The sequence below is a fragment of the Roseburia sp. 831b genome, from assembly GCF_001940165.2.
Taxonomy (GTDB): domain Bacteria; phylum Bacillota; class Clostridia; order Lachnospirales; family Lachnospiraceae; genus Roseburia.
On sequence record NZ_CP135162.1, the window covers coordinates 2,290,001 to 2,347,671 of the forward strand.

Consider the following 57,671-nt stretch of genomic DNA (forward strand, 5'->3'; position numbering starts at 1 on the left):
GTCCTGCAATAAAATCGTAATATGCCGCCACGCCAATCATCGCTGCATTATCAGTACAAAAGATCGGCGATGGATGATAGAATTTCACACCTTTCTTTTCACAGGCCTTTCGCATCTCTTCCCGCAAAGTTCCGTTCGATGCCACTCCACCTGCAATTGCGAACTTGTCCATTCCGAATTCATCGATTGCCTTCATTGCATTTCCTACCAGAACATCCGTTACCGCTTTCTGGAAGGATGCTGCTACATCTGCCTGCACAATCTCAATGCCTTTCATCTGGCAACCGTTGAGATAATTTAGTACAGAAGACTTAAGTCCACTGAAACTAAAATCATAAGGACCGTCTACAATTTTGGCTCTTGGGAATTCCATCGCGTGCGGATTGCCTTCCTGTGCCACTTTCTCAATCTTCGGTCCACCCGGATATCCCAGACCAATCGCTCTTGCCACTTTATCAAACGCCTCGCCTGCTGCATCATCTCTGGTTCTGCCTAGTATCTCATATTTTCCATAATCCAATACTTTCACCAGATGTGTATGTCCGCCAGAAACCACAAGGCATAAAAATGGTGGCTCTAGCTCCAGGTTTTCAATATAATTGGCGCTAATATGTCCTTCGATATGATGTACTCCTACTAATGGGATATTTTTTGCATAACTGATTGCCTTTGCTTCTGCAACACCAACCAACAGGGCACCCACAAGCCCCGGACCATATGTGACACCGATCGCGTCAATCTCATCTAACGTCGTGTCGGCGTCTTTTAATGCCTGCTCAATCACCTGGTTTATTTTTTCGATATGTTTTCTAGAAGCAATTTCAGGCACTACTCCACCGTATAAGGTATGTAATGCAATCTGTGATGAGATTACATTGGATCTGACATCTCGCCCATTCACAACTACGGCTGCTGCCGTTTCATCACAAGAACTCTCTATTGCCAAAATTTTTACTTCATTGTTGCCCTTCATTTTGAAGAATCTCCTTCTATCTGATAGAATACCAGAATCTTCCAGTTTCCATCGTCATCTTTTCTTAATACATATTGTTGATTCGTGCGCGTAAACTCATTCTTTTGTTTTACAAAATAGGAAGCTGTCACATAGGCACACTCATCCCCATCTATCGTCTTATACTCTACATCATTACTGCCACACACGGAAGTCTGCGAAATCGTCTTGGAATTTTCCGCATAAGACGCAATATCCGCTTTTAGCGACTGCAAAAACTGATCTCTTGGATTGTTTTCCAGTAACTCATTGTCCATAAGCATTCTTGCCTGGTCTGCTAATTCTTCTAACTGCTCGTCTGTGTAATCACCATCATAGTAGCATTTCAAAATACGGTTGTAAAATTTGATAACTTCACGCGGCGTTGACGGATAGTCATTTTTCAAATCTTTGGTAATAAGCTTATCCGTCTCTGTTAATGTCACTTTTTCCTCTGTACTTGCTGTGTTTTTTGCAGACAGATAATAATAGTAACCTACAATCAGACTAATACAAATAATAGAAACCACCAAAACACGAACTTTTTTCATAGGACACCTCATTTCTCCGGTTGACTGTTGCAACCAGCTTCATCATCGAACATCAGTTCCACACTCTTTCCGTCTTTTCCAAGATAAGATGATTCAAATATCTTGCGTACCTGTGGCATATATTCTTCTGCCCTCACAAGGGAAGGTGAAAAATGCGTCAGCCACATTTCTTTTACGTTCGCCTTCGCTGCGACATCCGCTGCCTCGTAGAACGTCATGTGTTTGTATTGTTTTGCTTTTGCTATCTTTTCTTTTTCTGCATACATACCTTCACAGATAAGCAAATCAGACTGGCCCGCCGAACGAACCAGCGACTCTGTCGGTCTTGTGTCGGTACAGTAAGTCACTTTGATTCCCTTTCGCTGTGGTCCTAACACCATATCCGGGGTATAAGTCTTGCCATCTTCTGTCACACTTTCCCCACGCTGAAGAACGCTCCAGTATTTCTTTGGAATCTGGTGCTCATTCGCACGCTCTACCTCAAATCTTCCTGCCCGCTTAATTTCCACAGAGTAGCCATAACAGGTAATGTTATGATTGACACGGAATGCATGAATCTGATATCCATTCAATTCCAAGTCCACTTCCGGCTCTGTAAGCTCAATATATTTTATTTCAAAAGGGAGTTCCGGTGCAATCATGCGAAGTGCACCGACTACCCTTTCCAATCCTTTTGGTCCCACCATCGTAAGCGGTTCGGTTCGGTCTGCATTTCCCATGGTAAGAAGCAGTCCCGGCAACCCACTGATATGATCCGCATGATAATGTGTAAAACAAATGACGTCAATCGGTTTAAACGAAAGACCTTTTTCCTTGATTGCAATCTGCGTTCCCTCACCACAGTCAATCAACAGACTGCTGCCGTTATAACGCATCATCGCCGCTGTTAACCAACGATTTGGAAGCGGCATCATTCCCGCCGTTCCTAAAAGACAAACGTCTAACATGGATTCTCCTTTACAAGTACTCTGTTATTTCACTTTTGTCGGGAGGCAATAAAAATCCTTTCGTCCATTTATCGTAACAGGCTTCACACAAATCGATTGTGTGGATTTCTCCATCCTTCTGGCCGGAAAAATATCCCCATGTCTTTTCTATGGAAAGAAACTCTTTTTTGTTCTGCTCCTCCTGACAGCAGATGACTCTGCCACACTGGTTACAAATAATCTGATTTCCTTTTCGACTCATAGGCTCCTCCTGCCATACATGGCACATCTTTTCACTGGTATGTCAAATTGTTTCCATCCTTATTATATCGGACAGTTCCTGTGCCTGAATAGAGGAAATTACTGGCCATATATCATAATATAGGCATCTTCTTTCGGTTTTTCATAGAAGTTCGGGCGGACACCACAATTGCGGAATCCGTTTCTCTCATAGAGACGAATCGCGCTCTCGTTCGATACTCTTACTTCTAACACCAGCCTGCCAATGGAACGCTTCTCTGCCTCGGCCAAAACCGCCTTAATCAGCTGTGCACCCACTCCACGGCAGCGCTCTGTCTGTGCCACTGCTACATTTGTGATTTCCCCTTCATCAATTGAGACAATCATCCCGCAGTAACCTATGATTTTATTCTGCTCCTCTGCCACGAAAAAAACGGCATGGCCGGAATTTAAGGATTCTTCAAATCCTTTTTTGCTCCATGGCATGGAAAAAATCTCTCGTTCTAATGCACTGACCGCCTCTGTATCTTTCAATTGCATCGTTCTTACGGTAATCATTGCTGTTGATCCTTTTCTAATCTCTCCCGCTCTGCCTGGGAAAGTCTTAAATATTCTGGTTTATGTTCCTCTGCGGTCTCAATACGGCCTTCCTTAAAATACTGCATTCCAAGGACTGCCACTGCGCCTGCCCTTTGCTTATTCATATGTGCCGGTGCAAACAGGTACGGTACTTTGCAGTTTTCTTTCAGATAATCCCGAAAGACCGGTACTCCATCTCCCAAAAAGACAACCGATTGTCCTATTGTATTAATTTTTCCTACAATTTCATCAATTCCAACTGCACACTGCTCTAGCACAACCTCCATCTTATCTCCATCAAATCGGTAAAGACCCGTGTAAGTCTGATTTCTTCTCGCATCCATCAACGGACATACCATATCCCGGTATCCGACAAGGTTATAGGCAATACCATCCACGGTTGGCACATTTACAATTGGCTTTTTTAACGCCAATCCTAATCCCTTCGCTGTTGCAGAACCAATTCGAAGTCCGGTAAAAGACCCTGGTCCCCCTGCAATCGCAATGGCATCGATGCTATTAAGGTCCAATTCAATCATTTTGGCAATCTCATCTAACATAGGCAGCAAAGTCTGAGAATGTGTTTTCTTATAATTGACGGTATATTCTCCTAACAGATTATCATCCTCTACGATTGCCACACTTGCAACCAGCCCAGAGCTGTCTAATCCTAATATTTTCATTTCACTTCATACCCTTCTATTTTTCTTTGTCAACAATCGTAATCTTACGATAATCAAATCCTTTTTCCAAATCCTTTTCAATCGTAATCTCACGGCGCTTTTCGGGCAGGATTTCCTCGATAAGGTTCGCCCACTCAATCATGGTTAATCCCTGGCCATAAAAATAGTCTTCGTAACCAATCTCATCCATCTCTTCAATATCGCTAATCCGGTACACATCAAAATGGTAAAACGGCATACGCCCTTCTTCATAAACCTGCACGATTGTAAAAGTCGGGCTGCAGATTGGTTCCTGAATTCCAAGTCCATCCGCTATTCCCTGTGTCAGCACCGTTTTTCCAACGCCCAAATCACCGACTAACGTATATACCTCCCCTGGCAAAGCTTTTTCGCCAAGCTCTTTTCCAAGCGCATGTGTCTCTTCCCAGGAGTTTGTCTCATAGATTTTTACTTTTTCCATCTTCTCTACCTTTATTTCATATTGACACGATACTTTTCTAATTTCTGTTTTGCAAGCTCTGCCACCTTATCGTACTGTGCCCCTAACTGTTCCCTTGGAATCACATACGCATTCAGCCTTGTACTGTAAATCAGTACATTGCTCTTTGTGGAAACCATCTTATAAACCTGCTCCCATGGCAAAACTGCGCTTTCCCCGCCCTGTGAGACATGCACACCATCCTCCTCTAAGGAATAATGTAACACACCTTTTAGAACCTCCGATGTTGCAATGGCATGTTTCGAGCGCATCCATAACGTAACTGGCATATAAACAAGAAAAAGAATTCCAAAACATACATATAATATGGTGTATGTCATCTCAACCTTTCCACGTGTAAGAACTGCTGCGATAAAAACAAAAATTGCAATCACAATCGACATAATTCCATGAAAGCCGGAATAGGTCTGGTACATATTAAAACGATACATATCCTTTGGCTGTAATTTGATATCAAATTCTATTGGCATATCGTAACCTCCTGTATACATCTATCGAAAGTATAGCATTTTTTACGCAAAAAGAAAAGACGCTAATCTCTTAGCGCCCTTTCTTTGGTCTTTTAAGCATTTCTTCCTTTTAAAATCGGAGAAATGTGTTTGTAAATCAAAAATGTAATCACAACAGATAACAATCCTTTTACCATGGTAAATGGAAGGTTAAAGCAGATTAAACACTGTAAAATAGATTTCATCTGTGGCAAAATCGCCTGATAAGCATTTAAAATGGTTTCTTTAGGCATGAAGTTGTAGTAAAACGGATAAACCAATAAGTAATTCGACACGATACTGAACACGCCCATGAACAAATCGCCAAGTAAAGAACCGATAAGAGCGCTTTTTCTTGACTTCTTGTGCTTATAAATCAAACCTGCCGGCACGACAAAGGCTGCTCCTAAAAGGAAATTGGAAAGTTCCCCCACACCGCCTGTTGTGGTAATTGCAAGATGAAGTACATTTTTAAGTAAACAGATGAGTACACCACAAAGAGGTCCCATCGCAAAAGATCCAATCAATGCCGGGAGTTCGGATAAATCCATCTTGATGAATTCCGGCATAATAAACGGAACGCTAAAATCAAAAAACATTAAAATGTATGCGATTGCTGTCAGCATCGCTGTTACGGTCAGGTAACGCACGTTTACCCTTTTGTGTGTGTTGGTGTTTGTTGTTGTCTGCATATCCATGATATTCACTCCTTTTTTGAAAATAGAATTCCATCTGCCAGTATTTCTAAGGAGTTGCGAAGTGATTTCCTAACAGAAACAAAAAGCCCCAAATCCTTGTGGATCCGGGGCATCTCTTTTCACTTCAACAAGCCTTTGTAACTCTCACTCTGTTACATTCAGCTCTTAGCTACTTCTTCTCTCATCCAGACTATACTGTCGGTTCCGGATTCTCACCGGATCAATCGTTTGCACGACTCACGGACTTGCTAAGGAACACCGGAAAGCCACCTTGTGCCTTCCTGTCTTCTAGCTATCACCGTCGGTCGGGAATCTGTCGGATTGCAATTCAACTACAATTGTTATTGCATCTTCCATCACCCTGCCCCGAAGAAACTCTATATTCATTTTCTATTTTTACATAATATTTTATGCACTTACATTGTATGCGCACACGGATGTGATGTCAATAGGAATCTCTTCCTTTTTTAAGAATCTAATTTAATGCCGTCAAAGAAACTGTTTCCCTTGTGTCCTCTGTCATTTTTTCTGCGGTCGTTCTGATTCTTTCCATTCTGCGAACGGTTCTTGTTGGTATTGCGATTTGAATTCTTTTCTTTTTCCTTTTCTTTTCGCTCTTCCTTCTTCTGTGCTTCCGGCTTTCCACCACCAATTTTCATGGTAAGCTGGATACGCTGCTTTTTCAAATCAACGGAAAGCACCTGGACGTCCACAACATCCCCTACACTGACTGTTTCTAATGGGTGTGAAATATAGCGGTCACAAATTTCTGAAATGTGCACAAGACCATCCTGGTGAACACCGATATCGACAAATGCACCGAAATCGATTACGTTACGGACAGTTCCCTTTAATACCATTCCCGGTGTTAAATCTTTCATTTCTAAGACATCGCTTCGCAAAATTGGCTTTGGCATGTCCTCACGTGGGTCACGCGCTGGTTTTTCCAACTCTTTTACAATATCCTGTAACGTAATTTCGCCAATGCCAAGTTCTTCGGCAAGCTGTTTGTAATCTGCGATTTTCTTTGAAATGCCATCTAACTTACGCTTTTTGACATCTTCCATCGTATAGCCAAGCTTGTCTAATAATTTCTTGGTTGCATCGTAGCTCTCCGGGTGGACACCTGTTGCATCCAGCGGATTTTTACCTTCTAAGATTCGCATGAAACCGGCACACTGTTCATAAGCTTTTGGTCCAAGTTTTGCAACTTTTAAAAGCTGGGAACGGGACTCAAATTTTCCATTTTCTTCCCGGTAAGTCACGATATTTTTGGCGATCGCTTTGCTGATACCGGAAATATATTCGAGTAAGGATGCGGACGCTGTATTTAAGTCGACCCCTACTTTATTCACACAGTCCTCCACAACTCCGCTTAACGCTTCGCTGAGTTTCTTCTGGTTCATATCATGCTGATACTGACCGACACCGATGGATTTTGGATCTATTTTTACAAGTTCTGCCAGTGGGTCCTGTAAACGTCTTGCCATAGAAGTCGCACTTCTTTGTCCTACGTCAAAGTTCGGGAACTCCTCGGTTGCAAGTTTGCTCGCGGAATAAACGGATGCTCCTGCCTCATTTACAATGATGTACTGTACTTTTACCGGAATCTCTTTTAACAAATCCACAATAATCTGTTCGGATTCACGGGAGGCGGTTCCATTTCCAAGGGAAATTAAGGTAATGTGATATTTGGAAATCAGTTTCTTTAGAACAACTTTTGCCTCTTCTACCTTATTCTGTGGTGCGGTCGGGTAAATGACTGCCGTATCTAATACTTTTCCGGTCGGATCTACCACTGCAAGCTTACATCCGGTACGGAATGCCGGGTCCCATCCTAACACAACCTGGTTTGCAATTGGCGGCTGCATCAAAAGCTGCTCTAAGTTCTTGCCAAACACCTTGATTGCACCATCCTCTGCGCGCTCGGTAAGGTCACTTCGAATTTCACGCTCGATTGCAGGTCCGATTAATCTGGAATATGCATCTGCAACCACTTCTTTTAAGACAGGGGTCGTCTCTTTATTGTCATTTGTTATAACTTTTTTCTCTAAATACTGTAAAATATCTTCTTCCGGAGCCTCGATTTTTACCGTTAAAATCTTCTCTGCTTCTCCACGGTTTAACGCAAGGATTCGATGACCTGCCAGTTTTGCAACCGGCTCATCAAATTCGTAATACATCTCATAAACAGATTCTGCTTCCGGATCTTTTGCTGTGGAGGTAATCCGTCCCTTTTTAACCGTTAAATCACGGATATGAATACGGTAATCTGCCTCGTCGGAAATGGACTCTGCGATGATATCCTTCGCTCCGGCGATTGCGTCCTCTTGGGATGCAACCTCTTTTTCCGGATTTACGAATTTGGCTGCCTCTTCTAACAGGGATGTTGTAAGATTCTGTGCCAAAATCAGCTCTGCAAGTGGCTCTAAGCCTTTTTCTTTTGCAATCGTCGCACGTGTTCTACGTTTCGGACGATATGGACGATACAAATCCTCTACAACCACAAGCGTTTCGGCTGCTAAAATCTGACTTTTTAATTCTTCTGTCAGTTTTCCCTGCTCTTCGATGGTCTTTAAAACGGTCTCTTTCTTCTCCTCTAAATTGCGCAGATAATTCAGTCTGTCGTATAAATTACGGAGCACCTCATCATTTAATGCTCCGGTTACTTCTTTTCGATAACGGGCAATAAACGGGATGGTGTTCCCTTCATCAATCAATTTTACTGCGGCATCTGCCTGACTTTTCTTAATTCCGAGTTCCTCGGCAATTTTTGCTATGATATCCATTCTAATCCTCACTTCTGTATCATTCTAATCTCGTTTTCTATTATAGTAAAAAAGGACACGTTCTTCAAGAATAGGTTTCCTTATCCAATCTTCGCCAAAACATCCACGCCAAGTCCAAGCAGCAGGGCATCTTTTACGATGACATTGATTCCAATAATCACAAGCGAAATCCATAGATAGCAGTCGCGGTAACGCATCCCGATTCTCACTTTTCCTCTGGAGAGACGCTCGATCGTCTGGCTAAGCAAAAACCATCCTCCAACTACAAATGTATATGGAACAAAGGGGTGATAGAGAAAAGATTTTATAAAATGTCCTTGCAACAGGGCAATGGACGCCCTTGTTCCACCGCACCCCGGACAGTATATCCCTGTCAACTGATGAAACACGCACGGGAGTAAAAATTTCCCAAGGTGAAATCCTAGTTTTTCTGCGAAAAGCCAATATAAAAATCCAACTCCAATAACGCACCAGCCTGCCACAAACAGCCCGTTCTCTATTTTTTTCTCTTGTACCATACATTTTTTTGCTCTCTTTCCTACCTGTTTTATCCAAAATCAAGTATCTTTCTAACCTATCATACTTGGAAGTATTTGCTTTGTCAAAATTTGTTGGCATTTTCTTTTTTTTCATATATAATAGCAAAAGAATGTAAAATAAGGAGTCGAATCCAATCATGAAAAAATCAAAAGAACTAAAACGCATAGCACGTGAAATATTAAACAACCGCTATGGCGTACCAATGGGGGCTTTCTTCGTAACCAGTGTTATTACCCTTGCGATAGAAATCCCTTTTTCTCTGTCTATGGGAGACCATCCCGGAATTCAGCAATACATCATCTCTTATCTTGCTGACTTTCTTATCTCCCTGTTAGCAGCAATCTTAGCTGCAGGTCAGCTGCGAATCCATCTGGATATGGCACGTGGAAAAGAAGTCAAGGTATCCCAGGTTTTTTCCTATTTTAAAAACCGCCCGGAACGCTACATAGGTTCCGCTTTTCTTCTTTCCATCCTTTCGCTGTTATGCCTGCTGCCGCTTTTCGCCGGTTTCCTGTTTTTCTACGTTACGGGCTTAAGTGATGCAGGTGCTGTCGCAGTTGTTGTAACGGCGCTTGTTAGTATCGTCCTGATGCTCTATGTCTCTATCTGCTACGCACTTGTCACTTACCTTTTAGTGGATAACCAGAACATGAAAGTACTGGATGCCTTACGGGAGTCCAGACGGCTTTTAAAAGGGAATATATGGCGTTATCTTTGCCTTAGCTTAAGTTTTCTTGGCTGGAGCATTCTCATTCTCCTGACCCTTGGAATTGCTTCCCTTTGGATTCAGCCTTATATAACACAGACGTTTACCCAGTTTTATTTAACACTTTCTACACAACAAGGAGGAAATTCTTATGAATGAAAAAAATGAACCAATCCGTGACGCCAGTATTCTTGGTGTCCCTAAAATGCTGATTCTCGGATTGCAGCATATGTTCGCGATGTTTGGTGCAACCATTCTTGTTCCAATCTTAGTCAACAGTTACTTTGGCGAAGATGTACTTCACGTTCAGGTTACTTTAATCTGTGCCGGCATCGGAACTTTGTTTTTCCACATCTGTTCGAAATTTAAGGTACCGGCATTCCTTGGTTCCTCTTTTGCCTTTTTGGGCGGATTTGCGACGATTGCAAACATGGATACCGGTATTTTTGCTGATATGTCCAATGCAGACAAGCTCTCTTATGCCTGCGGTGGTATCGTTGTCGCTGGTCTTTTGTATCTGATTCTTGCTTTGATTATCAAACTGGTTGGCGTGAAAAAGGTTATGCGCTTTTTGCCACCTGTTGTAACCGGTCCTATCATCATTTGTATCGGACTTAGCCTAGCAGGTTCTGCAATCAACAACGCCTCTACCAACTGGCTTCTTGCTTTGATTGCACTTGCAACGATTATTATCTTTAATATCTGGGGCAAAGGAATGTTCAAAATTATCCCAATTTTAATGGGTGTTATCATTTCCTATTGCGCAGCCCTTATTTTCAACGCACTTGGCATGACAAATGCGGACGGTTCTGCCATCCTTGATTTTACAAACATTGCATCCGCTGCCTGGGTGGGACTTCCTAAATTCTCACTTTGCAAGTTCAACGTCTCTGCGATTCTTGTGATGGCTCCGATTGCACTTGCCACGATGATGGAGCATATCGGTGATATGTCCGCTATCTCTGCAACCGTCGGAGAAAACTTCATTGAAGATCCAGGCTTACACCGCACCTTAATCGGTGACGGACTGGCAACTGCTTTTTCTGCCTGCGTCGGCGGACCTGCCAACACAACTTATGGGGAAAACACCGGCGTTCTGGAATTAAGCCGTGTATATGATCCAAAGGTTATCCGTATTGCTGCCTGCTACGCCATTTTGCTTAGCTTTATTCCTAAGATGGCTGAGGTTATCGGCTCTATGCCTTCCGCTATCATCGGTGGTGTCAGCTTTATGCTTTACGGTATGATTTCTGCCATTGGTGTCCGTAACGTAGTCGAAAACCATGTTGATTTTACAAAATCACGTAACCTGATTATTGCGGGTGATATCTTTGTATGTGGTCTTGGTTTCTCCGATGGATTAACTTTCACTGTTGCAGGAACTTCCATCACGCTTACTTCCCTTGCCATCGCTGCCATTGCCGGTATCGTTTTAAATGCGATATTACCTGGAAATGACTACCACTTTGGCAAGGATGCACATGTGGATGCAAACCGTGGTCTTGACATGATTCCAAACCTTCATGAAGACACCAGCTACAAGGATGACGAAGAAGAATAGGAAAACAAAGAGGTTCCTCCCCACGGTACATCTTACCGGATAAGAAAGTAGACTTCCTTATAAAAGAAAAGAACTCTTGGTCGTTTGTGAAATTTTAAACAACCAAGAGTTTTTGTTTTTCTTATCTTTCTTTCTGTCTGATTTTCTCTTTTACTTCTGGTCAATTGCCAGTCCCAATGTGTTGACTGCAATCTTTCCAAGTCCGCAATTTAATGTGACGGTTCCAACAGAATCTGCATGTCTGACACTCTTGTTGGAAATGCCTCTTCCAATGCTGGAATGATTCAGTTCTACTTTTCCTAAAGCACAGGAAACTTCATAGTTATAATCCTGTTCTTTTGCATCTAAGTCCACTTCCACGGTTCCAACGCCACAGTCCACGTTTAAATTCGAATGAACGTTTCCACGCATATAGAGTTTTCCAACTCCACACTGGATATTGGCAGCACCGGCTTCCACGTTCTCTAATTTTACTTTTCCAGCGCCGACTTCAACTTCCATTGTGTTATGCACGCAGATTGCACCGGAATCCAGCTTTGCTGCGCCAACCTCAAGACTTAATTTTTCACAGGACAATACGCTCTCCTCAATCACAGTCTCACCGGCACCAAGTCTTACTTTTACTTTCTGAAAACTTTTTTGTTTTGGAATCAAAACGGTAATGTTGTTCTTGGTCTTTCTTTCTATATGATTTACCTTATGTACCTCATAAGCAACATGTAATTTATGATTTTCTTTCAAACTACATTCGTAGTTACTATCGTTGTCTTCGGCATCGAGGCGGACAATGATTTCTTCCCCATCCGCTGCGCCTATCGTAAGATTCGCATAACCAATTTCTAATTTCAGACGTTCTACACAATTTCCTTCAAATCTGTCTTCCTGCTGCATAACTTTCTCCTTTTCTGTTCACTTTCCGTGACTCTTGTTTCTTTATGAATTCTTTTCCCGTTACATTTTTAGATGTAGATGATTTTAATGGAACCGAAATTTGTTTCTCCTTGAATATATAACATATTGCTGCTGGTTCCTTCCCATCTTCCCTCTTCCGTAACACCGCCAAAAGAACGGTCTATGTTATTATTAATCTTCCATTCCTTTGGAATATAAAGGTTGGTTTCGCCAAAATTGTTTTCAATTCTTACATAAGCTGTTCCACTCTGAATGACTGCGTTGTCAAAATAAACGGTAAGGCTGCCAAAGTTATTTTCTAATTCTGCGTTACAAAAATTATCGGAGTTGATGTATTTGATGGAGGAACCAAAATTGTTCTCACAGCGGACATGTTCTCCGTTGCACTGATCCTTTGAGGTAGCGTTGAGAATCTTTGCATCACCACTGTTCCAGCTCCAGGTGTTTTTTTTTCGAAAAATCATGGATAATCCGATACTGCCGAGCAATGCCGCACCAAGTACCGGCCATGGTGTCAGATTTTCAATTCCTAACGGCTTTGCGTAAATACAACATACAAATGCCACACTGAACAAAATCTCATAAAAATTTAATTTACGGATGCCATTGATAAACATCCAGATAAAAAATACCGTTAACACGATGCCAAATATGCTGACCTCCGGCAGTGCGTAAATTCTGCTGACTACTAAATAAACTGCTGCAAGGATAAAAAATAATCCCCAAAAGATTTTTCCATTTCTTCTCATTGATGTAACCTCTTTTCTTCTAATTTACTGACTAATGGTTTGTAATAATACCTTGATACAAAAACTTGCTTGTGACATCCACCAAACGCTACAACGCTTGCTGCAGTCAGATTCCGGTGGATGGAATAAATGTGGTTGGTATTCAAAATGGTCGATTTTGACACCCTCATGAAACAACCCGGAAGAATTTCTTCTAACTCATACAATTTGTACTTTGTCCGGTAAATGTCATCCTTCGTGTGTGCGTGGATTTCGCCTCCCTCTGTCTCAAAAAAGAGAATCGAATCCAACGGTAAATAATACTCCGTCGTGTCCTTGTAAAAACAAAACCGCTCCTTGGTACTGATGATGTCGCTAATCGCTCTTTGAATGGAACCAATCTGCTCTGTCAGGCTCTGACATCGGATGACTACTTCATCTTCGGTCAATGCCTCGTCAATTTCAATTTTGATTTTCATGCTTTCACTCCTCTGTCGCATTGGGTTCCTTCCTCATTGCTTGATTTTAGTATAGAGAATGTGCTTTTAAATGTAAATAGATTTCCGGTAAGTGGTAAGTTTGAGCGGGTAAGTGGTAAAAAAACTCCCTTCCAGGGAACCAGGGCTTTACCTGATCTCCTGAAAGGGAGTCTGTACTTCTATCTTTGTCTGCTCAAATATCTCTATTTATTTAAGTTTTTTAATACTTCCACCGCTTTTTCTAAATATGGATTCTCCATCTCGAAGAATTTACCTGCATCCGCACTTTCTGCGTATTTAGGGTCTAATGGCATTTTGCCTAATACCGGAAGTCCTAATTCATCCGCGACATCATCTACATGACTTTCTCCAAAGAGTTTAATCTCTTTTCCACAGTCTGGACATTTTAAATAGCTGAAGTTCTCCACAACGCCAAGTACCGGAACATGCATCATCTCAGCCATGTTGTAAGCCTTCTTGACAATCATCTGAACCAGTTCCTGTGGGGATGTTACAATCACAATTCCATCCACTGGGAGTGACTGGAATACGGTAAGCGGAACATCACCGGTTCCTGGTGGCATATCAACGAAAAGATAATCGACATCGCCCCATACGGTCTCATTCCAGAACTGTTTTACCACACCTGCAATTACCGGGCCTCTCCAGATAACCGGTGCTTCTTCATCCTCTAACAAAAGGTTGATGGACATTACCTTGGTTCCATCCTCTGCAACCATCGGAATCATGCCTTCCTCGGTTCCATAGACCTGTCCGTGTACGCCGAACATCTTTGGAATGGATGGTCCTGTGATATCGGCATCCATAATTCCTACTTTATAACCTGCTTTATTCATGGCGCTTGCAAGGGAAGATGTCACAAATGATTTTCCGACACCACCTTTTCCACTGACAACACCGATTACTTTTTTGACATTTGAAGACGCATTCATTGGCTCTCTGAAATCTGCAGAACCCTGATTTGCTTTATTGTGTGAACAACCTTCACAACTTTCTTTTGAACAGCTTGATGCACCACTACATGTACTATTTTCTGGCATATCAAATCCTCCTGAATTTTCTTTTTTCAAACAAAACAAACACACTATGCTGCCATGCAACAACCATGTTGCTATGCAACCATGCTCTAATGCAACTATGTTGCTATGCACCCTATTTAGGATGTTACAGCACTTTTGTCATTATACTATCTTTCTACCTTTTTTCCAAGGCTTTGACAGTACTTTTGCAAGTACAATCTCTTTGAGATTCTCCTATGCTTCCTCGTGTACGCGCTGTTTTGCCGCCGCAATAATACTCTTTGGGAATGAGACAAACTCTAATAGTTTTATTGCATTTCTTGAGGTTGCCGGCTCTTCTTTTAATAAGTAATCAAAAACAATATCCTCTTCTCCGATGTCCTCGGAAAAATGGTAGTTTACATAACTATCATTCCAGCCATCGGTCAGTTCTTTATCGTGCGATGCCACAAAGGAAATACAGTTCTTTGTGGAAAGATAATCTAAAATCGCCTTCGATGCCGCAATTCGCTCCTCCGTATTGGTTCCGCGCAAAATTTCATCAATGGCACAAAATGTGATTTTATCTTCCTCTAGGCTATCAATAATACGCTTTAAATATTTTATCTCTTTGATGAAGTAACTTTCCCCTGCAAGAATGTCATCTGCAACTGCCATTGATGTAATCACATGCATTCTTGGAAGACACATACTTTTCGCCGTCACCGTGTGAATGGATTGCGCCAGAATCAGGTTCACTGCCACCGCTTTGATAAACGTGGATTTCCCAGATGCATTTGAACCGGTAATGATACAGCTTTTCTCTAATTCCATCGAATTGCTGACCGGATGCTCTAGCAAGGGATGATACAACTCCGTAAATTTCAACCGGCGGTCTTTTTCAAACTCCGGCAGCGCCACATAGGGAACGCTCTCCCGGAAAGATGCAATTGAAATTGAGGCATCTAACTCCCCTACTATTTTGTAAATGTCCAGATATTCCGGCACATACTGTTCTAACTTTTTCATGATTTTGTCATAGGAAATCAGATGCCACATCGTCGCGCCTATCAGATAATCCTGAAATATTGCAAATGGGTCTCCTGAGTACTGAAGCGTTTTCTGCCTCTGCAATGCCACAACTCCACGGCTTATTTTGCCAAACAGGTTTGCCTTTTCCCCTAATCCGTCACAAATACCGTCCTGTTCATAATCTCTTGCAATATGGGAGGCCGCCTGAATCAGGAATGCAACCGTACCAAGCATTTCAAGTTCAACCTCGTACTTTGACTTTGCAATTACATAAGTCATGATATTAAAAAGAAAGAGAACTGCAAATACCGTGACTGCCCGGATATCTCTGGTAAGCGGAATCGCAAGCAGCGAGAATAACAGCAATATTTGCTGCAAACGATAACGCTTTATCTCCGGCATTTTAAACTCTGACACACAATCCAGATAGGATGGAATATAATACGCAGACTCATTTTTTCCAAGGTCGGATAACAAATACTCCATATCCATTCGTTTCTTTGGATTCTCTTTCCAATATGAAATCCGCTTTTCCAAAAGTTCGTCTTCCTCTTTTGCAGTGTCACATTTGCGTAATTTGTGATACAAAAGCTCCTCCCCAATGGAACTGTCACAATTGTTTATCCGTGCAAAAACTTTGTCCATCGACAAATCATTCCAGGTAACAGCATCAATTCCTTCTGTTTCGCCAAATGTGTTATGGTAATTATCCACATTTTCTGAAATTTCCACTCTCTTTTTCAACGGATTTGTCCCAAATTTCCCCTCAATGTGTTCTTTTCTTTTATCTTTTGCCACCTTTTTTCCACTGAGCGACATCAGAAGAAACATCCCAAACATAATTGCAAAAAAAGCCAGGAAACCCATTTTTTCTCCTTTTGACATCAAAGTCTTTAAAGTAAGAAAAAGGCAGGAAATCTATGTAGTTCCTGCCTTTTCCTATTTTCTTCTATTAACGCAATGCTTTTCTTAATGCTGCCGAAATTGCTGTTCCGACCACAAAGCATACAATCGCTTCTACCAATCCATTCACGCCGACAAACGCGAGAATGAAAAGGAATGCATTCTTTGCACCAAGTGCTGTTACCATCGACTGTATGTAATCTGTATGGTAAAAACAAATTACTAATACAGACATGAAAAATGTCGTATTTAACAATGGGCAGCAAAGATTGGAAATGGTGAGAGATGCACTTGCCGGCATCTTTGTTTTGCGTAATCCTTTGAAAATTACACCGGTGAGCCATCCCATCAAGATTCTAGTTGGAACGCACACAAAAAATGTTGCAACCGGGTTAATGCTAAGAAGCATTGCTCCAAACGCACTCATTCCAAAGCACTGAATGAAACTTGTGATACCAAATACACCACCTAAAATTGCTCCAGCTGCTGGTCCTAATGTTACTGCTCCTACCGCTACTGGCACTACAATTAAGGTAATCTCTAATCCTGCTGTTTTGATGTAACCAATTGGGGTAAAAGCCATGATTAAAATAATGGCAACTAACAATGCCATTTCCACGAAATATTTTGTGGAAAACGTCTTTTTACTCATAGTCTCTTCCTTCTTTCTATATGCTATGTATTTCCTATCCGTAGCCGTTCTTTTGAATCGACTCGGACAAGCAAGTTCTAGTATAGCACTTTGTGAAAATATTATCAATAAGGTTATAAAAAAAGACATTGCAGCGTTTTCTTTCGAATTCACTGCAATGTCTTGCATCTATTGATAGCAAATCTTATTTGTTACCCATTTCAGCTTTTAATGCTGCTGTTAATGCTGGAACAATCTTATTTAAGTCTCCTACCATACCGTAATCAGCTACATCGAAGATTGGAGCATCTTCATCTTTGTTGATTGCGATGATAAGATCAGAATCTTCCATACCTGCAACGTGCTGGATTGCTCCAGAAATACCGATTGCGAAGTAAATCTGTGGACGAACTGTTTTACCTGTCTGTCCAACCTGAAGATCTACTGGTAACCAGCCATTTTCAACAACGGCACGGGAACAGCTTACGGTACCACCAAGTACTTCTGCTAAATCCTCTAATAATTTGAAGTTCTCTTTAGAACCAACACCACGTCCACCAGAAACTAAGATCTTAGCGTCCATGATATTTGCTGTTGTCTTAACAGCTTTTACGATATTTAAGATTTCAACATATCTGTTGTCTGGTGTGAATCCAGGATTGAACTCTTCTACGTTTGCTTTTGCACCTTTGATTGGAGCAATTTTCTGCATAACACCAGGACGAACGGTTGCCATCTGTGGACGGTTGTCCGGGCAAGCGATTGTAGCGATTGTGTTACCACCGAATGCAGGACGAGTCATTAATAACTGGTTATGTTTCTGTTCCTGTCCAGCAACTGCTTTGAGTGGGAAATCACCAATCTCAAGAACAGTACAGTCTGCTGTAAGACCTGTTTTTACTCTTGCTGATACAGTAGGACCAAGATCACGTCCGATTGCTGTAGCACCTACTAACATAATTTCAGGTTTGTATTTGTTGATTACAGATGCAAGTGCATGTGCATATGGCTCTGTTCTGTAATCTTTTAATTCTGGATCATCAACAAGGATGACTCTGTCAGCGCCGTATTCAGCTAACTGATCTGCAAGTCCTTTTACACCGGAACCAAGAAGTACTGCTGTAACTTCTGTGTTTAAATCTTTTGCTAAGTCTTTACCTTTGCCGAGCAATTCGAATGCTACGCCATCTAATACGTTATCTACCTGCTGTGCAAAGACAAATACTCCTTTATATTCTTCTAAACCCATTTTATTCACCACTTTTCCTTATTTTTATTAGATAATATGTTTCTCTTTGAATTTACCGATTAATGCGCTTACTAATTCATCTGCAGAATCGCCAGGTAACATTTCGCCTGCTCCCTTTGGTACCTTATCAGATGCTTTTGCAATCTTAGTAGGTGAACCTTTTAAACCAAGGTCAGAATCATCTACATCTTTTAAGTCTGCTCTGCCCCATACGGTTACTTCTTTGTCAAATGCATCGAAGATTCCGCCTGGAGTCATGTAACGTGGCTCGTTTAATTCGGAAAGAGCTGTTACTAAGCAAGGCATTTTTGCTTTTAATTCATGATATCTGTCTTCGAACTGACGCTGTACAATAACAGAATCACCTTCTACTTTGATACCCTGTGCATAAGAAATTACTGGAAGTCCAAGATGTTCTGCAATCTGTGGTCCAACCTGAGCGGTATCACCATCGATAGCCTGACGTCCTGTGATAATCAAATCATAATCTAAGTTACGAAGAGCTCCAGCGATTGTAGTAGATGTTGCCCATGTATCAGCTCCACCTAATACTCTGTCTGTTACAAGGATTGCTTCATCAGCACCCATTGCTAATGCTTCACGTAATACAGCATCAGCTTTTGGAAGTCCCATTGTAAGAACTGTAACTTTTGCTCCTGTTTCGTCTTTAATTTTAAGTGCTGCCTCAAGACCAGCTTTATCATCTGGGTTCATGATAGCAAGCATTGCTGCTCTATCAAGAGTTCCATCTGGGTTAAATTTAACTCCACCCTTTGTATCAGGAACCTGTTTAATACATACTACGATATTCATGTATTTTCCACTCCTTATGTTATTATATTTGATATGCGGATTGAATCGCGACTATTTCAGTAAAGAACCTGAGATTACCATTCTCTGAACTTCGCTTGTTCCTTCATAAATCTCTGTGATCTTAGCATCACGCATCATACGTTCTACATCGTATTCTCTGATGTATCCGTATCCACCGAATAACTGAACACATTCTGTTGTTACAGCCATTGCTGTTTCAGCAGCAAATAATTTTGCTTTTGCAGCTTCTACAGAGTAAACTTTCTGAGTAGCTTTTGCCATTGCAGCTTTGTAAACTAACATCTGAGCAGCCTCTACTCTTGTAGCCATATCAGCTAATTTGAACTGTGTATTCTGCTGCTGAGCGATAGAACGTCCGAACTGTTTTCTTTCTTTGGTGTAAGCAATTGTTCTCTCTAATGCACCTTCTGCAATACCAAGTGCCTGAGCAGCAATACCGATACGTCCACCATCAAGTGTATGCATAGCGATTGGGAAACCTTTTCCTTCTGGTCCAAGTAATGCATCCTTTGGAATTCTGCAGTCTTCGAAGATTAATTCGTATGTAGAAGAACCACGGATACCCATCTTCTTCTCTTTTGTTCCGAAGGAGAATCCTGGAGCACCTTTTTCTACGATAAATGCGGAGAAGTTCTTTTTCTTTCTTCCTCTCTTATCTTCTGTGATGCTTGTGATTGCGATTACGATATAAACATCTGCAACTTTACCGTTTGTGATAAAGCATTTAGATCCGTTTAATACCCATTCATCACCATCTAATACAGCCTTTGTCTGAGCTCCCTGAGCATCAGTACCAGCACCTGGCTCTGTTAATGCGAAAGCACCTAACTTCTCACCTGTTGCTAAAGGTCTTACATATTTCTGTTTCTGTTCTTCTGTACCGTATGTCATGATAGGATCGATACAAAGAGAAGTATGTGCAGATACAATTACACCTGTAGTTCCGCAAACTTTTGATAATTCTTCTACACACATAACATATGTTAATGGATCACATCCCTGTCCGCCATATTCCTTTGGCACTGGAATTCCCATGAATCCATATTTTCCCATTTTGTCTACTGTTCCCTGTGGGAATACTTCTGTCTCATCCACTTCCTGAGCCAGAGGTTTTACTTCATTCTCAGCAAAGTCTCTGAAAAGAGATCTCGCCATTTCATGTTTCTTGTCTAAAGTGAAATCCATGATTTCAAATCCTCCTTGTTTTTGTGGAGAAAAATCCAATTTCACATTGTGAAATTTGTCCCCTCTGAACGAGGAGAGGATTTTCCTCCTTCATTTTTCTAATTACTGAGCGTCTACTGGTGTCTTTGTACGATCTGCATTGTATACATAGAAACCTTTTCCGCTCTTAGCACCGAGGTTACCACCACGTACCATTTTACGGATTAATGGGCAAGCACGATATTTGCTGTCGCCTGTCTCTTTGTAAAGAACGTCCATAATTGCAAGGCAGATATCAAGACCGATGAAATCACCTAACTCTAATGGTCCCATTGGATGGTTTGCACCAAGTTTCATAGCTGCATCGATACCAGCGATATCAGATACACCTTCCATCTTGATGAAAGCTGCTTCGTTGATCATTGGGATTAAGATACGGTTTACAACGAATCCTGCTGCTTCATTTACCTGTACAGGTGTTTTGCCGATTTCTACAGAAATCTTCTTGATAGCTTCTACAGTTTCAACAGGAGTATTTACACCTGCGATAACTTCGATTAATTTCATACGATCTGCTGGGTTGAAGAAATGCATACCAACCATTGGACGGTTTAATCCGTTTCCGATTTCTGTGATAGAAAGGCTGGATGTGTTAGATGCAAAAATACAATCTGGTTTTGCAATCTCATCTAATTCTTTGAATGTTGTTTTCTTAACCTGCATATCTTCAAATGCAGCTTCAACGATTAAATCACAGTCTTTGCAAAGGTTTTCTTTTAAACCAGGAGTGATTTTAGCAACGATTGCATCAACAGCTTCCTGTGTCATTTTTCCTTTTTCTACAAGTCTTGCATAGCCTTTTTTGATTTTTTCTTTTCCAGCTTCTGCCCACTCCTGTTTGATATCACAGAGTGCTACTTCATATCCATCTACCTGAGCAAATGCTTTTGCAATGCCCTGTCCCATTGTTCCTGCGCCAATAACTCCAACTTTCATGTTAGTTCTCCTTTTTATATAAAAACTATAATGTATTACTGCTTACGTAAACGGAACAGCCTGCCGCAGCAAGCCGTTCCAACTATGTAATCTTAGTATTTCTCAACGATTGTAGAGCAGCCCATTCCGCCACCGATACATAAAGTAGCAAGACCTCTCTTAGCATCTCTCTTCTGCATCTCATGTAATAATGTAACTAAGATACGGCATCCTGATGCTCCAACCGGATGTCCAAGTGCGATTGCACCACCGTTTACATTTACTTTAGACATATCGAATTTCAAATCTCTTGCAACAGCGATTGACTGAGCAGCGAATGCTTCGTTTGCTTCGATTAAGTCCATATCGTCGATTGTAAGTCCTGTTCTCTCTAATACTTTTCTTGTAGAAGCAACTGGTCCAACACCCATGATTTCAGGTTCAACACCACCGAGTGCTCCAGCTACCCATGTAGCCATTGGTGTAACACCAAGTTCTTTTGCTTTTTCTTCGCTCATAACAACGATTGCAGCTGCACCATCGTTGATACCGGAAGCATTACCAGCTGTAACAAGTCCGCCTTCTTTTCCAGAACAGCATCTTAATTTTGATAAAGATTCTGCTGTTGTACCTGGACGTGGTCCTTCATCTTTTACGAAATCAACGATTTCTTTCTTAACTTTTACTGGTACTGGTACGATTTCATCATCGAATTTACCTTCAGCAATAGCTTTTTCACATTTCTGCTGGCTGTTTGCTGAGAACTCATCTAATTCTTCTCTTGTAATGCCATATTTATCACATACGTTCTCTGCTGTAATCATCATGTGGTAATGATTGAATGCATCTGTTAATGCATCGTTTACCATTGTATCGATGATTGTTGCATTGTTCATACGATATCCAAAACGAGCTTTTGTCATAGCGTATGGAGCCATGGACATGTTTTCCATACCACCTGCTACAACGATGTCTGCCTGACCAGCAAGAATCTGTGCTGCTGCTTCATTGACACATTTCAAACCGGAACCACAAACTACGTTCAAAGTAACTGCTGGTACTTCAATTGGTAATCCTGCTTTGATAGATGCCTGACGTGCAACGTTCTGTCCCTGTGCTGCCTGGATAACACATCCCATAAGAACTTCGTCAACCTGTTCTGGTTTTACTCCAGCTCTCTTTAATGCTTCTTTGATTACGATTGCTCCTAATTCTGGTGCTGGAGTATTGCTTAATGCTCCACCCATTTTACCAATTGCGGTACGGCATGCGCCTGCTAAAACTACTTTTCCTGCCATTTTCTCGTCTCCTTTTTCTAATAGGTTTCGCTCTGATACTGTTAATTTTTTAACAATATTTGGGCTAAAAAAAAATAAATTTCAAATATTTCATTTAAAATTTATGTTTTCATGGTCGTGAAGTCATAAAACAGCTTGTTTTCCGCTTGTTTACTGACTTTTTCTTACTTCCTCATGCTATCACACTTTACTCTGAAATGCAAGATATTTCTTCTTATTTTTTTCAGTTCCTTTTCGTTGTGGTATCGCATGACCATACCAATATCCCGTATTTTCGGGCTTTTTTTGTTAAAAACTTAACATTGTTTTTTCTAAAAATTAGCAAAAAGAAAGCAGAATTTGTGCACAATACACAATTCTGCTTTCTAATGTGAACGCTATCATTTTTTTAATAAAAGACATGATTTCCGATTACGGTTCCCTGAATGATTCCGTTGTTTCTTCTAAAGTAAAGACAGTTTAACGTAATCTGTCCATCCAGTACCGCCTGTGCTGCCTGCAGACATTCTGCATTGACACCTGCCTCCAGCCGGTACGCCAGCCTGCCGCTTGCCACCGGCGAAAATTGTCCGCTCTGATAAATAACGCCTGCAATCGTACCCGGAAAATAAGAACTTTTTACACGGTTGATGACGACACTTCCAACGGCAAGTTTTCCCTCGTAAGATTCTCCTTCTGCCTCACACTGGATAATGGCTCCTAACAGATAAAGATCCCCATCCGCCGGCACTACGGTAACGTTGGAATAGTCCTCCTGTTCCTGCGCCTTGATTGCCTCTAGTCTTGCGGCGTCTTCTTTTGCCTTTTGTAATTCGAGCTGTTCCTCGTAAGCCTCCATATCGGAAATCTGTTTCTCTAAATCCGATACATTCGACTGCGCATCCTGCAAATCTTGTGCCGCCTCATTGATTTTTGCCTGTGTCGAGGAAATCAGACTGCTTACATTCTCTTTTTTCTTCTGTGCTTCCTGCTGCATTGCCACAAGTTCTTCCTTTTGAGAGGACAGCTCCTCTTTTTGTGCTGCAATGTCCTCCTGAAGCTTGTTATAAGTTTCTAGCATATTACGGTCGTATTCATTAATTTCCTTAATATATTCTGTCCGGTTAAAAAAATCGGATACGGACTCTGACTCAAGCAGCATCTGAAGCATTGTTGTATTCCCATTCTCATACATGTACTGAATGCGAATCTTCATATCTTCATACTGCTTCTTCGAATCCTCCTGTGCTTTCGTAAGCTTTGCATCGGTCTCCTCAATCTCTTCTTCCTTCTCCTGAATCTGTTCCTCTAAATCATTCAATTCACCCGTGACCGTTGAAAGCTGTTTATTTAACCCGGACAAGTCCCCTTCTAAACCCGCTTTTTCATCCGCAATATCGTCTGCGGCATTCTGCGCATCCTCTTTTTGTCTCTGTAAATCTTCTACTTTAGAATGTGCATCATCAATATCCGATTGTGTCGTCTCTGCAAAAACAGAACCGGTACATAAAAAACTGCATAAAAGAATAAGTGCAATCATTCTTGTTACTCTATTTTTTTTCATTGTAATCTCCTAAATTCATCCATCTAACGACATGATAGCAGATTGTATTTCACGTTTCAATATGATAAAATTAGTTATATTTAGCAGAATATTTTTGTTTTGGATAATAAAGGAGGGATATTCATGCAATTTGTAAAAACAGCGGATTTAAAGCCTGGAATGCGGCTTGCAAAACCGATTTACAACCGGATGGGTGTTCTTTTGTACGAGCGTGATACAAAACTTACCATTCAGGGTATCAACAGTATTGAGAATTTTGGTCTTATCGGTATCTTTATCTTAGAGCCTGCGGAGCCACTTCCACCGCTTTCCAAGGAGGATTTGGAATTTGAACAGTACCAGACGGTTTATCTGTTCAAACTTCGTGAAAACATCAAAAAAATTCAGGAACAGAAGAATCCGGAAACTTTGCACGAACTTGTCGAGGACATCATCAAACGATATGGTTCCTTAGATCACCGTTTAAACTTCACGCAAAACCTTAGAAGCTCTGCCGACTTCACCTACAAGCATGCCATCAGCACTGCCATTTTAACTGCTTTGATTGGAAAGCAGATGGAGCTTTCCCATACGGAAAAGATGATTTTGGTGTACGCTTCTCTTCTATATGATATTGGATACTTAAACGTTCCTTATTCGATTTTAGATAAAGGGAAAAATCTTTCGTCTGAGGAAAAGGAGCTCGTACAACGTAAACTTGAGAACGGTTATCAGCTTCTTCACCCGGAGTACAATGATTTTCAGCTGCCGGCAGCTACGTTACAGCTTATTTATTCTTATCTTTTTTCCAAAAATACGCAGCATAATGTGAAAGCGGAGTCCATCTCGCCTGTTGCGCAAAAGCTGCTTCCAATTTTACATACGGCAATCACTTTTGATAAGATGACCGCTATGAACCTGAATCAGACACCTGTTTCAGAGATTGCGGCAATTCGGATTCTTTCCAAAGAGCCTGCCGTTTATCCTGCAAATGTCGTTTATGCGTTATCCCGCGCGATTCATATTTTACCGGTTGGCTGCAGTGTCGAACTGTCCAACGGTGACAAGGCACTTGTCTTGGAGGACAACCCGCAGGATTTCACCAAACCACTTATTTTACGATTTGAAAATAATGAGGTTATCGATTTGAGTGACCCGGATTCTTACGCCGATTATCATGTCATTGATACGATGAAAACAATGGATAACCGTATCAAGATTGATGAAGAAACCTTAAAGCACTTTAAGGCAGATGAGAGAATCATGGAAATTGCCGAACGTTTCCGCCAGAAAAAGGCAAGAATTGCGGCGCAACGCGCTGCGTCGGCATCTTCGGACAATGTCACCGTTTAATTTAACTATATTTGTAATAAAAAAAAGGAGCTGTTACTTCTAATGAGTATCCGGCATACTGGATGCACATTAGAAGTAATGCTCCTTTTTCTTATTATTCTACGGTTGTAATATAGCTGGAAATGCAGTACAGTGTCTGTCCGTTATACTCTACCCTAGACCAGCCGTATTCGTTTGAAATTCCGGTTCTGGTCACAGTCTCACCATTGTGAATGGTTGCAACAACCACGGCATCTGGATTTGTCACACTTGGAAGTGCCCGCAAATTTACCTCCTCTTTTGCAGTTACCGTATCATTGATGCTGGTAAATTTTGTTTTCAGTCCATCCCCGCTGTCCGACGGAGAAATCGAATATCCTAAATCCGTTGTCAGATAATTGGAAACCGCGTAATAAGTCTGTCCGTTATATTCCACCCTGGACCAGCCACTTTCGCTCACACCGGTCCTTGTTGCAGTGTCACCATTTTTCAATGTAACCATAACCTCACTGTCAGTGTCCTGACTCGGCTTATTTCGAAGGTTTGTCTCCTGTTTTGCCGTCACAGTCTCATTAACTGTCTCAAAGTTCATAAGCGCCTCTACATCTGCTGTCACTTCTTCCGGTGCCACATCACTGAGCGCCCCTGTCACACCATCATAGGAAAAATAGGCAACGTTAATATCCACCGTTTTCTTAATTCCGGCAACGGTTCCCTTATTTGTATACTGCCACATCGCATGCGTTCCTGTATAATCCGATGCTGTCGTATCCGGATATGGTGTCGCCGGATATTGGGATACCCACACTTTATAGGTCGTATCAATTCTTGATGTCTCCCAGAGCGCATCATTTATCATCTCATTTTTTGCTGCATAAAACATTGGCGTATAACCTTTTTGATAAATCTCATCCAAAAAGGCAATTGCAATATCCGTTCTCGTCGTCTTATCCAGGGAATATTGACGGTTTTCGCTATCGTTAAATCCTTCACAATTATATGCAACCGGGTACGTAATCTGATACTGTGCAATATAATCTGCCACCCAGTCGGCCTCTTCCACTGCCTCCTCTTTTGTCACTGCACTGGAGAAAAAGTATACTCCAACCTTGATACCAGCTTTTTGTGCCTCCTGCATGTTATATTTTGCAAGCGGATCTTCTGTGATTTCACCTGTTTTTTGTGTACGGTATCCAACACGAATCATTGCAAAATCAATGCCTGCATCTGCCACCTGGCTCCAGTCAATCGTTCCTTGGTATTTTGCGACGTCAATACCAATGGTAATTCCTTTTGTCTCTGCGGCTCCGCTTGCAGCTAAAAGTTTTGTCTCATCCACTGTCGCCCCGTCGCTTTGCACCGGAGCATTTCCTTCATTCTGAGGATCTTGTGTGTCTTCCTGATAGGTAATCTCATCCACCGTATCCTGCTGTTCGGACGCCGTGCTGCTTTGTGTGGAACCCTCCTGTGCTTTCTTCCTTTTTATATTTCCAACCACAAGCATTGCAACCAACAGCAGTGACAAAACAACTGCCACTACAATTGGTATCAGGTATCGTCTATCCTTCTTTTCGTCAAATGATGTCTTCTTTTTCATACAAACCCTTTCTCACAACTTCTATCCCTGTTATCCTGTAACCAATTTTTCTTATAACACCTTTATTTTAGCTCTTTTCCCCGAAGAATACAATTTTTTCTTATTTCTTTCTTAACTCTTTCTTTTCTACATTGCATAGACCGGTAAAATCCCGTATAGTGAAATAAGATTTAATATTTTACAAAAGAAGGGAATCTTACATGACATTTCATTTTACTACATTATTTTTAACCTTTTTCATATACAGTATCCTCGGCTGGATTTTCGAAACCATCTATTGCAGCCTGGTACACCAGTCCTGGGACAACCGTGGCATGTTAAACGGCCCGTATTGTCCTATCTATGGTTGCGGCGCCATTCTTGCCATCCATGTCTGTGCGCATTTTAACAGCCCGGTTCTGATTTTTTTCGTATGCGCACTTGGCTCTGCTATTTTAGAGTATGCCACTTCTTACCTGACGGAAAAGTTCTTCCACACCGTCTGGTGGGATTACAGTTATCTTCCTTTTAACCTAAATGGGAGAATCTGCCTTACCGTAGCGCTTGGGTTCGGACTTGGCGGCCTGGTTGTCACCTACATGATTGGACCTTTTGTGCATGGAATCATCCGTCATATTCCATTTTTTATCCAGGAACCTCTTGCCCTTATCTGCATGGCAATTTTTGCCGCCGACCTGACATTAACCCTGGATGCATTAACCTCTTTAAACCAGAAGCTTACCACATTAGAAGACCAGATTAACAATAATATTTCAGAACGGTATGATGCCTTTCTTTGCAAAACCAAAGAAAAATTTTCTTTAGAAGAATTTAAAGAAAAATTCACCACGGACGAGATTAAAAATATGTTACCCTCGTTAAATTTTCCACAAATACATGTGTTGAAAAGCTCACTTGGATTTCGGAAAGTGGATTATAGCGATTTGGGGAAAAAGTTAAAACAGACGATTTCGGAGCATAAAAAAAAGAGGGAATGATTGATCATCATCATTCCCTTAAAAATATTATGCCTCTATATTTTTTAGTCATTCTTCGTTTCAAGTACCTGTACGTTATACTCCGAGTCCTCATTCTTGCCCGTTTCAGTATCACTCCCTCTATATCTCACAATCAGATAATCGCCACTCCAATCAAATACAATATCATTTGAATGTGGAACTGACATTAATTCTGTTTCCTCACCTGTTAATGTATGACTGTAAATCTTGTAATCTTCCTTGAACAAATAAATAATACCGCTGTCATAACCTATTATTCTGGTATTGTTATCCCCAGTATCATATAATATTTTACTCTCTCCTGTATCAATATCTAAACAAAAAAGAATATCTTTTTTGATATCATGTTGATATAAATCCACACTTGTTCTGGCATTATCGGACACATTCATAATTCCAATAATCGTGTCTTTTCCCTCTGGAATCATATATTGCTGAAATAATTGTGATCTATTATATTCATTTCCTTCAAAACAACTAATCGAGTACTCTTTTTCTCCTTCTACCTGGTAACTATATGGCATTTCTGCCTTTGCTCTCTTATCCCTTCTTATCACAACATTCTTATTTCCAACTTTCACATTTTGTTCTGTATCTGTTGAAATACCATCATTAGTTTCAAAAAAGGAATTTGTCTCCTCTAAATCCGTTGCAAAATTAGCATCCTCTGCTGCTCTATATGCATATTTATCGTTCTCCCCTGTCATAATATAGAGATAGCCATTTTCAAGATAAATCTGTAAATTATCTGCTTTGGGATTTTCATAAATACATTCTTCCTCTTTTGTTTCTAAGTTGACCCTGTTTATTTTCTCACGCCCCTCTAACTTATAGGTATAAAACAAGTATTTGTCCGATATGCGATATGTTTGAACCACATACTCTGCTTGGTATAGTAATTCTTGTGATTTTGTTTCATAGGAATAGCGATAAATATCACAATATGGATCCATATAATAATAATATTGCTTTTGCATCTGATTATTCGTACTGCACTGTTGCGCATTTATACATATCACCCGAAACAAACCTTCTTTTGAAAAGACTGCATTTTCTCGCATTGTACATCCACCTGCAATTAGCACAATCACCAAACATAACACAACATAAAAATTTCTCTTTTTCAAGTTTTCTTACCCCCAACTAGTATTTTTATATTTTGGGAAATCTCCCATCAACGCTTGTTTTACTCCTATTGTGCTGATTATCGCAGGATCAGAACCTATGCACTGAATTGCTTCCTCTAAAGTAGTTTTTTCATCTGAAGATACATATATACCACTATTCTCTTGTTTGTATATATTATGTGCAACATACTTTCCTTCATCCGTTTTTGTAATACATACTGTATGTATCATTTGCGATATATCATTTTGATCATTGTATACGGTCACAATAATAACATCGTTATTACTTCCTAACTGGTTAATTATATTTACATCTGTGGAATCTGTCATGTCTACTACATATCCCTCTTTGCGAAAATAATCAGCAATTGCATTCGAATTCACTCCAAATTCGCCATTAAACATAGCACCTGTTTTCTCATAACCCTCAATTAAAGATATCATTGTATCTGCAGATGCTGCATTTCCTAAAGCAGACAGCGCATTATAAGTCGCGATAATTTCGCAGCCTGAATAACTCATATTCGAATGAACACTATTTCCGAATCTAACTTTCTCCCAATGTGCCTGATTCTCAATATAGAATCCATCGGGAGGTATATATCCTTTCTTTCGCAATTCCTCCCTATTTTCTGCTACATTGTCTTTTCTTACTTTTTCACTAATAAAATTTGCTTTCTGTAATATATCAAACATCTCTAATACAGACTTATTATCGATATTTTGTGGTATAAACGCTTTGATTTTTGATTCGTAAAAATCCCTTATAAGCTTTATGTTTTGATTAATTTCTTCTACTGATTTTACCCCTCTTTTTGCGCAAGTACAAAGTATTTCTTCTATATCAATTCTTCTGTCCCACACGCCAATTCCCTGTGTCTCACGCTCTTGTGCTGCATCCTTTAAGTTCTGCTCTGCCTCCAGCATAGCCTCATATACATCTTTGTTATCCTCATGCTGCTGATAAAATACCTGGCTGATATTAGCTAATGTATAGACATCTTTATCTGTGTAAAAGCTGTTGCTTTCATAATTTGCAATTGCAGCTGTGTTCAATCCGATTTTTGCAATACAGGTATTCAAACTCGATAGTAACAATTCCACAAAATTCTCCAGCACTGTTACGGTACTGCTTTCCTGATTCTGGATTGTTGTAATAAAATTCAATAGCTCCTGATCCAACTGCTCATGTAGTTCTAATACACCATTAATTAACATCATGGATTCTTAATTGCTTCTGGACAGCCATAATTTTTTATTAATAGGAGTACAGGAGTTGTAAGTTGTTAGAAGTCAGTCCTAAAATATAACTCTAATTAAAATTATAACCAACCATATTCTTCCAAATATTTATCTGGTATTCTCAATCTAACTAACTTATCTATCTCTTTCCAATAAATCGCATAATTACACTCATCATCCCATTCGATATTGCTTTGTAATGACACAGTATCTTCTCCAAATAAAATACTGCATCCAAAATGACCTCTATCATAGTTATATACAACGATATAGTAATTATAAAGTGTAAATTTAATGCTAAACATTTTATATGGTTCATCGGTAACTGAAGAAAGCGTTATGTTATTTATCCTATCTCCAAATATTAGTTTTGCATTTCTAATTATCTCTTTTGCTGTATCATTTGCATTACTTTTCTGCATACCAAAATCCTCCTTCTTCTCTTAAATATAAATATCCCCATTTTTCCTGCAAATGTTTCCATTCCTTATCCGTGAATGATCCTGAATACTCTTTCAGCTCTGGATTATGTGTAAATCTAATAGTTTTTCCTTCACTTGCAGCCTTGTCTAATGCTGGAACATTAAAATACTCAAACATATTTTGATATGATAAATTATAATTAGCAAGTGTAGCATCATACAAGCCATCCTTCATATCAAAATACATATCTCCATTTTTATGTGCTATTACATTGTATGAATCGGCACCTGCAATTTTCCAATTTTCACTGCCATCTGGATTAACGGTAGGTCTAAATTTACCTAAAGTCATTGTATCTGAATTTTCATTATGAATACCTTTTCCAAAAATATCTTGGTATTTATCCAATGGAATCTTCCCATCTACTTTTCCATCAATTATTTCTAATCCATTAATAGTTGTTTTACCACTTTTTACAGAAGCACCATCACCTACATCATTTAATACTGAACCTCCTCCGTCTCCAACATCTCCAAGCTTCGGCTTCTCTAGTTTCTTCGCTCCCGCTTCAATTCCATTCAATCCCTTCGCAGTTGCCATACTTGCTGCCATACCTGCTAACATTCCTGCAGTTTGATTTCCGGTCAGGTCAGTGGTTACTTTCTGGGCTCCTGCACCTGCTGCTGTTGATATTCCTTCTTTTGCAACAATCGTTGCTCCACTTCGGAATGTCAAATTTCCTGCCGCAGATGCCTGACCAATTGGTATCATTGCGGAGGCTGCGAATGCGAAAGCACTCTCTGTCAGGTAGTATGCTTCCTCATTCCCCTGAAAAACCACATCTTTTAGATTGTTTACCGCGGTACTGTCAATATCTCCCATACTTCCATAGTAGATATCCTGGGCTCCCTCTGCGGAATCTGCAATTCCAAAAATGGTGGTTCCGGTTCCAACAATTCCCTCTGCGGCTGCAACAATTGGTGTTGCTGTTCCCCATGATGCGACTATACATACTCCGCCTACTACAAGCAAACCTACTCCGAAAACGGTCTTCCACACTCCCTGCGTCTCACGTTCTTCTGCTGCATCCTTTAGGTTCTGTTCCGCTTCACAGATTGCATCATATACATCTTTATTGTCTTCGTGCTGCTGATAAAACAGTTCACTGATATTGGCAAGTGCATACACGTCCTTATCTGTATAAAAGCTGTTGCTTTCATAACTTGCAATTGCTGCTGTGTTCAATCCGATTTTTGCAAATGCCAGAAACTGCTCCCTGTATTTTTCCGGTGTAAGACTCCGTATCCGAATAATTGGTGCTTAGTTTTGTCCGAAATGCACGGATTGCCTCCTCGCTAAGTTTAAAATTTGTAGAATTGTCAATATCATAATACCCGGCTTTGTATAATGTCATGTTATCAAGCAGGTTCTGCGCTGTGACTCTTATACTTGAAAGCATTGTGATATGTACATCGGTCAGATAACTTTTTACTGCATCTCCTGTTTCTCCGGTAAACACTGCATTTTTTATAAAAAAATTAATGCAGTTCTCACAAGTATCAATTTTATTCATCAGATTCTCTAAATTTGTTTTGTACTCCCAGAACAAATCATAGATATCTGTATAATTAATTTGAAACCCTTCCATTTTCCTCTCCTGTCATTCTTATGAAAAATATTATATTTCTCGAATAACTGCCCCTATTGTGACTTACCCTATCATTTAATTGTAATGTTCTTATAAATTACTGTCAATATTTCAAAAAAGGGTTATTGCATAGAATCTTATATCTTCTATGCAATAACCCAAATTTTAAATCTTATAAATTCTTCACTTTTGCAATATCTACCGGTGTCAACGTATCCATTGCGGTCTCTAAGCTTCTTGCTAATGCATTGGCGGTATCCATTGCAGTGATACAATAAACACCTGTCTCGATTGCATTTCTTCGAATCAGGAAACCGTCACGGCTCTTATCACCATTTCCCTGTGTAGGAGTGTCGATAACCAAATCAATCTTATGTCCTAAGATTAAGTCCATCACATTTGGTGACTCCTGGGAAATCTTATTGACACGAAGTGCATTTACACCATGCTCCTGCAGGTATTTTGCGGTACTTCTTGTCGCATAAATCTTGTATCCTAATGCTTCAAAACGTTTTGCAACACCAACTGCCTCTGGCTTGTCGGCATCTTTTACCGTCATAATCATCTGTTTGTATTTTGGAAGTGTCACACCAGCTCCCAGGAATGCTTTGTACAAAGCTTCGTTGAAAGTCTTTGCGATACCAAGACACTCACCGGTTGACTTCATTTCCGGTCCTAAGGAAATCTCGGCACCACGCAATTTTTCAAAGGAGAATACCGGCATCTTGATTGCAATATAATCTGCAACCGGTGCAAGTCCAGGTTCATAACCCATTCCTTTGATGGTATCTCCAATAATTACCTTGGTTGCAAGGTCAACGATTGGAATACCGGTTACTTTACTGATATATGGTACGGTTCTGGAAGAACGTGGGTTTACCTCGATGACGTAAACCTGTTCATCCATGACGATAAACTGAATGTTAATCAATCCGACAACGTGAAGTGCCTTTGCAAGACGTTTGGTATATTCTACAATCATCTCTTTGACTGGCTCACTGATGGTTGGTGCCGGATAAACAGAAATACTGTCACCGGAGTGAACACCAGTACGTTCGATGTGTTCCATGATACCTGGAATTAAGATATCGGTTCCATCACATACGGCGTCAACTTCGATTTCTTTTCCCTGTAAGTATTTATCAACCAGGATTGGATGATCCTGTGCAATTCGGTTGATGATTCCGATGAACTCTTCGATTTCTTCATCGTTGAATGCAATCTTCATACCCTGTCCGCCTAATACATAGGAAGGACGAACCAAAACCGGGTATCCAAGACGGTTTGCCACCTCTTTTGCCTCTTCTGCTGTAAATACGGTTCCGCCTGCTGCTCTTGGGATTCCGGTCTGCTCTAAGATTTCGTCAAATAATTCACGATCTTCTGCTGCATCTACATCCTCTGCTTTTGTTCCAAGAATCTTAACGCCCATCTTCATCAAGTCTTCTGTCAACTTGATGGCGGTCTGTCCACCGAACTGAACAACGGCTCCGTCCGGTTTCTCTAAACGTACAATTGCCTCCACATCTTCTGGAGTCAGCGGCTCAAAGTAAAGCTTGTCTGCAATATCAAAGTCTGTTGAAACAGTCTCCGGGTTGTTATTGACAATAACAGTCTCCCATCCTTCTTTTGCAAATGCCCAGGTACTGTGAACGGAACAGTAATCGAACTCGATACCCTGACCGATACGGATTGGACCGGAACCAAGTACTAATACTTTTTTCTTTGGATTGGTTTCTACGGCTTCGTTTTCGCTTCCGAATACAGAGTAGTAGTAAGGTGTTGTTGCCTCAAACTCTGCTGCACAGGTATCTACCATCTTGAAGGCTGCCACAATGCCATTTTCGTAACGCATATCGTGGATTTCTTCTTTTGTTTTTCCAGTTAAATCTGCAATCACGTGGTCTGGGAACTCGATACGTTTTGCTTCTTTTAACAATTCTATGGTGAGTGGCTCGTTCTTTAATTTTTCTTCCATCTCCACTAAGATTGCTAACTTATCAATAAACCAGATATCAATCTTGGTGATGGCATGAATCTTGTCGTAGCTGACACCACGGCGAAGTGCCTCTGCGATAACCCAAATTCGTCTGTCGTCTACCACAGCTAACTGTTCCATGAGCTGTTCATCGGTAAGATTTGTAAAGTCATAAGACATTAAACTGTCTACATGCTGCTCTAAGGAACGGATTGCTTTCATCAAAGCACCTTCGAAGTTATTACAGATACTCATAACCTCACCGGTTGCTTTCATCTGAGTGGTAAGTGTTCTCTTTGCTGTAATGAATTTATCAAATGGAAGTCTTGGAATCTTTACAACGCAGTAGTCTAACATTGGCTCAAAACTTGCATAAGTTTTTCCGGTGATTGCATTTTTAATTTCATCTAAAGTGTATCCTAATGCAATCTTAGCAGCAACTTTTGCAATTGGATATCCAGTTGCCTTAGAAGCTAATGCAGAAGAACGGGATACACGAGGGTTTACCTCGATGACACAGTATTCAAAAGAATCTGGATTCAGCGCATACTGTACGTTACATCCACCTGTGATATTTAATTCGGAGATAATGTTTAATGCAGAAGTACGAAGCATCTGATACTCTTTATCACCTAATGTCTGGGATGGTGCAACTACGATAGAGTCTCCGGTATGAACACCAACCGGGTCAATGTTTTCCATGTTACATACGGTAATACAGTTACCGTTTGCATCACGCATTACCTCGTACTCAATCTCTTTCCAGCCGGCGATACATCTTTCTACCAATACTTCACCAACACGGCTTAAACGAAGACCGTTTGTTAAAATATCTACTAATTCCTGTTCGTTGTGTGCGATACCACCGCCGCTTCCACCAAGGGTGTAAGCAGGACGAAGTACAACCGGATAACCGATGGTGTTGGTAAACTTGATACCATCTTCTACATTATGTACAACCTGGGAAGCTGCACATGGTTCTCCGATTTTTTCCATTGTATCTTTGAACGCCTGACGATCCTCTGCTTTAAAAATGGTCTCTGCTGTTGTACCAATCAGCTTCACACCATATTTTTCCAGAATACCTTTTTCCTCTAATTCCATACCGAGGTTTAATCCAGCCTGTCCACCTAAGGTTGGAAGAACGCTGTCCGGTTTTTCTTTTGCAATAATCTGCTCTAATACAGAAGCGGTTAATGGTTCAATGTAAACCTGGTCTGCAATTTCTTTATCTGTCATGATGGTTGCCGGGTTAGAGTTAACTAACACAACTTCCACACCTTCTTCTTTTAAAGAACGGCAAGCCTGCGTACCTGCGTAGTCAAACTCTGCTGCCTGTCCAATGACAATAGGGCCGGAACCAATTACTAAAACTTTTTTAATCTCTTTATTTCTAGGCATTTTCTATCTCCTTTTCCTTTTTGCTGCTGTTTTCTCTTGTTATGACATCATATCAATAAATCTATCAAACAGATAAGAAGAATCCTGTGGTCCCGGGCAAGCTTCCGGATGGAACTGTACGGTGAAAATATTTTTTCCTACATATTCCAAACCTTCATTTGTTCCGTCGTTTACATTGACAAATGCCGGTTTTGCAATCTTTGGATCTAAGGTATCGGTATCCACAACATATCCGTGGTTCTGGGATGAGATGTAGACACGGTTTGTTGCAAGATCTTTTACCGGATGATTTCCTCCGCGGTGTCCGTATTTCATTTTATGGGTATCAGCACCGGTTGCAAGAGCCATCAACTGGTGTCCTAAACAAATTGCAAAAATAGGGGTATTGGAATCATATAATTTCTTGATTTCCTGAATGATATCCTGACATTCCTTTGGATCTCCAGGTCCATTACTGAGCATGATTCCGTCAGGATTTGACGCAAGAATTTCTTCTGCTTTTGTATGCGCCGGATAAATGGTAACTTCACATCCGCGCTTATTTAAAGACTGGGCGATATTATTTTTTGCACCGAAGTCAAGAAGTGCAACTTTCTTTCCGGTACCTTTCAATACTCGTGGTTTGTCACAGGTAACTTTGTCTACCACGTTTCCTGTTGTGTATGCTTTTAATTTGGGAATAATTTCTTCTATATTATAGTTCTCGTTTGTGGTAATCATACCGTTCATGGTACCCTTCTCACGAAGAATCTTCGTCAAAGCACGAGTGTCAATTCCGGCAATACCAGGAATATCATGCTTTGTTAAAAAGTCCTGAATCGTTCCTTCACACCGGAAATTGCTTGGCATTCTGGATAATTCTCTTACAATATAACCATCCGGCCAAGGTTTACCAGATTCCATATCTGGTGTAATTCCATAGTTACCAATCAATGGATAAGTCATAACAACTGCCTGTCCCGCATAAGAAGGATCTGTTAACACCTCCAAATAACCGGTCATTGAAGTGTTGAATACGATTTCGCTAATCACTTCTTTTGTGGAACCAATGCTGGTTCCGGCAAAAACATTCCCGTCTTCGAGTATTAAAAATGCTTTCATTCGTTTCCCTGCCTTTCTTTTTTACGTTTGCAATTAAATTTACCCGCAAAAAAAAAAACGTTTCCGTTTTTTTCTAAAGTAATCGCTATTCATTTGCCACAATCGGCTGTTCACTTTTTGGAACCGCCGATTGCTTAAATTGTTATGAGTTTATCATAAGTAACACTTTTTTTCAACCTTTTTGCCCGAATAAATCATACAGATATTTTTTCAGAACAATTTAATTTTTATGCACTATCGACAAAACACTATTGTGCCTCATAATATTGCCAGAAATCACTGGTCGTCTGATATGGTGCAAGGTCGTCTTTCCAATACGCAACACTGTTAGACCCTGCCAGATACAAATGAGTAGATGCATAGTGATAAGTAAAATTGATTCTTATTTTGTCCTTACAAACAGAATAATTACTGTAAAAGCGATTATCGACCACTTCGCCTGACATCGTTCTCGCCAAAAGTTCCGGTGTAATGCCCTCTGCCTCTTTTAGTGATGGCTCCTGGTCACATAACGCATTATAATAACTTTGTTCAAATTCTTCATCATGAGAAAGAACATCTTCTATATAATAAAGTTCTCCCGTCTGCACATTAAAATTCAATGCATAAATATCACATTTCTCTAATATCGTATCTCCCATCCAATAATGATCCGTGAATGTAACGCTCAGAAGATGATTGTCCATATAGGTTACCTGATAATTGACCTCTGTCATATAATTATACTTTCCTAAGGATTCATCCATTTGATAGGCTTCATCGATTGTCGGATAAATCATGTCCATATAATAGCAGGCTGTATCCCGAATCTTCTGGTTGATAACGGATGCATCCCGTCCATCTGCAAATACAAGCTGTGGATAGTTTACATTAATTTTCTTTACTCCTGCCTGCTTATCCTCATTAAAGGAAAAATTTTGCGGGTCTAACGTATAGCCACAATCCTCTGACATATACATATCGCTCTCTTTTACAAGAATGGTCTCACCACGTCCATCCGAGCACTCTACCTTCTCTAACGCATCGCCCGCACTGCTCTCTGTTTCATTCTCCGTTTCCTCTGTCGAATCAGTTCCTTCCGATGGCGTCACTTGTGTTCTTGGCTCTGGCAGACTTGGTTCAATCCCTTCCGCCACAACATGATAAACCGAAAATGTCACAGCTATAACTACAATTATAGTTAAAAAGATACTGATTACTGCCACAATCGCACCGGTTGAAACGTTCCCCTTTGGCTGCAAAGAGAAATCTTCCAGACTTTTTACCGTCATTGGCAGATAATTCTTCTGTGGATTTCCCGATAAAACCGGCTGAAATTTCTGGCGATAGAAAAATGGTGCTGCCGCAATCGGAATGACATTAACTGTCACCTGTTCCAATCCTAAACACTCTTTGGCATACCCTCTCATATAAAGAACAAGCGCTTTCCCGTATCCTCTACGTTGATACACCGGTCTGACATAAAGCATGGTAATATGCCCGTTTTTCTGCATCGCAGAGACTGCGCAAAGCTCTCCCTGTTCAAATAAGCCCCACAAAAACAAGTTTCCTTCGTGTACCTGTCTCCAGATTGTCTCAAGGTTTACATAATCATTGTATAGGGCAACCTCTTCCTCGGAATGAACCAGAGGAAGCAGGCATACCCGGTATGTTTCATGCGCAACATTTATCGCACGCTGGATTTCATGTTCTTCTAATAATCTGATGTTCATTGTTTGTCTCCCTGTCTTTTTGGCTTTCACATCTTCTTATTATCATATCACATTTGAATCCAAATTGTCTATTTTCCTTCGTATTTTACCCATTTTACAAGTGAAGTACCACTGCATTCTTTTCCATTACCGGTCGCATACAAGGCAAACAGATTTCCGGTAAATGCACCACCGGTCTCCGTCGTCAGATACGCCACTTCCCCTTGTCCTGCCGGTATCCATCCTGTACCTGGCTTTGCATAGGAAAAACGGTACCATTCTTTATCTGCCTCTATCTGGAACAAAACGCTGTCCTTCTGATATGGAATTGCCCACTCCACCTTCCAGAGACTTCCAATCCGGCGGCGAAGCAATAACTGTTTCATTCCATTTACATTTGTAATTGCAATCTCGTAATGATGATTCCGATTTAAAAAGATACTAAGTCCAGCCTCTTCTCCATCTTCTTTGAAATCCGTAAGTATTTCTGTCTGGATTTTGCAAAAATGGTGTTCCTGGCGCACGCCAAGGAAAGTGCTTTTTTTCGTATCGGAAATGGTTGCCGCCCTTCCTTTTAAAAGAAGTCCTTTTCCTGGCTCAACCTTTACAAAATCGCCCCAGTTCTCATCCGGTTCGTAGAGACTAACCCAGCGCGCACTTATCTTTTCCCTGGAAAAATCATCCTGCCACTGATACACTTCTCCTGCAACCGGCATGGAAATGGCATCCTCTTTTCCGCTTCTTTTGTCTGGAAGTTCTTTTCGATTCACGGACATTTGTTCTTCGATTACGCCATTTTTTCCACAAACCGGCCAGCCATCTTCGTTCCATTCCACCGGGAAAAGGAAGGTCTCCCTGCCAAGGTTGTGCTTTGGCGGATAATAGATTGGGCGGATTCCAAGGCAAATGCCCCACCAGTTGCCGTAGATATCATCCACCAAATCTGCGTGACCGGTTGCCATAATTGCCGCACCCAGGCTTCGGTTGGATAAAATCGGATTTCCCTCGTATGCCACGTATGGACCTTCGATATTCCGGCTTCTTGCAATCGTTTCCATATGACCATATTCCGTTCCACCCTCAGCAATCATCATATAATACCAGCCATCTTTTTTATAAAGATGCGGGCCTTCCGGGCAGCAGCCTCCGGTGCCTTCCCACACAACCTTTCCTTTGGAAAGTATCTCTCCTGTGTCCGGATTTATTTTGCAAAGATATGCGCCCTGATTACTGCCACAGCAATAGACGCTGCCATCATCATCCCAGAAAAGGGACGGATCAATGCCTGGGAAGTCAACCCAGACCGGATCTGACCAGGTTCCATACGGATCTTTTGTTGTCACAATAAAGTTGCCGTAACGGGAATCCTCCATCTCTGCGGTTGCCACATTCGTACAGATGACATAAAATGTTCCGTCATGATACCGGATGGTCGGCGCGTAGATTCCACTTGCGTTTGGGCTGCCAATCATAAGAGGCAGCGTTTTCGGATTCGTCATACAATGGCCAATCAATTCCCAATCCACAAGATTGGTACTGTGAAAAACCGGTATTCCCGGAAAATATTCAAATGTGCTTGTTACCAAAAAATAGTCTTCCCCTACCCGGCAGATACTTGGGTCCGGGTGAACCCCTGAAAGAATTGGATTCTGATATTGCATGTAAAAACCTCCTGTATATCCATTTTTTCCTATGTTATCACACCGCCGGGTATGCGAATACCAGAACAATTCTTACTTTTCTACCACAACTATTCTCACTTTTTCTAAAAATACGAAAATCAGCCGGAAAGCTTGTCCCACTTCCCGGCCGACCTTTTATTTTCTTAATTCTTCCCTGTAATCTGATATGGCATTTATCACTTACATTTCATTTTCTAACATCTTACTGCCAGTCCACACAAACGGTGGCTGTTCCATCTGCTGGTGTTGTCACCACATGGTTGGAACCACTTTCCCATGTCACATTTCCACTTCCATCTATTTTTACAAATTTGTATTCGATGGTGGTTCCTGCAGGTACACTTACATCATAAAACCAGGTTGGATAAGATGCGATACTTGCCGTAGAGTTAAAAAAGGAACCAATTGCTTTGGAAGGATTCCAGTTTCCTAATTCCGGTACACTTCCCACTAGATATACATTAGTTCCGTAGTCTGTGGACGCGTTGTTCACCATAAAGCGGACGGATACCTGCTCTCCTGTCAGCACATCAAATCCTGCGTAGGAATCGGAACTGCTTCCGGCTGCATTGGTAACGGTAATCGCATATTCGCCTGCTGCAACACCCGGAATCTGCACTGTGATTCTGCTGTCTGACCAATCAACTACACTTGCAGTTGTATCTCCAAAAGCCACACTTCCTGCTTTATCACCAAATCCTCTACCTGTGATGGTTATCTCATTTCCGGCAATTCCCATGCCAGGGTCTACATTTCCAATTGCAACGTCTGCTGCATCTGTCTTTGTGAACTCCCATACGGCGGAGGCACCGGCACCTAGCGTAAAGTTCGATACGGCACCGCTTCCACTTACTGTAATTCCATTTCCACCAAGCAGTCCATTCATGACATCCGAATAGTTTCCTGCCGGTAAATCTGTGTATAATCCGCTGATGGAATAACTCTGATTCTGATTTCGGTTAACCGCTGTCAAAATCACACTTCCGTTAAACTCGCGCTCATAAATTAATACATCATCATTCATCCAGCGCTCCTGCGTGGTTCCGTAGGCTGCTGCCGGATTTGTTTTCCGAAGTGGTGAAAGCGCGCTGATTACTTTGTATGCAGTCGAATTCTCATCAAACGATGTCATATCTCCACGGTTATATGGGTCTGTTGTTCCCTGTGCGTACTGCTCCGAACCATAATAAATCGTCGGAACACCTCTGGAGGTCAGAAGAAGTACATAAGCATTCTCCACGTCTCTGCCATTGCCATCTGCAAGTGTCATAAAACGGCTCATATCGTGGTTGTCAATAAAGGTAACCTGGTCATTGACTTCCTCATAATCCGAAGCCGTATCCACCATTACCTGATACAAATCTTCCATCGTTGCACTCTCGGTTCCAAGCGCATTTCTGACTGCATTTGCATAACGGAAATCAAGCAGACTCATACCGCTCTCATTTGCAAATGTAGTCATCTGGCTGTCGTTTCCGGTTCCGCCATTGTACCATTCCCCAAAAACAAATACCGAATGATCCTCATAGATACTGCTTAGCCAGTTCGTCTGCCATCCCATCGACATATGTTTGACCGCATCGACACGGATTCCGTCCACGCCGTAGTCTAACCACTTATCAATTGCTTCCTTTAAATAGGAATCCACCGTGGCATTCTGCTGGTTTAAATCAGCCAGACCGTACATACTATGATAAACCCCATTCTCATAAGTACTGTAATCCGTCCAGCTCTCATGGTTAAAAATTCCGGCAGAATCATTTGAAAATGTTCCAATCAGACTTCCATTCCGGTAAAGTGCACCATCTTCCGGAAATGTATATCCGGCAAATTCTGCTGTTGAGGTGTGATTCGGTGCAAAATCAATTACAATCTTAATTCCATTTTCATGTGCTGTATCTACAAGATTGGTAAAATCCTGCTCGGTTCCAAACGCTTCGTTTGTCTCAAAAAAGTCTTTTGCCCAATATCCGTGATACGACGCGCACTGGTTTGTCGGATCAAGTGTCATAATGTTTTCCACCGGTGAAGAAATCCACAATGCCGTGACTCCCATATTGGAAAAATATCCGTCTTCAATCTTTTGTGTAATGCCAGCCCAGTCGCCGCCGTGATATTTTTTCATATCATTTTTATCAAAAATATCACCGGATGGATTGTTGCTGCTATCCCCATCTGCAAAGCGATCTGTCACAATCTGATAAATCACATCCGTTGAAAAGCTGGCTGAGTTATCTGTGTCTGCATCTGTCTGTGCAAAAACCGTGCTTCCAATTCCTGCTGTCATCCCCAATGTACATATAAAACCACATACTGCTTTTGTAAAAAATACACCATGTTTGTTCCTCATCGAAAATATCCTTTCCCTTTCCCAAAAAACTATCCTTTTACCGCTCCTTGTGCCATACCATTTACCATATCTTTTACGAGGAAGAAATAAAGAACGACGATTGGAACTGCTATAAAAACACTTCCGGCTGCAAATCTTGCAAACTCCGTTTCATCTAAGCTCATCAGTCCGACTGCAACGGTGTAGAGGTCTTTTTCTTTTAACAGAAGTTTCGGTAAAATGAAATCACTCCACGGCCATGTAAAAGACGTCAGGGCTGTGTATACAATGATTGGTTTTGAAAGTGGCAGGTTGATTTTCGTAAACACCTGAAAATTCGTGGCGCCATCAATTCTTGCCGCCTCGTCAATCGCTTTCGGGATTGTGTCAAAGAATCCCTTCTGCGTCAGGTAGCCCATCGGCGCGCCTGCCGCATAAATCAAAATCAATCCCCACAGATGGTTAATCAGATTAAACTGCGTCATCAAAAGATAGACTGCAATCATTCCCATAAAAGAAGGGAACATTCCAAGTACCATTGTAGTTTTCATCATTGGTTTTCTGGCTTTGAACGTAAATCTTGACATCGTATAAGCCGTCAAAATTACAAGAAACGTTCCTAAAATACAACTTCCCGTCGCCACAAAAAGTGTGTTCAAAAACCATCTCGGGTAATTGTAAATCGTTGTATCGGTAAAAAGCTTCTGAAAGCTTGCCAGACTATATTCTTTCGGGAAAAATCCGTCAAAGGAATAGATGGTTCCCGATTTTGAAAAAGATGCTAAAATCAGCCAGAGGCATGGGAAAAAGAACACAAATGCCACGGCAATCAAAATCAGATACGTCACGCCGGTATCCATAATTCTGCCAAATTTCCATTTTTTACTCATTGAAATGTGTCCTCCTCCCGATAAGATGGTGATTTTATGTAAACCGTTAACGAAATCACGGATGTAATCAAGAAAATAATCAAACTGATAGCCGCTCCGATGCAATAATAGTTATTGTCGATGGAAAGGTTATACAGCCAGTTAATCAGCAAATCCGTATCGCTCGCAAGGAAATAGCCATCCAGATATAATCCGCCTCTTAAGAAATAGAAGATACCGAAGTTATTAAAGTTTCCGATAAACTGCCCCAGTAAAACCGGCATCGTGGAAAATAACATAAACGGCATCGTCAGCTTCTGGAATTGTTTCCATCTGCTTGCACCATCGATTTTAGCCGCTTCATATAAGGAAATGTCCCGGTTGGAAAGATTTCCGGTTGCAAGCAGCATAATCGACGGCACGCTGATCCAGCAGTTTACCAAAAGTCCAATCAGCCTTGCACTCCATTTTGCATCCAAATCCAAAAATCCGATTGCACTGCCGCCTCCTGCGGTAATAAGCTGGTTGATTGGTCCACCGTAAGAAAACATGAATTTGAACGCCAAAAGTGTGATAAATCCCGGTATCGCGTAGGCTAACACCGGAAAAGCCCTCCAGAATGCTTTTCCTTTTACGCACTCCTTATCGAGCAAAAGCGCCAGACCCAGTCCCGCAAAATAATTGAGTGCCGTCGACACGATTGCCCACACGATATTCCAGCCTAAAATCTTGAAAAATGTCGGTGCAAACTGCGAAAGTGTAACCAGTTTCTTAAAATTGGAAAAGCCAACCCAGTCCACTAATTCCGGCGGCACAATGTTTCCACCATAATTGGTAAATGCAATCAAAATCATAAACACAATCGGAAGAATGTTAAACACGCACACGCCAAGCACCGGCAATGCCAGCACCAGCACGTAAAACTTTTTGTCGAGAAGCTGTTTGACTTCTTCTTTGAAAGTGAAAAGGTGCTTTCCCTGCTCTTTTCTTTTTTGCATACTGTATACATCTTTCAGATTCAACCGGTACAACAGCAGAAAGACTCCAATCACAATCCATGCAAAAATGCCCATCAGAAGCATGACAACCGAATTATCGCCCACGGTTCCAAGCCATGCATCTCCTTTTTGTGTTCCCAGGGTAAAAAATCCCTGAATGTCCCGCCATCCTCTTGTCACAAAGTACCAGACAATGCTTATTTCTGCCAGTAAAAATAAAATTCCCTTGATGACGCTTCCATAACAAATCTGACCTGCCCCCATGAACACAGCCGACAGTTTCACCTGCCAGCTGCTATCCCGGCAGCACTCCCCAATCTTCTTTCCTCGTCGCATAATTTCTCCTTTTTTGCGCTGTTTTCTGCGCATCCCAAGTTTGTGCATCGCACAAATCTTGCGTGTGAAACATCTATGTTTCACACTGTCTCCATTTTTTGCGCTGTTTTTTTGCGCATCTCAAGTTTGTGCTACTTCAACGTATAGACCGCATCATATATCTGCTGGTCGACCTCTTCTAATCCCGCCTTTAACGATGCTAAATCCGGGTATTTTTTCTCATTTTCTGCACGGAATGCATCTTTTGCAAGGTCGGTAAAGAAAGTCTGACCCGGTGTCCATATCTGGGATACTTCCTGAATCGACGGCATTAAGGTGATATTTCCATTCTCTAGGTTCTGATATAAAAGCTCTGACGTTCCGCCTGCTTCTTTCGCTGCATCTTCCCTTGCCGGTGCGATTCCAAGCATCTCGCTTCGCTCCACCATCATGTCATAACTGGTTGCAAACTCAATAAAGGCAAGGCAGGCATTCGGATATTTCGTGTAAGCGCTGACTGCGTAGCCGTTGACGCCACCCATCGTCTTGCTGTCGATAAGCTCCGGATTCTCCTCGGTCAAGTCGCCGCTTGCCGGAAGCTGTGGTAACGTTGTCATCACAAGATTTTCTTTTGCCTTCGCTGCTGCTTCCTCACTGCTTAAGCCTTCGCTCTCATACTCTGCTGACAACTCATCTAAAAAAGTCGAATAAACATCCGGTGTGGAGATGGTCGCAAAATAGGTTCCGTCTGCTAACTTGCTGTATGCATTTGTTGTGATGGTATCATCGATACATTCCTCGTTCATCGCACTTGCGAGCTGTTCTAACACCCATGCACCTTTTTCTGCCTCCCCTGCTGCAAAGCCGATATCCGATGCATCTGTGTTGTTATTTCCAAAGACATAACCGCCATAGGAAAATAAAAATCCACTGGAAAAATAGACATCATAGAGTGATTTCATGTATCCGTACTGGGAAGCATCTGCCGCATGACGCTCTATGGAAAAAGCGTACATGTCATTCCAGTTTTCAATCATATCCGGCACCTTGTCTCCGTCGTCATCCCAGGTCGTCTCCCAGTCCTCCGGCAGCAAATCGGTGCGGTAATAAAGCATCGGTGCCTGCACGTTTACCGGAACGCCACAGTAGTAAGTCGTGCCGTCTTTTTCCATCTTGTATGCATCCCATGCCGTCTGCGGTATCTGCTTATAGCACTCCATTGACTCAACCGGCAATGGATAAATATGTTTGCCCTGTGCATACTGCATGATAACGTCATTTGCCTGATACAAAACATCCGGTCCATAACCATAAGGGCCATCGTTTGCCAGATCTAAGTACTGATCCATATTGGCATCCACCGCTGTGATTCCCTGGTCCTTATAGGCCTCATTAAACGCTTTAATCAGTTCATCAAAATAACCTTTTTCGATTGCGGTATCATTTTCCAATACCTGAATCGTCACATTCTGCTCTAGTTCCCCGGTAAAGATATTGCTAAGTGCCGCACCAGACGACGCCTCCGTACCTGTCGTGGCAGTTTCTTCTTTTGCCGTTTCACCACAACCGCATAATTGCTGTGCCAGTAACAAGGTTGCCATTACAACTACAAATGTCTTTCTTTTCATGATTAAGCCCCCATTTCCTCTTTTACAACTACAAACCCTTTTGATTGTAAGAAAAGATGCCCTTTTTTGCAACCTTTCCCGTCCAATCTGTTTTCTGCACAAATGACTCTTGTTCCATGCGACTGCTCCCTCGAAATCTCTTTTGTGCTGTCTGTCTCATTAATCCATAATGTGATGGATGATGTTTTCCATGTTCTTTGCACGACAAGCATTTGATTTTCTTCCCAAATCTGAATATTTCCATACTGAAGAATCTCTTCTTTTTTCAGTGCAATTAATGTTTTTATCTTTTCTAAAACTGCTTTATCCCATCGCGTTTCCTCCCAGTCAAAACATCGTCTGGAATCCGGGTCGTAGCCGCCTTCCATACAGATTTCCGTGCCATAATAGATACAAGGTGCGCCAAGAAATGTCATTTCCAGTGCGAGCGCTGCAAGCAACTTTTCCTTATCACATCCGACTTCCGAAAAGAAGCGGTGCGTATCGTGGGAATCTAAAAGGTTTAGCATCATCACATTTACCTGTTCTAAATTGCGCATAAGGTTTGCATTTAATTTTTCCGCCATTGCCTTCGCATCAAATGTTTCCCTTGCAAAATAATCCAGACACGCCTTGGTGAAGGAGTAGTTCATGATACTGTCATACTGGTCGCCTTGCAGATATGGATAGGCATCGTGCCAGTTCTCTCCAATAATCACACAGTCTGGATTGATTTTTTTCACTTCTTTTCGAAATCTTCTCCAGAAATCATGCGACACTTCATCCGAGACATCCAGCCTCCATCCGTCGATTGCCGCCTCCTTCATCCAATAGGCTGCAATCTGAATCAAAAATTCCTGCACCTCTTCGTTTGCGGTATTAAACTTCGGCATATAATGACACGCTGCAAAACATTCGTAATTGCCTTTTTCCACATCCACGACGTCCCCATCAATCAAAAACCAATTGTAGTAAATGGAATCGCGCCCCTTTTTTACAACATCCTGGAATTGTTCCAAATACATGCTGCAATGGTTAAATACAGCGTCAAGCACGACCTTCATTCCTTTTGCATGGGCTTTTTTTACCAGTCGTTTGACATCCTCTTTCGTTCCAAACTGCGGGTCTACTTTCCAGTAATCCTTTATGTCATATTTATGATTGGATACAGAAGAAAAAATCGGTGTCAGATAAAGTGCCGTCACGCCTAAATTTTCTAGATAATCCAGTTTTTCTATAATACCCTCGAGATCTCCTCCCGCAAAACTTTTCGGTGTCGGTTTTTCTCCCCATGCCATGTTGACATATCCCGTATCTTTTTGCTTGTTTCCCTGGAAAAAACGATCGATAAAAATCTGATAAAACACGGCATCCCGCATCCAGTCCACCGTCTTTAGCACGTCATTTTGGTTGATGTAAGGCATTTGAAAGAAATTGTAAAATCCTTCCTCAAAGCGATACGTCTCGGTGACTCCATCCTCACTGAAATAATAGATTTTGCCATCTTCTTCAATTTCAAACAGGTATGCAAACCGGACATCTTTCAACTCTAATTTGATTTCGTAGTAACTATATAGCTGGTCTCTATAACATACCTCCATAACCTGCCTATGACGTTCTAAAGTAAAATCATATTTTTGTGCGTAGATTAGGGACACTTTTGTCCCATCGTCCTCCCTGGACATCCGGAGTCGAAGCACCAGCTCTTTTGCACCGGTTGCAAAACAATACCTCGAATCCGGAATATGTAAAATTGCGTATTTATTCATTTTAATAATAAGCCTTTCTGTATTCGTGTAAAAAAGTTTTTTCCCACTATTTTGTTTTATTTTCTGTTTTTTTAGTTGACAAATGTAACATTTTTCTTTATAACAAATGAGTGAAGCTTAAACGTTTCACTTATTGAAAACACGGGGTTGCCCGAAAGGAGTCTCACAAATGAAACAGACCATTACCATCAAAGATGTTGCCCGCGAAGCAGGTGTTTCCGTTGCCACTGTATCCTACGTGATTAACAATCGCACGGACAAACGAATCAGCGAAAAAACAAGAAAAAAAGTGCTTCAGGTCATCAATCTGTTGGATTACACGCCAAACCAGTCTGCAAAAGCACTGGCGACAAACCGTAATCAGATGATTGCGCTTTATCTTTCCACTGAGGATTCTCCTTTAAAAAATGCAGAACAGTCTTACTTTTTGCATTTTCTTGTTTCTTATTTTCATGAAAAAAATTACGATCTTATTTGTTTAAATGAATCCTATACCGAAAAGTTTGACCATGCAGATGCTATTATCTGTTATGACATTTCTTCTGAACTTTTTCATCAGATTGGTGATAGTAACTTCATTCCACTGGTTGCCTTTGATTGTATGATTCATGACCCGCTGTTTTTCCAGATTAATTCTAACTACAAATGTATTTTGGAAAAAGCGGATACTTTCTTTTCCGGTAAGCCTTACACGCTTGTATTGCTGGATACGAAGAACCAGGAGAAAAAAGATTACCTTGCCACGCTCCATTCTGATATTCGGTATGTGAACGACTTTTCAGAGGTTTTAGATTTGGAAGAGGAAAATATCGTTGTCGTCGACCATACGTTGTACCAGTTGTTAGAGACGTCACATCATACACTTTATGTTCCTGCCATCACAACGGAAAAAGCGGATGCATTGCTTACCTGTCTGGAATATGCATTGCAGCGTACTCCAATCCAGCAACACGACATCTTAATCTAGGAAACCGCCGCCGGGGAATTGCACCGGCGGCTTTTTTGAGACTCGGGTGCCAAGAGGCAGCTTACAGTTTTCTTACTGGAAAATTACACAATGTCAAGTCTATTTTGTTCCGATGAGTGAACATAAGAAAAATCTAGGTATGCCTGCTGAAATTTGTTTCAGAATAACGTGACCGGCATTTTTCTAAATATTGCAATAAGTTACTTACAAGCCACCGTTAAGACCTGTGTGGACGGATCGTAGGTAAAGGTGTAAGTACCTGCCTGATTTGCAACGAGGTTGCCACCCTCTTTTCCGGTTACATAGGACAAGCTTTCTGTGTCATCTTTTGCAATATTGGTGTAACGGATGTACTCTGTTCCGACACTACTTGTATCTCCTACTGTTACCATGGAAGTGAACATGAATTCATCCCCTTCTTCTAGGTCAACGGTCAGGGTATAACTTCCATCTTCCTCTACAAATTTCGTCTCGTCTGTGTATACGTCTTCCCAATTTGTGATTTTGGCACCCTTGATGTAGTAATCTACCTGTTTTTCTTCTCCTGCTGACTCACTTTCTCCGTTATAAGTCCAGTCGATGGTATCATACATGTTGATGTTGAATGCTTCCTTATTGTCCTCGCTGTAATCGGCTGCATCCTCTTCATAAATATCTTCACCTGGATAGGTTGTTAACGTGAAGGTATAATTGCCGGCAACAAGGCACTTGATATTTGCTCTTTTTGTGCTTGCATCCCCAAGACTGCCGGAATTCTGGAAATAATCTGTTCCATCTTTGGAAAAAGCGGTCAGATAACCGCATCCTCTTTGATCATTCCAGGAAGAATTGATGGCAAACTGGAACTCATCGCCAGCTTCTAAGTCTAATGTAATCGTGTATACATTGGCATCCAGGTTATCCTCTTTGGTCATTGTCTGTGCATCCCCAATCACAGCTCCCCAGTTTGACTCTAATAACACCGGACTTGTTCCACTTCCTACAATTGCAAAACTTCTGGTGTCTTCCTGATAGGAAACAAACCCTGCAAAGACCTCCGTATCTGCTGTAATTGCTGTTGTAAAGTCAAATTTATGACTCATCTGTGGTGTTGCAAACCAGCCTGCAAACGTATAACCTTCTTTTTCTGGCACATATTCGTCTACACAAGTTCCATCTTCAACCTCTTTTGTCTCTAAGACGGTCTTTCCGTCTGCATCATAAAAAGTGACAACATGGGTAGAAGCTGCCTGATCCTGTGTCTCAGTCACGGCCTGCTCGGTTGACGTTACATCCGTCTCTTCCTCCTTCGACTGACATCCTGTTAACATTGAAATACTCATTGAAGCAACTAATGTTATGGCTGCAATCCACTTTAATCCTTTTCTTTTCATCCTTCTCCATTTCCTTTCTCATCAAATTCTCATTCCCCAATTTCTCTGCACGTGCTTAAACGGTTAACCGCAAAGGTAAGAAAAAGCCGTTCCTGTCTGGAAACTTCTTAAACACCTTGTGCTTTCTTCTGGATTCCATCAGGTACGAGCATGTATCAGTCCCTTATGATTGCAAAACTGCTTTCCTAGGTTCAGGTTTGCTTAAACGATTAACTTAATTTTAATGTAACACTTCATACAGTTCCTGTCAAGCATAAAAAATATCACTTTTTTCTTCACTTTTGACATGTATCTTCCTGTGCTTCTTCTTTATACTAAACTCAATAAATACCAAGGAGGAACTTACAAATGAAAAATTTATTTCCAAACGCAGCCAGATACCATTTTTTCCGTAAAAGAAAAAAGACAGCCTTTTTCCTGCTGCTTCTTTTCGGTCTATACCTTTGCAACAGTTCGGGATGTCTTTTTACGATAACTTCACAAAGTGCAGTTTCTAGTGCGCAAAGTGAATCTCCATCTCTGGATCAATTTCAGCGTGGAATTGTTCCAGGTAAAATGCCTGGATAATTTTTTTCTCTTTTTCCTTCTTTCCTGCCTGTGCAAGATAGAAGGCAAGTTTTAAATACGCCTTGCAATCTTCCAATTCCGATTCATCTCTTTTTCCAGATTTAATCAGTTCCAGAAGGTTCCAGGATGCTTCAAGTAGAATGGTAGGGAAAAACACTTCATACTGACACTTCTTTGCCTCTTCTAAATTATTGGCACAAAGCGTCAGTGCTTCTTGATGCTTTCCAAGCATTCCAAGCATTTTGGCACGGTTACAATTGATTAAAATCCGCCATTCCATTGCACTTCGTGCGTCTAAATATTCTTTTTCCAGGGAGCGGAGCATCATTTCCAGAATCTGTATGCCGCGTGATACTTCGCCCCTTTCTTTATAAGCAATTGCAAGGCTTAAAAGCGTATCCAATTCCTGTTCTGTGAATGGATACGTCTTTTTTATGTAAACCCTATAATCTGGAATCGTTAATTGTATGTTTTTTTCTAATTTTTCAACAAATTCAGTCACTTTTATTCTGCCACCGCAATACTCAACCACGGCCTGCTGCTTTCCAAGATATTGCCTGCTCACAATACTTTTTCCAATTTTGCTTTCAAAACGTCTTAAATGCACTTTTGCGCGTGAAAAATCATGTTTTCGAAGGCTTGCCTCTAACTTTTCCCGCTCCTCAAAAAGTTCTAACTGTCTGCCGGAAAACACTGCATACATTTTATGTGGATAGCGGTTCATCCTTTGCATGAGCTGTTCGTAAACTTCACGTTTTACCTTATGTTTTCCATTTTCAATCCTAGAAAGCGTCCGCGGTTCGCAGATATTTTCGCAAAGCTCCTCCTGTGTCATATTGCAGGCAATTCTGGATAGTCGAATGATATCACCGGAACAATAACACGACATGGCTCTTCCTCCCTTCCCACATAACGGTGTAAGGGACTTTCTTCTTTTGTGCAAACCAGATAAATTGCCTGTGCCATCGCCATACACTGTTGCGCTTCTTTTCTTTTTTCATTCCACTGTCTGCTGCCTTCATATTGTTTCTTAAGGCAGTCAGCCTTTTTTTCATACAGCATTGCCAACGGGAAAAGGTATGCCGTCTCTTGATAAATTTCGATGGTTTTCTCCAGATAAACAATGGTCTCCTCCCACAGCATCCTTTGCATTGTAATCTGAATCAGCGCCTCATAAACTGGCACCTCATATGTTTCCCTCTGTCTCCCTTTTGCAAACAATTTCACATATTGCAATATGTGGCGTAACTTCTTTTTGGCAAAAGAGAAATCTTCCACCGCAAGATAACGGAAACGGCAGCAAATTAACACCAGTTCCTGTTTGCTATACAACGCCCCTGGCGCATCCCCTCTGGTGCAAAGCAATGCCTCCATCGTTTTCTCCAATAACAGCGGTAGGGAGGCACCCCTTTTTTCCAACAATAAAATCTCGTAAACACGGCAGAATTGCTGATGTACCTTTTGTTCTTTTGGCATAATATTTCTGTATTGTTTTAATAATTGTTCTAATTCTGATTGTTTGTCCAATTCTGACAATTTATGTGCAACGCACTGCTCTATTTTTTGTCTTAACTGCCACTGCTTATAATCTTTTGCATTGAGCATCATCTCAAACTGGTTCACTTCTTTTCCAATTCGCGACAACAACATCTGGCAGGTCAGACTGTCCATCTCCCGGACACCGTCCTCTAGCAGATAAAAATTAGACGGCGAACAAATCCCCCCGCAGATTTGCATTGCCGACAGTTTATACTTTTTCCGGTAATAATGAAGTACCGTTCCAACTGTATTCTGTTCCATAACTCCCCCTCATTTCTCTCTATAAAGATTCGAATGTCAAAAGGTTGCTCACAAATTAGTTATTGGCAAATTGCACAAAGACAAGACTATTTTTGTGACTTTGAGGAAACAGGCATACTTAGATTTTTCTTATGTTCGCTCATCGGAACAAAATTGGCTTGTCATTGTGTAATTTGCCAGTAAGAAAACTGTAAGCAACCTTTTGACACCCGAATCCTATAAAAAACTTCTACACTTTTCTCTATGAGAAACACATCTTACACTTTTCTCCTGTAACCTAAAAATGCAGGCGCAAAGTCACCCTTGCTCCTGCATCTTTCTCTTTCAACAAATGGATTATTCTTCTTCGTCATCTGGGTTGTCTTTTGCCCATCCATATGCGTATTTTACCGCTTTGTTCCAGCCTTTTCGTTTTGCATGACGCTCTTCCTCGGACATCTCAGGCTCAAAAACGCGGTCTATTGCCTGATTGTTTACCACTTCTTCTTTGCTGCTCCAATAGCCGACTGCAAGACCTGCTAAGTATGCAGCACCAAGTGCTGTCGTCTCAACGCATTTTGGTCTCTTGACCGGAGCGTCAATCATGTCTGCCTGGAACTGCATTAAAAAGTTATTGGCACTTGCACCACCATCCACTTTCAATGAGGACAAATCAATGCCTGCATCCGCGCGCATTGCATCGATGACATCACATACCTGAAGTGCGATAGATTCCAAGGTGGCACGAATGATATGATTCTTGTTCGTTCCACGTGTGATTCCGACAATCGTTCCTCTTGCATACTGATCCCAGTGTGGCGCACCAAGTCCGGTAAATGCCGGCACTACATAACAGCCATGTGTACCGTGTACTTTTTTTGCCATATATTCTGAATCCATGGAGGAATCAATCATTCTCATATTGTCACGAAGCCACTGGATTGCTGCCCCTGCCACGAAAATAGAACCTTCCAGCGCATAATTTACTTTTCCATCTAAGCCCCACGCAATTGTGGTAACAAGCCCATTCTTGGAAAATACCGGCTTTTCTCCTGTATTCATCAAAAGGAAACATCCGGTTCCATACGTATTCTTGGCTTCCCCTTTCTTAAAACAGGTCTGTCCAAACAGGGCTGCCTGCTGGTCTCCGGCTGCACCTGCAATCGGAATCTCGTCCCCTAAGAAAGACGGGTCCGTATAACCATAAACCTGGCTGGATGGTACCGGTGTTGGAAGCATCGATTCTGGAATATCAAGTTCTTCCAAAATCTCTTTATCCCAGCATAAATCGTTAATATTAAACAACATGGTTCTAGATGCATTGGAATAATCTGTTACATGAACAGCACCTTTCGTAAACTTCCAGATTAACCAGGTCTCAACGGTACCAAACAGAAGTTTTCCTTCTTCTGCTAATTTTCTGGCATCCTTCACATTATCTAAAATCCACTTAATCTTTGTCGCAGAGAAATAGGCATCAATGATAAGTCCTGTCTTCTTGCGGTAACACTCTTCTAATCCTTTTTTCTTCAAGCCATCTGCAATATCTGACGTACGGCGGCACTGCCATACAATTGCATTATAAATTGGTTCTCCTGTCTCTTTATTCCAAACGATGGATGTCTCACGCTGATTTGTAATACCAATTGCTGCAATATCAGCCGCAGTCGCTCCAATCATATTCATTGCCTCTACGGATACTCCAAGCATGGATGACCAAATCTCATTTGCATCATGCTCTACCCAACCAGGATTTGGGAAAAATTGACGAAACTCTTTCTGTGCCATAGAACAGATTTCGCCTGCCTCATTGAATAAAATACAACGGTTGCTTGTCGTACCGGCATCTAATGCCATCACATATTTTGCCATGTAAGAAACCTCCTTCATTATGCCCCTTATTAATTTACAACCCGATACATTGGAATAGCAGCCGGGGATGTCCCTCTCTATACATCCATGGCTGCTATTCCCTGAAATCGAAGTTCCCCGGTGAAGCAATGAGAACCACTTTCTTTTAACCCCATTTCTAAAAGCGGCCACGAAAATAATTCCTACTGCTGGCCCCATCCAGCCATAAGAAATAAAATCATCTCCACTCTCCGATTCCACTGTATTTGATTTATTTGTATTATAGCACAAATGTAGTTGAATTACAAATATTTTTTTGTGCATTTTTACATTTTCTTTTTCTTTTTTCTTCTTTCTTCTTTGTCATATCACACAAATGTATGTTAAATTTTTAACTATTGACTTATGTAGGATGGTTTGGATGGTTTCCTTGGGGCTGGGCGTTCCACTTTATTTGGCGGATTAAGCATGGCTTTAGGTGGTTTTTGTGGATTTTTAGATTTTCTGCTCTATTGACCTGGCGGCTTTAGGTGCTTTTTTAGGATTCTTAGATTTTCTACTCCATTGACAGACTATGATTAGAGTAGAAATCGCATAAGTTGTTAAAAAACACCTAAACCTCTATCACCCTATGTCGTGAACTCACAGTTTTCATAATTTAACCTTTATAGTTAAACATTACCCATGTCGTGGACTCGCAGTTTTCATAATTATAATCCGCCTTTCTGCGAAAGGCACCAATGCGTCATGAAACACTTTGGCTAACTTCCGCTTTTCTAATTTATATTCCTTCTGATATTATTTACCTATAAGACTGACACACTACAGAACACGTGGAGGTGAGTGGCGGGGCTGTATAGCGGCGACCTCGTATAATTATTTGTTGTCGGTCATCCGTTAAGGCATCAATGATTGGCGCATAACGTAGCCCGTAAACTTATCTCTTCCAAAGTCGACTCGATTTTGCCGGATGACCAGTCACTGTCAGTTTTATAACGCTAAATCATCAGGAGGTACTTTTATTGTCGTTTAAAATTCTCAAAAATAACTGTTGTGGTCTTGACGTCCACAAAACCTGGATCTATGCCTGTATCGGCATAACTGATTCCCTGAAACGTACCGAGTATAAAGAAGCCCGCTTTTCTTCCTTTACCAAAGGTCTGCAGGAGCTGTGTGACTGGCTTTCCAAATACAACTGTACGGATGTCTGCATGGAATCTACCGGTAAGTACTGGATCCCTGTTTTTAATGTTCTGGAGAAGAATAACATCTGGGTTACTCTTTCCCACCCCAAATATACCAAACCGCAAAAAGGCAACAAGACTGACCGCAAGGATGCTAAATGGATTTGTGACCTATATATGTGTGGAATGGTAAAACCTTCCTTTATTCCACCGGCTGACATCCGTGAATTAAGAGATTTAGTAAGATACCGTTTCAAACTCACTTGTATGATCACCGGTGAGAAGAATCGTGCTCATAACTGTCTTACTGTTTCTAACTTAAAACTGGATGATGTCTTTTCTGATATATTTGGTAAATCCTCCCGTTCCATTACGGAACAGATTTTACAACACCCTGGGGAAACATTTGATGTGTCACCTTTTGTGGATAGCAGATGTAAGACTCCTACCGAAGAAATACAAGCTGCTGTTGATGGTGCCATATCCAAACAACAAGCTGTAAAGCTCAGACAATGTTTAAATCACATTGATGAATTAGAAATGCACAAAGTAGAAATAGAACGGGAAATCTTTCGTCTCAGTGATAAGTATGAAAGCATTCTCAATCTTATACGAACCGTACCTGGATTCGATAAGACCCCAATGACTGCTATTCAGGTGCTTTCTGAAATCGGAGGTGATATGTCTGTCTTCCCCACAGCTAAAAACCTCATATCATGGGCTGGATGTTGTCCCCGTAATGATCAAAGCAATCATAAAATCAAATCCACTAGGATTTCCCGTGCTGGTTCTTATTTTAAACCAGTTTTGGTGCAAGTTGCAAATGCTTTAATCAAATCCAAGAAACACCCAGAATTTACAAACCGTTATCGACGTATAAAAGCACGTCGTGGTCACAAGAAAGCTATCATTGCCATCTGTCGTATGATCCTGACCGCTATCTGGCACATACTCACAGATCTAAAACCATATACGCCTGAAGGTTTTCTTGAATCGCGACCTGTGAATAAATCCAAAGTATTGACTACTTCACAGGCACTTAATTTAATGAAGCAGCGAGGCTACATTATCAAAGATGATGTTGTTCCTGTTACCTGATTAGGTGTTGTGTATATATTCAATTTTTAAAACCGACTGCTTAGGCGGTTTATTTGCTATGCTCTTTATTTTTAGGCTGTCCTCTACTTGTTTGTTTCAAACTTTAACCTTTATACGTAATTATTACCTATATAATAGACTCGCAGTTTTTCAAACCAATACCACCTTACAAGGTCATACCTGAAAAAAGACATGCTATTTTGCCACATTCACAACACCCGCATACACCACTACGTCTGTGATGATAGACAGCACCAAACTATGAGAACTATGCTTTTCAAGTTTCTCATCGTTGTCACTGTACTCGTCAAATTTCCTGTAAGTACTCATGCTTCTCACTGTACTCGTCAAATTTCTTGTAAGTACCCATGTTTCTCACTGCCCGCGCAAAGAAATACTTTTGAATCATTTCATTTTCTATTTACACCACTACTCTATCCAAACAAAAAGGAACCGCGTTCCTGCGATATCTCTCTATTCGACCAGTAGAGAACATATCGCAGGAACGCGGTTCAATTGACTTTATGCTTTATAGCTCGTTTCTACAAGAACTTCCGATGGTAATTCTTCTTACTTTTCCATCAAAAGTTCCATTGTTGCCTTTTTCCTATTACAATTCAGCAATGAACTCTTCCACTAATTTTGCGCAGTGTTCTGCAGCTTTTTTCTCAAAGGTTGGGTAGTCCATCTCTGCTGAGTTATCTGCTTTATCAGAGATTGCACGTAAAATGACAAAAGGCACTTCATT

50 protein-coding genes and 1 riboswitch (2 of these 51 running past the window's edge) are annotated in these 57,671 nt (G+C 41.1%); of the genes, 6 read left to right on the forward strand and 44 right to left on the reverse strand.

Annotation, left to right across the window (positions count from 1 at the left end; all coding sequences use genetic code 11):
• The 11 genes from tsaD to BIV16_RS10565 all read right to left on the reverse strand — a co-directional run.
• Positions 1-973, reverse strand: the 5' portion of a protein-coding gene (tsaD, locus tag BIV16_RS10515; protein ID WP_075680745.1) for a tRNA (adenosine(37)-N6)-threonylcarbamoyltransferase complex transferase subunit TsaD. Its footprint begins 56 nt before the window's first position; 973 of the gene's 1,029 nt are visible here — the first part of the coding sequence; the start codon lies at positions 971-973; its stop codon lies beyond the left edge, outside the window.
• Positions 970-1,542 (reverse strand): DUF6715 family protein, encoded by a 573-nt coding sequence (locus BIV16_RS10520; protein ID WP_075680746.1) that lies wholly within the window; start codon positions 1,540-1,542, stop codon positions 970-972. Before BIV16_RS10520 ends, tsaD begins: the two co-directional genes overlap by 4 nt.
• Positions 1,543-1,550: 8 nt before the next feature.
• A complete protein-coding gene (locus BIV16_RS10525) occupies positions 1,551-2,489 on the reverse strand; it encodes a ribonuclease Z (protein ID WP_075680747.1) in 939 nt (312 codons plus the stop codon).
• Positions 2,490-2,499: 10 nt separating this feature from the next.
• Positions 2,500-2,730, reverse strand: a complete 231-nt coding sequence (locus tag BIV16_RS10530) for a hypothetical protein (RefSeq protein WP_075680748.1) — start codon at positions 2,728-2,730, stop codon at positions 2,500-2,502.
• Positions 2,731-2,828: 98 nt separating this feature from the next.
• Positions 2,829-3,266, reverse strand: coding sequence for a ribosomal protein S18-alanine N-acetyltransferase (gene rimI / locus BIV16_RS10535; RefSeq protein WP_075680749.1), 438 nt, complete (start codon positions 3,264-3,266; stop codon positions 2,829-2,831).
• On the reverse strand, positions 3,263-3,970 hold the full coding sequence (gene tsaB / locus BIV16_RS10540) for a tRNA (adenosine(37)-N6)-threonylcarbamoyltransferase complex dimerization subunit type 1 TsaB (protein ID WP_075680750.1): 708 nt from the start codon (positions 3,968-3,970) through the stop codon (positions 3,263-3,265). Before tsaB ends, rimI begins: the two co-directional genes overlap by 4 nt.
• Positions 3,971-3,986: 16 nt before the next feature.
• Complete coding sequence (tsaE, locus tag BIV16_RS10545; RefSeq protein ID WP_075680751.1) at positions 3,987-4,430, reverse strand: tRNA (adenosine(37)-N6)-threonylcarbamoyltransferase complex ATPase subunit type 1 TsaE; 444 nt, start codon at positions 4,428-4,430, stop codon at positions 3,987-3,989.
• A gap of 11 nt (positions 4,431-4,441) precedes the next feature.
• A complete protein-coding gene (locus tag BIV16_RS10550) occupies positions 4,442-4,939 on the reverse strand; it encodes a YcxB family protein (RefSeq protein WP_075680752.1) in 498 nt (165 codons plus the stop codon).
• A gap of 92 nt (positions 4,940-5,031) precedes the next feature.
• The gene (locus BIV16_RS10555) at positions 5,032-5,649 is read right to left on the reverse strand and encodes an ECF transporter S component (protein WP_075681020.1); all 618 of its coding nucleotides are present in this window, start codon (positions 5,647-5,649) and stop codon (positions 5,032-5,034) included.
• Positions 5,650-5,824: 175 nt separating this feature from the next.
• Positions 5,825-6,033: riboswitch (FMN riboswitch) on the reverse strand.
• Between the two features lie 89 nt (positions 6,034-6,122).
• A complete protein-coding gene (locus tag BIV16_RS10560) occupies positions 6,123-8,444 on the reverse strand; it encodes a Tex family protein (protein ID WP_075680753.1) in 2,322 nt (773 codons plus the stop codon).
• A gap of 80 nt (positions 8,445-8,524) precedes the next feature.
• Positions 8,525-8,962, reverse strand: a complete 438-nt coding sequence (locus BIV16_RS10565; protein ID WP_075680754.1) for a DUF2752 domain-containing protein — start codon at positions 8,960-8,962, stop codon at positions 8,525-8,527.
• A 158-nt stretch (positions 8,963-9,120) separates the two neighbouring features.
• Here BIV16_RS10565 and BIV16_RS10570 point away from each other — a divergent pair, with 158 nt between their 5' ends.
• Positions 9,121-9,849 (forward strand): DUF975 family protein, encoded by a 729-nt coding sequence (locus BIV16_RS10570; protein ID WP_075680755.1) that lies wholly within the window; start codon positions 9,121-9,123, stop codon positions 9,847-9,849.
• Positions 9,842-11,251 (forward strand): uracil-xanthine permease family protein, encoded by a 1,410-nt coding sequence (locus BIV16_RS10575; protein ID WP_075680756.1) that lies wholly within the window; start codon positions 9,842-9,844, stop codon positions 11,249-11,251. Before BIV16_RS10570 ends, BIV16_RS10575 begins: the two co-directional genes overlap by 8 nt.
• A 150-nt stretch (positions 11,252-11,401) precedes the next feature.
• On the opposite strand, the gene BIV16_RS10580 is transcribed toward BIV16_RS10575, so the two are convergent.
• From BIV16_RS10580 to BIV16_RS10635, 12 genes are all read right to left on the reverse strand, one after another.
• Complete coding sequence (locus tag BIV16_RS10580; protein ID WP_075680757.1) at positions 11,402-12,142, reverse strand: DUF4097 family beta strand repeat-containing protein; 741 nt, start codon at positions 12,140-12,142, stop codon at positions 11,402-11,404.
• A 68-nt stretch (positions 12,143-12,210) separates the two neighbouring features.
• The gene (locus tag BIV16_RS10585; RefSeq protein WP_075680758.1) at positions 12,211-12,912 is read right to left on the reverse strand and encodes a LiaF transmembrane domain-containing protein; all 702 of its coding nucleotides are present in this window, start codon (positions 12,910-12,912) and stop codon (positions 12,211-12,213) included.
• The gene (locus BIV16_RS10590) at positions 12,909-13,370 is read right to left on the reverse strand and encodes a LytTR family DNA-binding domain-containing protein (RefSeq protein ID WP_083625230.1); all 462 of its coding nucleotides are present in this window, start codon (positions 13,368-13,370) and stop codon (positions 12,909-12,911) included. Before BIV16_RS10590 ends, BIV16_RS10585 begins: the two co-directional genes overlap by 4 nt.
• Before the next feature lie 203 nt (positions 13,371-13,573).
• The gene (locus BIV16_RS10595; RefSeq protein ID WP_075680760.1) at positions 13,574-14,431 is read right to left on the reverse strand and encodes an Mrp/NBP35 family ATP-binding protein; all 858 of its coding nucleotides are present in this window, start codon (positions 14,429-14,431) and stop codon (positions 13,574-13,576) included.
• A 213-nt stretch (positions 14,432-14,644) separates the two neighbouring features.
• Positions 14,645-16,240, reverse strand: coding sequence for a MutS-related protein (locus tag BIV16_RS10600; RefSeq protein WP_159435939.1), 1,596 nt, complete (start codon positions 16,238-16,240; stop codon positions 14,645-14,647).
• Positions 16,241-16,373: 133 nt separating this feature from the next.
• Complete coding sequence (locus BIV16_RS10605; RefSeq protein ID WP_075680762.1) at positions 16,374-16,976, reverse strand: ECF transporter S component; 603 nt, start codon at positions 16,974-16,976, stop codon at positions 16,374-16,376.
• A gap of 184 nt (positions 16,977-17,160) precedes the next feature.
• Entirely contained in the window at positions 17,161-18,204 is a 1,044-nt protein-coding gene (locus BIV16_RS10610; RefSeq protein ID WP_075680763.1) for an electron transfer flavoprotein subunit alpha/FixB family protein, read from the reverse strand.
• 27 nt (positions 18,205-18,231) lie between these two features.
• On the reverse strand, positions 18,232-19,017 hold the full coding sequence (locus tag BIV16_RS10615) for an electron transfer flavoprotein subunit beta/FixA family protein (protein WP_075680764.1): 786 nt from the start codon (positions 19,015-19,017) through the stop codon (positions 18,232-18,234).
• Between the two features lie 51 nt (positions 19,018-19,068).
• Positions 19,069-20,223, reverse strand: coding sequence for an acyl-CoA dehydrogenase (locus tag BIV16_RS10620; RefSeq protein WP_075680765.1), 1,155 nt, complete (start codon positions 20,221-20,223; stop codon positions 19,069-19,071).
• A 102-nt stretch (positions 20,224-20,325) separates the two neighbouring features.
• Positions 20,326-21,198 (reverse strand): 3-hydroxyacyl-CoA dehydrogenase family protein, encoded by an 873-nt coding sequence (locus BIV16_RS10625; RefSeq protein ID WP_075680766.1) that lies wholly within the window; start codon positions 21,196-21,198, stop codon positions 20,326-20,328.
• Positions 21,199-21,290: 92 nt separating this feature from the next.
• Positions 21,291-22,475 (reverse strand): acetyl-CoA C-acetyltransferase, encoded by a 1,185-nt coding sequence (locus tag BIV16_RS10630; protein WP_075680767.1) that lies wholly within the window; start codon positions 22,473-22,475, stop codon positions 21,291-21,293.
• Between the two features lie 388 nt (positions 22,476-22,863).
• Positions 22,864-24,018, reverse strand: a complete 1,155-nt coding sequence (locus tag BIV16_RS10635; RefSeq protein ID WP_075680768.1) for a cell wall hydrolase — start codon at positions 24,016-24,018, stop codon at positions 22,864-22,866.
• A 123-nt stretch (positions 24,019-24,141) separates the two neighbouring features.
• Between BIV16_RS10635 and BIV16_RS10640 the strand changes: the two genes are divergently transcribed.
• On the forward strand, positions 24,142-25,350 hold the full coding sequence (locus BIV16_RS10640) for an HD-GYP domain-containing protein (protein ID WP_075680769.1): 1,209 nt from the start codon (positions 24,142-24,144) through the stop codon (positions 25,348-25,350).
• 94 nt (positions 25,351-25,444) lie between these two features.
• On the opposite strand, the gene BIV16_RS10645 is transcribed toward BIV16_RS10640, so the two are convergent.
• Entirely contained in the window at positions 25,445-26,926 is a 1,482-nt protein-coding gene (locus BIV16_RS10645) for a GH25 family lysozyme (RefSeq protein ID WP_075680770.1), read from the reverse strand.
• A gap of 200 nt (positions 26,927-27,126) precedes the next feature.
• Between BIV16_RS10645 and BIV16_RS10650 the strand changes: the two genes are divergently transcribed.
• Positions 27,127-27,903 (forward strand): putative ABC transporter permease, encoded by a 777-nt coding sequence (locus BIV16_RS10650; protein ID WP_075680771.1) that lies wholly within the window; start codon positions 27,127-27,129, stop codon positions 27,901-27,903.
• Positions 27,904-27,947: 44 nt separating this feature from the next.
• On the opposite strand, the gene BIV16_RS10655 is transcribed toward BIV16_RS10650, so the two are convergent.
• The 14 genes from BIV16_RS10655 to BIV16_RS10720 all read right to left on the reverse strand — a co-directional run bounded on the left by BIV16_RS10655 (position 27,948) and on the right by BIV16_RS10720 (position 48,104).
• Positions 27,948-28,985 carry a hypothetical protein gene (locus BIV16_RS10655; RefSeq protein WP_143524753.1) on the reverse strand — a complete coding sequence of 346 codons (1,038 nt, stop codon included), beginning with the start codon at positions 28,983-28,985 and terminating at the stop codon, positions 27,948-27,950.
• Between the two features lie 72 nt (positions 28,986-29,057).
• Positions 29,058-30,272, reverse strand: coding sequence for a C39 family peptidase (locus BIV16_RS10660; RefSeq protein ID WP_075680773.1), 1,215 nt, complete (start codon positions 30,270-30,272; stop codon positions 29,058-29,060).
• A 101-nt stretch (positions 30,273-30,373) separates the two neighbouring features.
• The gene (locus BIV16_RS10665; RefSeq protein ID WP_075680774.1) at positions 30,374-30,715 is read right to left on the reverse strand and encodes a hypothetical protein; all 342 of its coding nucleotides are present in this window, start codon (positions 30,713-30,715) and stop codon (positions 30,374-30,376) included.
• On the reverse strand, positions 30,702-31,961 hold the full coding sequence (locus BIV16_RS10670; RefSeq protein WP_242940388.1) for a hypothetical protein: 1,260 nt from the start codon (positions 31,959-31,961) through the stop codon (positions 30,702-30,704). Before BIV16_RS10670 ends, BIV16_RS10665 begins: the two co-directional genes overlap by 14 nt.
• Positions 31,933-32,364 carry a T7SS effector LXG polymorphic toxin gene (locus BIV16_RS10675; protein ID WP_075680775.1) on the reverse strand — a complete coding sequence of 144 codons (432 nt, stop codon included), beginning with the start codon at positions 32,362-32,364 and terminating at the stop codon, positions 31,933-31,935. Before BIV16_RS10675 ends, BIV16_RS10670 begins: the two co-directional genes overlap by 29 nt.
• Positions 32,365-32,536: 172 nt before the next feature.
• A complete protein-coding gene (gene carB, locus BIV16_RS10680) occupies positions 32,537-35,743 on the reverse strand; it encodes a carbamoyl-phosphate synthase large subunit (RefSeq protein WP_075680776.1) in 3,207 nt (1,068 codons plus the stop codon).
• A 39-nt stretch (positions 35,744-35,782) separates the two neighbouring features.
• Positions 35,783-36,844, reverse strand: coding sequence for a carbamoyl phosphate synthase small subunit (locus BIV16_RS10685; RefSeq protein ID WP_075680777.1), 1,062 nt, complete (start codon positions 36,842-36,844; stop codon positions 35,783-35,785).
• A 248-nt stretch (positions 36,845-37,092) separates the two neighbouring features.
• Positions 37,093-38,556: a GNAT family N-acetyltransferase gene (locus tag BIV16_RS10690; RefSeq protein WP_075680778.1), complete on the reverse strand. Its 1,464-nt coding sequence runs from the start codon at positions 38,554-38,556 to the stop codon at positions 37,093-37,095.
• Positions 38,557-38,624: 68 nt separating this feature from the next.
• Positions 38,625-40,196, reverse strand: a complete 1,572-nt coding sequence (locus tag BIV16_RS10695) for a glycoside hydrolase family 43 protein (RefSeq protein ID WP_075680779.1) — start codon at positions 40,194-40,196, stop codon at positions 38,625-38,627.
• A 223-nt stretch (positions 40,197-40,419) separates the two neighbouring features.
• The gene (locus BIV16_RS10700; RefSeq protein WP_075680780.1) at positions 40,420-42,567 is read right to left on the reverse strand and encodes an alpha-amylase family glycosyl hydrolase; all 2,148 of its coding nucleotides are present in this window, start codon (positions 42,565-42,567) and stop codon (positions 40,420-40,422) included.
• Positions 42,568-42,596: 29 nt separating this feature from the next.
• Positions 42,597-43,436, reverse strand: coding sequence for a sugar ABC transporter permease (locus BIV16_RS10705; protein ID WP_173664555.1), 840 nt, complete (start codon positions 43,434-43,436; stop codon positions 42,597-42,599).
• Positions 43,433-44,749, reverse strand: coding sequence for a carbohydrate ABC transporter permease (locus BIV16_RS10710; protein ID WP_143524754.1), 1,317 nt, complete (start codon positions 44,747-44,749; stop codon positions 43,433-43,435). Before BIV16_RS10710 ends, BIV16_RS10705 begins: the two co-directional genes overlap by 4 nt.
• Positions 44,750-44,880: 131 nt before the next feature.
• Positions 44,881-46,356: a sugar ABC transporter substrate-binding protein gene (locus tag BIV16_RS10715; RefSeq protein WP_075680781.1), complete on the reverse strand. Its 1,476-nt coding sequence runs from the start codon at positions 46,354-46,356 to the stop codon at positions 44,881-44,883.
• A 2-nt stretch (positions 46,357-46,358) separates the two neighbouring features.
• The gene (locus BIV16_RS10720; protein ID WP_075680782.1) at positions 46,359-48,104 is read right to left on the reverse strand and encodes a glycoside hydrolase family 13 protein; all 1,746 of its coding nucleotides are present in this window, start codon (positions 48,102-48,104) and stop codon (positions 46,359-46,361) included.
• Positions 48,105-48,273: 169 nt separating this feature from the next.
• Here BIV16_RS10720 and BIV16_RS10725 point away from each other — a divergent pair, with 169 nt between their 5' ends.
• Positions 48,274-49,071, forward strand: coding sequence for a LacI family DNA-binding transcriptional regulator (locus tag BIV16_RS10725; RefSeq protein WP_075680783.1), 798 nt, complete (start codon positions 48,274-48,276; stop codon positions 49,069-49,071).
• A 200-nt stretch (positions 49,072-49,271) separates the two neighbouring features.
• Here the strand turns inward: BIV16_RS10725 and BIV16_RS10730 are convergent, their stop codons facing one another.
• From BIV16_RS10730 to glpK, 4 genes are all read right to left on the reverse strand, one after another.
• Positions 49,272-50,444, reverse strand: coding sequence for an InlB B-repeat-containing protein (locus BIV16_RS10730; RefSeq protein WP_075680784.1), 1,173 nt, complete (start codon positions 50,442-50,444; stop codon positions 49,272-49,274).
• Between the two features lie 493 nt (positions 50,445-50,937).
• Positions 50,938-51,900 carry a helix-turn-helix domain-containing protein gene (locus tag BIV16_RS10735; protein ID WP_075680785.1) on the reverse strand — a complete coding sequence of 321 codons (963 nt, stop codon included), beginning with the start codon at positions 51,898-51,900 and terminating at the stop codon, positions 50,938-50,940.
• Positions 51,843-52,811 carry a hypothetical protein gene (locus tag BIV16_RS10740; protein ID WP_075680786.1) on the reverse strand — a complete coding sequence of 323 codons (969 nt, stop codon included), beginning with the start codon at positions 52,809-52,811 and terminating at the stop codon, positions 51,843-51,845. Before BIV16_RS10740 ends, BIV16_RS10735 begins: the two co-directional genes overlap by 58 nt.
• 336 nt (positions 52,812-53,147) lie before the next feature.
• Positions 53,148-54,662, reverse strand: a complete 1,515-nt coding sequence (gene glpK / locus BIV16_RS10745) for a glycerol kinase GlpK (protein WP_075680787.1) — start codon at positions 54,660-54,662, stop codon at positions 53,148-53,150.
• 1,001 nt (positions 54,663-55,663) lie between these two features.
• Here glpK and BIV16_RS10750 point away from each other — a divergent pair.
• Positions 55,664-56,923, forward strand: coding sequence for an IS110 family transposase (locus BIV16_RS10750; RefSeq protein ID WP_075680103.1), 1,260 nt, complete (start codon positions 55,664-55,666; stop codon positions 56,921-56,923).
• 195 nt (positions 56,924-57,118) lie between these two features.
• Here BIV16_RS10750 and BIV16_RS10755 read toward each other — a convergent pair whose 3' ends face one another.
• Complete coding sequence (locus BIV16_RS10755; RefSeq protein WP_278335608.1) at positions 57,119-57,253, reverse strand: hypothetical protein; 135 nt, start codon at positions 57,251-57,253, stop codon at positions 57,119-57,121.
• 280 nt (positions 57,254-57,533) lie between these two features.
• Positions 57,534-57,671, reverse strand: the 3' end of a protein-coding gene (locus tag BIV16_RS10760; protein WP_075680788.1) for a 5'-methylthioadenosine/adenosylhomocysteine nucleosidase. It continues 561 nt past the right edge of the window; the window shows 138 of its 699 coding nt (coding positions 562-699); the start codon falls outside the window, past its right edge — the gene reads right to left on this strand; it ends in the stop codon at positions 57,534-57,536.

What these genes read in the sequence shown, in the direction of transcription:
- BIV16_RS10560 (WP_075680753.1), bottom strand. Translation starts at nt 8,444, where the DNA reads ATGGATATCATAGCAAAAATTGCCGAGGAACTCGGAATTAAGAAAAGT.
- BIV16_RS10710 (WP_143524754.1), bottom strand. Translation starts at nt 44,749, where the DNA reads ATGCGACGAGGAAAGAAGATTGGGGAGTGCTGCCGGGATAGCAGCTGG.
- BIV16_RS10565 (WP_075680754.1), bottom strand. Translation starts at nt 8,962, where the DNA reads ATGGTACAAGAGAAAAAAATAGAGAACGGGCTGTTTGTGGCAGGCTGG.
- BIV16_RS10625 (WP_075680766.1), bottom strand. Translation starts at nt 21,198, where the DNA reads ATGAAAGTTGGAGTTATTGGCGCAGGAACAATGGGACAGGGCATTGCA.
- BIV16_RS10690 (WP_075680778.1), bottom strand. Translation starts at nt 38,556, where the DNA reads ATGAACATCAGATTATTAGAAGAACATGAAATCCAGCGTGCGATAAAT.
- BIV16_RS10705 (WP_173664555.1), bottom strand. Translation starts at nt 43,436, where the DNA reads ATGAGTAAAAAATGGAAATTTGGCAGAATTATGGATACCGGCGTGACG.
- BIV16_RS10725 (WP_075680783.1), top strand. Translation starts at nt 48,274, where the DNA reads ATGAAACAGACCATTACCATCAAAGATGTTGCCCGCGAAGCAGGTGTT.
- BIV16_RS10720 (WP_075680782.1), bottom strand. Translation starts at nt 48,104, where the DNA reads ATGAATAAATACGCAATTTTACATATTCCGGATTCGAGGTATTGTTTT.
- BIV16_RS10575 (WP_075680756.1), top strand. Translation starts at nt 9,842, where the DNA reads ATGAATGAAAAAAATGAACCAATCCGTGACGCCAGTATTCTTGGTGTC.
- BIV16_RS10530 (WP_075680748.1), bottom strand. Translation starts at nt 2,730, where the DNA reads ATGAGTCGAAAAGGAAATCAGATTATTTGTAACCAGTGTGGCAGAGTC.
- BIV16_RS10755 (WP_278335608.1), bottom strand. Translation starts at nt 57,253, where the DNA reads ATGAGTACTTACAGGAAATTTGACGAGTACAGTGACAACGATGAGAAA.
- BIV16_RS10740 (WP_075680786.1), bottom strand. Translation starts at nt 52,811, where the DNA reads ATGGAACAGAATACAGTTGGAACGGTACTTCATTATTACCGGAAAAAG.
- BIV16_RS10655 (WP_143524753.1), bottom strand. Translation starts at nt 28,985, where the DNA reads ATGCGAGAAAATGCAGTCTTTTCAAAAGAAGGTTTGTTTCGGGTGATA.
- BIV16_RS10685 (WP_075680777.1), bottom strand. Translation starts at nt 36,844, where the DNA reads ATGAAAGCATTTTTAATACTCGAAGACGGGAATGTTTTTGCCGGAACC.
- BIV16_RS10600 (WP_159435939.1), bottom strand. Translation starts at nt 16,240, where the DNA reads ATGTCGCTCAGTGGAAAAAAGGTGGCAAAAGATAAAAGAAAAGAACAC.
- BIV16_RS10550 (WP_075680752.1), bottom strand. Translation starts at nt 4,939, where the DNA reads ATGCCAATAGAATTTGATATCAAATTACAGCCAAAGGATATGTATCGT.
- carB (WP_075680776.1), bottom strand. Translation starts at nt 35,743, where the DNA reads ATGCCTAGAAATAAAGAGATTAAAAAAGTTTTAGTAATTGGTTCCGGC.
- BIV16_RS10585 (WP_075680758.1), bottom strand. Translation starts at nt 12,912, where the DNA reads ATGAGAAGAAATGGAAAAATCTTTTGGGGATTATTTTTTATCCTTGCA.
- BIV16_RS10730 (WP_075680784.1), bottom strand. Translation starts at nt 50,444, where the DNA reads ATGAAAAGAAAAGGATTAAAGTGGATTGCAGCCATAACATTAGTTGCT.
- tsaE (WP_075680751.1), bottom strand. Translation starts at nt 4,430, where the DNA reads ATGGAAAAAGTAAAAATCTATGAGACAAACTCCTGGGAAGAGACACAT.
- glpK (WP_075680787.1), bottom strand. Translation starts at nt 54,662, where the DNA reads ATGGCAAAATATGTGATGGCATTAGATGCCGGTACGACAAGCAACCGT.
- BIV16_RS10700 (WP_075680780.1), bottom strand. Translation starts at nt 42,567, where the DNA reads ATGAGGAACAAACATGGTGTATTTTTTACAAAAGCAGTATGTGGTTTT.
- BIV16_RS10610 (WP_075680763.1), bottom strand. Translation starts at nt 18,204, where the DNA reads ATGGGTTTAGAAGAATATAAAGGAGTATTTGTCTTTGCACAGCAGGTA.
- BIV16_RS10620 (WP_075680765.1), bottom strand. Translation starts at nt 20,223, where the DNA reads ATGGATTTCACTTTAGACAAGAAACATGAAATGGCGAGATCTCTTTTC.
- BIV16_RS10715 (WP_075680781.1), bottom strand. Translation starts at nt 46,356, where the DNA reads ATGAAAAGAAAGACATTTGTAGTTGTAATGGCAACCTTGTTACTGGCA.
- rimI (WP_075680749.1), bottom strand. Translation starts at nt 3,266, where the DNA reads ATGATTACCGTAAGAACGATGCAATTGAAAGATACAGAGGCGGTCAGT.
- BIV16_RS10650 (WP_075680771.1), top strand. Translation starts at nt 27,127, where the DNA reads ATGACATTTCATTTTACTACATTATTTTTAACCTTTTTCATATACAGT.
- BIV16_RS10735 (WP_075680785.1), bottom strand. Translation starts at nt 51,900, where the DNA reads ATGTCGTGTTATTGTTCCGGTGATATCATTCGACTATCCAGAATTGCC.
- BIV16_RS10520 (WP_075680746.1), bottom strand. Translation starts at nt 1,542, where the DNA reads ATGAAAAAAGTTCGTGTTTTGGTGGTTTCTATTATTTGTATTAGTCTG.
- BIV16_RS10595 (WP_075680760.1), bottom strand. Translation starts at nt 14,431, where the DNA reads ATGCCAGAAAATAGTACATGTAGTGGTGCATCAAGCTGTTCAAAAGAA.
- BIV16_RS10660 (WP_075680773.1), bottom strand. Translation starts at nt 30,272, where the DNA reads ATGATGTTAATTAATGGTGTATTAGAACTACATGAGCAGTTGGATCAG.
- BIV16_RS10665 (WP_075680774.1), bottom strand. Translation starts at nt 30,715, where the DNA reads ATGCAGAAAAGTAATGCAAATGATACAGCAAAAGAGATAATTAGAAAT.
- BIV16_RS10640 (WP_075680769.1), top strand. Translation starts at nt 24,142, where the DNA reads ATGCAATTTGTAAAAACAGCGGATTTAAAGCCTGGAATGCGGCTTGCA.
- BIV16_RS10605 (WP_075680762.1), bottom strand. Translation starts at nt 16,976, where the DNA reads ATGAGTAAAAAGACGTTTTCCACAAAATATTTCGTGGAAATGGCATTG.
- BIV16_RS10635 (WP_075680768.1), bottom strand. Translation starts at nt 24,018, where the DNA reads ATGAAAAAAAATAGAGTAACAAGAATGATTGCACTTATTCTTTTATGC.
- BIV16_RS10695 (WP_075680779.1), bottom strand. Translation starts at nt 40,196, where the DNA reads ATGCAATATCAGAATCCAATTCTTTCAGGGGTTCACCCGGACCCAAGT.
- BIV16_RS10525 (WP_075680747.1), bottom strand. Translation starts at nt 2,489, where the DNA reads ATGTTAGACGTTTGTCTTTTAGGAACGGCGGGAATGATGCCGCTTCCA.
- BIV16_RS10580 (WP_075680757.1), bottom strand. Translation starts at nt 12,142, where the DNA reads ATGCAGCAGGAAGACAGATTTGAAGGAAATTGTGTAGAACGTCTGAAA.
- BIV16_RS10645 (WP_075680770.1), bottom strand. Translation starts at nt 26,926, where the DNA reads ATGAAAAAGAAGACATCATTTGACGAAAAGAAGGATAGACGATACCTG.
- BIV16_RS10630 (WP_075680767.1), bottom strand. Translation starts at nt 22,475, where the DNA reads ATGGCAGGAAAAGTAGTTTTAGCAGGCGCATGCCGTACCGCAATTGGT.
- BIV16_RS10570 (WP_075680755.1), top strand. Translation starts at nt 9,121, where the DNA reads ATGAAAAAATCAAAAGAACTAAAACGCATAGCACGTGAAATATTAAAC.
- BIV16_RS10590 (WP_083625230.1), bottom strand. Translation starts at nt 13,370, where the DNA reads ATGAAAATCAAAATTGAAATTGACGAGGCATTGACCGAAGATGAAGTA.
- BIV16_RS10675 (WP_075680775.1), bottom strand. Translation starts at nt 32,364, where the DNA reads ATGGAAGGGTTTCAAATTAATTATACAGATATCTATGATTTGTTCTGG.
- tsaB (WP_075680750.1), bottom strand. Translation starts at nt 3,970, where the DNA reads ATGAAAATATTAGGATTAGACAGCTCTGGGCTGGTTGCAAGTGTGGCA.
- BIV16_RS10615 (WP_075680764.1), bottom strand. Translation starts at nt 19,017, where the DNA reads ATGAATATCGTAGTATGTATTAAACAGGTTCCTGATACAAAGGGTGGA.
- BIV16_RS10555 (WP_075681020.1), bottom strand. Translation starts at nt 5,649, where the DNA reads ATGCAGACAACAACAAACACCAACACACACAAAAGGGTAAACGTGCGT.